Source organism: Inquilinus limosus, assembly GCF_051487185.1.
In the GTDB taxonomy this organism is placed as follows: domain Bacteria; phylum Pseudomonadota; class Alphaproteobacteria; order DSM-16000; family Inquilinaceae; genus Inquilinus; species Inquilinus limosus_F.
Genome location: NZ_JAHVDK010000019.1, coordinates 110,345 through 160,023, shown reverse-complemented (window position 1 = coordinate 160,023; position 49,679 = coordinate 110,345). Strand labels below are relative to the sequence as shown.

The 49,679-nt window shown below is 70.0% G+C and carries 47 protein-coding genes and 1 pseudogene (1 of these 48 cut by a window edge); 34 read left to right on the top strand and 14 right to left on the bottom strand.

The features are described from left to right. Both KXR53_RS21845 and oxlT read left to right on the top strand, forming a co-directional pair. Positions 1-291: pseudogene (locus KXR53_RS21845) on the top strand (succinate--CoA ligase subunit alpha); the annotation flags it as partial. 319 nt (positions 292-610) lie between these two features. Beyond that, complete coding sequence (gene oxlT / locus KXR53_RS21840; protein ID WP_437377384.1) at positions 611-1,927, top strand: oxalate/formate MFS antiporter; 1,317 nt, start codon at positions 611-613, stop codon at positions 1,925-1,927. An 81-nt stretch (positions 1,928-2,008) separates the two neighbouring features. Here oxlT and KXR53_RS21835 read toward each other — a convergent pair whose 3' ends face one another. The 9 genes from KXR53_RS21835 to KXR53_RS21795 all read right to left on the bottom strand — a co-directional run bounded on the left by KXR53_RS21835 (position 2,009) and on the right by KXR53_RS21795 (position 9,837). Then, positions 2,009-2,200 carry a hypothetical protein gene (locus KXR53_RS21835; protein ID WP_437377383.1) on the bottom strand — a complete coding sequence of 64 codons (192 nt, stop codon included), beginning with the start codon at positions 2,198-2,200 and terminating at the stop codon, positions 2,009-2,011. 133 nt (positions 2,201-2,333) lie between these two features. Then, on the bottom strand, positions 2,334-3,326 hold the full coding sequence (locus tag KXR53_RS21830; protein ID WP_437377382.1) for a Gfo/Idh/MocA family protein: 993 nt from the start codon (positions 3,324-3,326) through the stop codon (positions 2,334-2,336). Then, complete coding sequence (locus KXR53_RS21825) at positions 3,323-4,207, bottom strand: sugar phosphate isomerase/epimerase family protein (RefSeq protein ID WP_437377381.1); 885 nt, start codon at positions 4,205-4,207, stop codon at positions 3,323-3,325. The genes KXR53_RS21830 and KXR53_RS21825 overlap by 4 nt, the downstream gene beginning before the upstream one ends. Before the next feature lie 29 nt (positions 4,208-4,236). Next, entirely contained in the window at positions 4,237-5,073 is an 837-nt protein-coding gene (locus tag KXR53_RS21820) for a carbohydrate ABC transporter permease (RefSeq protein WP_437377380.1), read from the bottom strand. Continuing rightward, the gene (locus KXR53_RS21815; RefSeq protein WP_437377379.1) at positions 5,073-5,990 is read right to left on the bottom strand and encodes a carbohydrate ABC transporter permease; all 918 of its coding nucleotides are present in this window, start codon (positions 5,988-5,990) and stop codon (positions 5,073-5,075) included. Before KXR53_RS21815 ends, KXR53_RS21820 begins: the two co-directional genes overlap by 1 nt. 13 nt (positions 5,991-6,003) lie before the next feature. After that, on the bottom strand, positions 6,004-7,218 hold the full coding sequence (locus tag KXR53_RS21810; protein WP_437377378.1) for an ABC transporter substrate-binding protein: 1,215 nt from the start codon (positions 7,216-7,218) through the stop codon (positions 6,004-6,006). Positions 7,219-7,235: 17 nt separating this feature from the next. After that, entirely contained in the window at positions 7,236-8,201 is a 966-nt protein-coding gene (locus KXR53_RS21805; protein ID WP_437377377.1) for an alpha/beta hydrolase, read from the bottom strand. Continuing rightward, positions 8,198-8,881 carry a GntR family transcriptional regulator gene (locus KXR53_RS21800; protein ID WP_437377376.1) on the bottom strand — a complete coding sequence of 228 codons (684 nt, stop codon included), beginning with the start codon at positions 8,879-8,881 and terminating at the stop codon, positions 8,198-8,200. The genes KXR53_RS21805 and KXR53_RS21800 overlap by 4 nt, the downstream gene beginning before the upstream one ends. Before the next feature lie 197 nt (positions 8,882-9,078). Further along, positions 9,079-9,837, bottom strand: a complete 759-nt coding sequence (locus KXR53_RS21795; RefSeq protein ID WP_437377375.1) for an IclR family transcriptional regulator — start codon at positions 9,835-9,837, stop codon at positions 9,079-9,081. Between the two features lie 145 nt (positions 9,838-9,982). Here KXR53_RS21795 and KXR53_RS21790 point away from each other — a divergent pair, with 145 nt between their 5' ends. The 13 genes from KXR53_RS21790 to KXR53_RS21730 all read left to right on the top strand — a co-directional run bounded on the left by KXR53_RS21790 (position 9,983) and on the right by KXR53_RS21730 (position 24,276). Next, positions 9,983-11,041, top strand: a complete 1,059-nt coding sequence (locus KXR53_RS21790) for a succinylglutamate desuccinylase/aspartoacylase family protein (protein ID WP_437377374.1) — start codon at positions 9,983-9,985, stop codon at positions 11,039-11,041. Continuing rightward, positions 11,038-11,979, top strand: coding sequence for a threonine ammonia-lyase (locus tag KXR53_RS21785; RefSeq protein WP_437377373.1), 942 nt, complete (start codon positions 11,038-11,040; stop codon positions 11,977-11,979). The genes KXR53_RS21790 and KXR53_RS21785 overlap by 4 nt, the downstream gene beginning before the upstream one ends. Positions 11,980-12,051: 72 nt before the next feature. Further along, positions 12,052-13,074, top strand: coding sequence for a sugar ABC transporter substrate-binding protein (locus tag KXR53_RS21780; RefSeq protein ID WP_437377372.1), 1,023 nt, complete (start codon positions 12,052-12,054; stop codon positions 13,072-13,074). Positions 13,075-13,099: 25 nt separating this feature from the next. Further along, entirely contained in the window at positions 13,100-15,676 is a 2,577-nt protein-coding gene (locus tag KXR53_RS21775) for an ATP-binding cassette domain-containing protein (RefSeq protein WP_437377371.1), read from the top strand. A gap of 5 nt (positions 15,677-15,681) precedes the next feature. Beyond that, entirely contained in the window at positions 15,682-16,692 is a 1,011-nt protein-coding gene (locus KXR53_RS21770) for a Gfo/Idh/MocA family protein (RefSeq protein WP_437377370.1), read from the top strand. Between the two features lie 14 nt (positions 16,693-16,706). After that, positions 16,707-17,681, top strand: coding sequence for an ABC transporter permease (locus KXR53_RS21765; protein WP_437377369.1), 975 nt, complete (start codon positions 16,707-16,709; stop codon positions 17,679-17,681). Continuing rightward, positions 17,678-18,460 carry a creatininase family protein gene (locus tag KXR53_RS21760; protein ID WP_437377368.1) on the top strand — a complete coding sequence of 261 codons (783 nt, stop codon included), beginning with the start codon at positions 17,678-17,680 and terminating at the stop codon, positions 18,458-18,460. Before KXR53_RS21765 ends, KXR53_RS21760 begins: the two co-directional genes overlap by 4 nt. 223 nt (positions 18,461-18,683) lie before the next feature. Continuing rightward, positions 18,684-19,376, top strand: a complete 693-nt coding sequence (locus tag KXR53_RS21755; protein ID WP_437377367.1) for an N-acetylmannosamine-6-phosphate 2-epimerase — start codon at positions 18,684-18,686, stop codon at positions 19,374-19,376. A 38-nt stretch (positions 19,377-19,414) separates the two neighbouring features. After that, a complete protein-coding gene (locus KXR53_RS21750) occupies positions 19,415-20,743 on the top strand; it encodes an ABC transporter substrate-binding protein (RefSeq protein WP_437377366.1) in 1,329 nt (442 codons plus the stop codon). Further along, positions 20,743-21,639, top strand: coding sequence for a carbohydrate ABC transporter permease (locus tag KXR53_RS21745; RefSeq protein WP_437377365.1), 897 nt, complete (start codon positions 20,743-20,745; stop codon positions 21,637-21,639). The genes KXR53_RS21750 and KXR53_RS21745 overlap by 1 nt, the downstream gene beginning before the upstream one ends. Further along, positions 21,636-22,457, top strand: a complete 822-nt coding sequence (locus KXR53_RS21740; protein WP_437377364.1) for a carbohydrate ABC transporter permease — start codon at positions 21,636-21,638, stop codon at positions 22,455-22,457. The genes KXR53_RS21745 and KXR53_RS21740 overlap by 4 nt, the downstream gene beginning before the upstream one ends. A gap of 9 nt (positions 22,458-22,466) precedes the next feature. Next, entirely contained in the window at positions 22,467-23,312 is an 846-nt protein-coding gene (locus tag KXR53_RS21735) for a MurR/RpiR family transcriptional regulator (protein WP_437377363.1), read from the top strand. Next, positions 23,302-24,276 (top strand): N-acetylmannosamine kinase, encoded by a 975-nt coding sequence (locus KXR53_RS21730; RefSeq protein ID WP_437377362.1) that lies wholly within the window; start codon positions 23,302-23,304, stop codon positions 24,274-24,276. The genes KXR53_RS21735 and KXR53_RS21730 overlap by 11 nt, the downstream gene beginning before the upstream one ends. Here the strand turns inward: KXR53_RS21730 and KXR53_RS21725 are convergent. Continuing rightward, on the bottom strand, positions 24,197-25,135 hold the full coding sequence (locus KXR53_RS21725) for a LysR family transcriptional regulator (protein WP_437377361.1): 939 nt from the start codon (positions 25,133-25,135) through the stop codon (positions 24,197-24,199). The genes KXR53_RS21730 and KXR53_RS21725 overlap by 80 nt on opposite strands. Before the next feature lie 186 nt (positions 25,136-25,321). Here KXR53_RS21725 and KXR53_RS21720 point away from each other — a divergent pair, with 186 nt between their 5' ends. The 12 genes from KXR53_RS21720 to KXR53_RS21665 all read left to right on the top strand — a co-directional run bounded on the left by KXR53_RS21720 (position 25,322) and on the right by KXR53_RS21665 (position 40,206). After that, positions 25,322-26,407 (top strand): ABC transporter ATP-binding protein, encoded by a 1,086-nt coding sequence (locus KXR53_RS21720; protein ID WP_437377360.1) that lies wholly within the window; start codon positions 25,322-25,324, stop codon positions 26,405-26,407. A 53-nt stretch (positions 26,408-26,460) separates the two neighbouring features. Beyond that, positions 26,461-27,174, top strand: a complete 714-nt coding sequence (locus KXR53_RS21715; RefSeq protein ID WP_437377359.1) for an HAD-IA family hydrolase — start codon at positions 26,461-26,463, stop codon at positions 27,172-27,174. A 17-nt stretch (positions 27,175-27,191) separates the two neighbouring features. Continuing rightward, positions 27,192-28,496, top strand: a complete 1,305-nt coding sequence (locus KXR53_RS21710) for an NAD(P)/FAD-dependent oxidoreductase (RefSeq protein WP_437377358.1) — start codon at positions 27,192-27,194, stop codon at positions 28,494-28,496. Between the two features lie 40 nt (positions 28,497-28,536). Next, positions 28,537-29,583 carry an ABC transporter substrate-binding protein gene (locus KXR53_RS21705; protein WP_437377357.1) on the top strand — a complete coding sequence of 349 codons (1,047 nt, stop codon included), beginning with the start codon at positions 28,537-28,539 and terminating at the stop codon, positions 29,581-29,583. Between the two features lie 74 nt (positions 29,584-29,657). Then, positions 29,658-30,503: an ABC transporter permease gene (locus KXR53_RS21700; protein ID WP_437377356.1), complete on the top strand. Its 846-nt coding sequence runs from the start codon at positions 29,658-29,660 to the stop codon at positions 30,501-30,503. 3 nt (positions 30,504-30,506) lie between these two features. After that, positions 30,507-31,304 (top strand): ABC transporter permease, encoded by a 798-nt coding sequence (locus KXR53_RS21695; protein WP_437377355.1) that lies wholly within the window; start codon positions 30,507-30,509, stop codon positions 31,302-31,304. Then, positions 31,301-33,001 (top strand): GMC family oxidoreductase, encoded by a 1,701-nt coding sequence (locus KXR53_RS21690; RefSeq protein ID WP_437377354.1) that lies wholly within the window; start codon positions 31,301-31,303, stop codon positions 32,999-33,001. Before KXR53_RS21695 ends, KXR53_RS21690 begins: the two co-directional genes overlap by 4 nt. 220 nt (positions 33,002-33,221) lie before the next feature. Then, positions 33,222-35,150 (top strand): hypothetical protein, encoded by a 1,929-nt coding sequence (locus KXR53_RS21685; RefSeq protein ID WP_437377353.1) that lies wholly within the window; start codon positions 33,222-33,224, stop codon positions 35,148-35,150. 584 nt (positions 35,151-35,734) lie between these two features. Beyond that, positions 35,735-36,787 (top strand): ABC transporter substrate-binding protein, encoded by a 1,053-nt coding sequence (locus KXR53_RS21680; protein WP_437377352.1) that lies wholly within the window; start codon positions 35,735-35,737, stop codon positions 36,785-36,787. Between the two features lie 28 nt (positions 36,788-36,815). Then, positions 36,816-38,318 (top strand): sugar ABC transporter ATP-binding protein, encoded by a 1,503-nt coding sequence (locus tag KXR53_RS21675; RefSeq protein WP_437377351.1) that lies wholly within the window; start codon positions 36,816-36,818, stop codon positions 38,316-38,318. Then, positions 38,315-39,256 (top strand): ABC transporter permease, encoded by a 942-nt coding sequence (locus KXR53_RS21670; RefSeq protein ID WP_437377350.1) that lies wholly within the window; start codon positions 38,315-38,317, stop codon positions 39,254-39,256. Before KXR53_RS21675 ends, KXR53_RS21670 begins: the two co-directional genes overlap by 4 nt. Further along, positions 39,253-40,206, top strand: a complete 954-nt coding sequence (locus KXR53_RS21665) for an ABC transporter permease (RefSeq protein WP_437377349.1) — start codon at positions 39,253-39,255, stop codon at positions 40,204-40,206. Before KXR53_RS21670 ends, KXR53_RS21665 begins: the two co-directional genes overlap by 4 nt. Here KXR53_RS21665 and KXR53_RS21660 read toward each other — a convergent pair. Continuing rightward, on the bottom strand, positions 40,203-41,108 hold the full coding sequence (locus tag KXR53_RS21660; RefSeq protein WP_437377348.1) for an amidohydrolase family protein: 906 nt from the start codon (positions 41,106-41,108) through the stop codon (positions 40,203-40,205). The genes KXR53_RS21665 and KXR53_RS21660 overlap by 4 nt on opposite strands. A gap of 108 nt (positions 41,109-41,216) precedes the next feature. On the opposite strand from KXR53_RS21660, the gene KXR53_RS21655 reads away from it, so the two are divergent. From KXR53_RS21655 to KXR53_RS21625, 7 genes are all read left to right on the top strand, one after another. Continuing rightward, entirely contained in the window at positions 41,217-42,524 is a 1,308-nt protein-coding gene (locus tag KXR53_RS21655; RefSeq protein WP_437377347.1) for an amino acid deaminase, read from the top strand. Positions 42,525-42,579: 55 nt separating this feature from the next. Beyond that, positions 42,580-43,248 carry an amino acid ABC transporter permease gene (locus KXR53_RS21650; RefSeq protein WP_437377346.1) on the top strand — a complete coding sequence of 223 codons (669 nt, stop codon included), beginning with the start codon at positions 42,580-42,582 and terminating at the stop codon, positions 43,246-43,248. 11 nt (positions 43,249-43,259) lie between these two features. Continuing rightward, entirely contained in the window at positions 43,260-43,910 is a 651-nt protein-coding gene (locus KXR53_RS21645) for an amino acid ABC transporter permease (protein ID WP_437377345.1), read from the top strand. Beyond that, positions 43,897-44,625 (top strand): amino acid ABC transporter ATP-binding protein, encoded by a 729-nt coding sequence (locus KXR53_RS21640; protein WP_437377344.1) that lies wholly within the window; start codon positions 43,897-43,899, stop codon positions 44,623-44,625. Before KXR53_RS21645 ends, KXR53_RS21640 begins: the two co-directional genes overlap by 14 nt. 32 nt (positions 44,626-44,657) lie before the next feature. Continuing rightward, positions 44,658-45,449, top strand: coding sequence for a transporter substrate-binding domain-containing protein (locus tag KXR53_RS21635; protein WP_437377343.1), 792 nt, complete (start codon positions 44,658-44,660; stop codon positions 45,447-45,449). A gap of 53 nt (positions 45,450-45,502) precedes the next feature. Next, complete coding sequence (locus tag KXR53_RS21630; RefSeq protein ID WP_437377342.1) at positions 45,503-46,516, top strand: deacylase; 1,014 nt, start codon at positions 45,503-45,505, stop codon at positions 46,514-46,516. 63 nt (positions 46,517-46,579) lie between these two features. Beyond that, positions 46,580-47,602: a LacI family DNA-binding transcriptional regulator gene (locus KXR53_RS21625; RefSeq protein ID WP_437377341.1), complete on the top strand. Its 1,023-nt coding sequence runs from the start codon at positions 46,580-46,582 to the stop codon at positions 47,600-47,602. 14 nt (positions 47,603-47,616) lie between these two features. Here the strand turns inward: KXR53_RS21625 and KXR53_RS21620 are convergent, their stop codons facing one another. The 3 genes in view from KXR53_RS21620 to KXR53_RS21610 are tightly spaced (at most 17 nt apart) and all read right to left on the bottom strand, a layout consistent with a single transcriptional unit that may run on beyond the window. Next, positions 47,617-48,453, bottom strand: a complete 837-nt coding sequence (locus tag KXR53_RS21620) for a sugar phosphate isomerase/epimerase family protein (RefSeq protein ID WP_437377340.1) — start codon at positions 48,451-48,453, stop codon at positions 47,617-47,619. A 17-nt stretch (positions 48,454-48,470) separates the two neighbouring features. Then, on the bottom strand, positions 48,471-49,370 hold the full coding sequence (locus KXR53_RS21615) for a carbohydrate ABC transporter permease (protein WP_437377339.1): 900 nt from the start codon (positions 49,368-49,370) through the stop codon (positions 48,471-48,473). After that, a protein-coding gene (locus KXR53_RS21610; RefSeq protein ID WP_437377338.1) for a carbohydrate ABC transporter permease crosses the window boundary here: on the bottom strand, positions 49,367-49,679 show its end. Its footprint extends 596 nt past the window's final position; 313 of the gene's 909 nt are visible here — the last part of the coding sequence; its start codon lies off the right edge, out of view; its stop codon occupies positions 49,367-49,369. Before KXR53_RS21610 ends, KXR53_RS21615 begins: the two co-directional genes overlap by 4 nt.

Genomic DNA, 49,679 nt, shown 5'->3' with positions numbered 1-49,679 from the left:
GGCATCATCATGATCGGCGAGATCGGCGGCGACGCCGAGGTGATGGGCGCCGAGTTCCTCCGCGCGAGCGGCACCAAGAAGCCGGTGGTCGGCTTCATCGCCGGCCGCACCGCGCCGCCCGGCCGCCGCATGGGCCATGCCGGCGCCGTCATCTCCGGCGGCCACGACACCGCCGACCACAAGATCGACGCCCTCAAGGCCGCCGGCATCACCGTCGCCGACTCCCCGGCAGCGCTCGGGAAAACCATGATCCGGGTGCTGCGCGAAGGCAGCAGGGCTGCGGCGGAATAAGGCCACGAGATGCTGCGGTGCAGCCACGATTCCGGCTTGCCACCGCGGCGGAAACGTTCTTTGGTACCAGACGTACTGCATTTGGTATGCCAGAAGGCCGGCGATAACGGCCTCGGATAACAACGACATAACCGAGGGGAGGGGCAGCCGATCGACACATCGGCACGACGGGATCTGCTGACCCACCGAATCCGGTCCCAGACCGGCCCGGCGACAGCACTCCGCGCGCCCCTTCTCGAGGACGATGGCGTCCGTCACGGGCCGTCACCTCCGATGCCATGGGGTTGCCTCAACCGACATGCGAAGGATTGGGACGGAAATGCTGACTGAAACCTCATCTCAGACGGAGCCGGTTCGCAAAGGGCCGCCGGGGGGACGCTGGCTGCAGCTGCTCATCGGCATCGTCTGCATGGCGATGGTGGCCAATCTGCAATATGGCTGGACCCTGTTCGTCGGCCCGATCGATGCGACGCATCACTGGGGCCGGGCGGCGATCCAGGTCGCCTTCACCATCTTCGTTCTGACCGAGACCTGGCTGGTGCCGGTCGAGGGCTGGTTCGTCGACAAGTTCGGGCCGCGCATCGTGGTCCTGATCGGCGGCGTGCTCTGCGCCATCGCCTGGGCGATCAACTCGGTGGCGGATTCGCTGACCGTGCTCTACATCGCCGCCGCCATCGGCGGCATCGGCGCCGGCGCCGTCTACGGCACCTGCGTCGGCGCGGCGTTGAAATGGTTCCCGGACCGGCGCGGCCTGGCGGCGGGGCTGACCGCGGCCGGCTTCGGCGCCGGCTCGGCCCTGACCATCGTGCCAATCGCCAATATGATCCATTCCTCGGGCTATGAGGCGACCTTCCTGACCTTCGGCCTGATCCAGGGCGGCGCCGTGGTGCTGCTGTCCTTCCTGCTGGCGACGCCGGCCAAGGGGCAGCTGCCGGTCGTGAAGCCGAAGATCGTGCAGACCCGGCGTGACTATGCGCCGACGGAGATGCTGCGCAGCCCGGTGTTCTGGGTGATGTATGCGATGTTCGTCATGGTCGCCTCGGGCGGCCTCTTGGCGACCGCGCAACTGGCCCCGATCGCGACCGACTTCAAGATCGGCGACACGCCGGTCAGCATGCTCGGCCTGACCATGCCGGCACTGACCTTCGCGCTGTCGCTCGACCGCGTGCTGAACGGCGTCACCCGGCCGTTCTTCGGCTGGGTCTCGGACCATATCGGCCGCGAGAACACGATGTTCATCGCCTTCTTCTTGGAGGCGGTCGGCATCGTCCTGCTGATGGAGTTCGGCCAGGACCCTGTTCTGTTCGTGATCCTGACCGCGATGGTGTTCTTCGCCTGGGGCGAGATCTACTCGCTGTTCCCGGCGACCTGCGGCGACACCTTCGGGTCGCGCTACGCCACCACCAATGCCGGGCTGCTCTACACCGCCAAGGGGACGGCCTCGCTGGTGGTGCCCTTCGCCAATATTGCGGTCAGCCAGCTCGGCAGCTGGGACATGGTGTTCATCTTCGCCGCGCTGGTGAATGTGATCGCGGCGGTGATGGCGATGTTCGTGCTCAAGCCGATGCGGGCCCGGGCGCTGGAGCAGGCGCGGGCCCAGGCCGCCCTGGAAGGGGAGCCGCGCCTCGCCAACTGAACCGGGCCGGGACGATCCCGGCAATCGAGACGATCCCCGGGAGGCAAGCCTGCTTGCCTCCTCTTTCTTTGTGCGTGTGCCTCACATCGCGCGCATGAAGCTGGCCCAGGCCGGGTCGGTGGCCTCGAATTCGTCGGGCTGCGGGACGCGGCCGAAGCGGGAGGCGGGGCGCAGCGCCAGCGGGGCGCGGCCCATCTCCGCCGGGGCCAGCCGGTCCGCGGCATAGGCCAGAAGCGCGAAGCCCAAGGCGGCGCCGAGCACGAGAAAGGTCATGTCGTTCTCCTCCGTTCGTGTTGCGCTGCACATATGGCAGCGCGACAGAGAGAACGCAATGAAATCTGGTATACAGAATACAAGGTACAGTTTTGCATTTCCGCATGGCTGGCAGGCCTCCGCCCTGTGCCGCCTATCCTTCGACCTGGTGCCGCAGCGTCTCGAGGTGCCGCATCGCGGTCACGCCGTCGCGGATGGTGGGGGCGTCGGCCGTCTCGCTGAGGAAGGCCTTCAGCGTGACCTCCAAGAGGGCGTGGTAGCCCTTCACGTCCTCATTGGCGGCGGCGGTGAAGTTGGGCGACCAGGTCAGGGCGTCCTCCGTGCCGGACAGGGTGGCGCCGAGATCCTGGGTCTTGAAGGCCGGGTCGCGGTAGTAGGTCACGTCGACCACGTTGCGCACCTCCAGCCGGCGGTGGTCGCCCATGATCTGGACAAACTCCATCGGCGTGCCGCGCGACTGCACCGTGCCCATGACGATGGTGCCGATGGCGCCGTTGTCGAAGCCCAGCGCGATGTGCATCAAGAGGCGCCCGGGCCCGTTCTCGACCTTGCGTGCCGAGATCTCGCGAATCGGCGAGGCGGCGAGGAAGGCTGGCAGGTCCATGTAGTGGATGCAGTGGTGGAGGAAGAAGCCGCTGTAGTCGACCGCGCCGCGGAAATAGGTCGGCGCCGTCATGTAGGAGCCGTAGAAGCCCAGCACCGGACCGAATTCGCCGCCGCGGACGATGTTGCCGGCGATGCGGTTCCCGATCGACCAGCGCTTCATGAAGCCGACCACCAGCGGCTTGCCGGCGCGCTCCGACGCCGCCAGTAGCTCCTCCGCCTGGGCGAGAGTGTCGCCGGGCGGCTTCTCCATGAACACCGGCAGGCCGCGGGCCAGGGCGGCGAGGCCGATGGCGTGATGCGCGGCCGGCCCGACCGCCATGCCGACCGCGTCGAGCCCGGGATGGGCCAGCAGGTCGCGATGGTCGGAATAGGTGGCGCGGACGCCGAACTGGCGGGCGGCGCGGGCCAGGTTGGCGCCGTCGACATCGCACAGCGCCACGAGCTCGACATCGTGGCGCGTCAGCTGCGGCAGCAGCATCTGGGTCGCATGCGTGCCGCAGCCGATCCAGCCGATCCTCATCGCCGGTGCCCTCCCATGGCCAGAGCGCCACGCAGCAGGGCCAGGCTCTGCGTCAGCTTCTCGGTCTCGTCCTCATGCGGCGGCCGCCATTGCGCGATCGGCACGCCGAAGCGGTCGTCGTCGCGCCGGAACGGCTCGACCGAGATCGGGCCGGCATAGCCGACCTCGGCCAGGGCCCGCACCACCGCCACCCAGTCGGTGGCGCCGGTGCCGACGAAGCCGCGATGGTTCTCGTTCGCCTGGAAATGGACGAAGCGGTCGCCGGCCAGGCGGATCGCCTCGGCGATGTCCGCCTCCTCCATATGCATGTGGAAGGTGTCGAGCATCAGCCGCACCTCCGGCCGGCCGACAAGGTCGATCAGCTCCAGCCCCTGGTGGGTGGTGCACAGGATGTCGGTCTCGAACCGGTTCAGCGGCTCGACCGCCAGCGTCACCCCGTGGTCGCGGGCGGCGTCGGCGGCCCGGCGCAGCCCGTCGACGCACCAGTCGCGGCGGCGCAGCCGGAGGTCCTCGGGCACCGGCGCCGGCGGCCGGCCGGCGAAGACCAGCGGGTTGCCGTAGAGCGGGCCGCCGACGATGCGGGCGCCCAACGCCTCGGCGCAATCGGCGGCATAGCGCAGGTAATCGACCCCGGCCTCGCGCGCGGCGGCATCGTCGCCGGTCAGGTTGCGCTGCAGATTGACCCGGGCGGCTAGCACGACGGACAGGCCGGCGCCGTCCAACGCCCGACGGGTTTCGGCGAGGTCCAGCTCGCCCGGCTCGGGCACCAGCAGCTCGATGAAGTCGTAGCCCATGGTGCGGATCCGCTCGAACCAGCCGAAATGCTCGGCGGTGAAGGGGCGCGCGACCTGCATGGAGATGAGGCCGATCGGGTTCGGCATGGATGCGGTCTTTCTTGGTCGGGAGATGGTCATCCCTTCACGGCGCCCTGGGTCAGGCCGCCGATCAGGCGTTTCTGGACGAGGAGGAACAGGATGGTGGCGGGCAGGGCGCCGACCACGCCGCCGGCGGTCAGCAGGCCCCATTCGATCTGGTACTCGCCGATCAGGGTCTGGATCGCGACGGTCATGGTGCGGACGCTGCGGCCGCCCAGCGTCAGGGCGTAGAGATATTCGTTCCAGGCGGTGATGAAGATGTAGATCCCGGTCGCCACGAGACCGGGAATGCAGAGCGGCAGGATCACCCGCCACAGCGCGCCGAGCCGCGAGCAGCCATCGGTCATCGCCGCCTCGTCCAGGCTCTTCGGGATCGCGTCGATGTAGCTCGTCATCATCCAGATGGCGAAGGGGATGGCGACGGTGGCGTTGGCGATGATCAGCGCGACATGGGTGTCGAGCAGGCCCAGCCGCCGCATCAGCACGAACAGCGGCAGGATCAGCAGCACGATCGGGAACATGTTGATGACCAGGAACTGGACCATCAGCAGCCGGCGCCCGGGGAAGCGGAAGCGCGAGAAGGCATAGGCCGCAGTGACGCTGAGCGTCAGCCCGACCGCGACCGTGCCCAGCGCCACGATCAGGCTGTGGCCCATATTGGCGAGGAAGCTGGTGCGGCCGAACAGCCTCTCGTAGCTGGCGGCGGTCCAGGCTGACGGGTCGGCGGCGACGCCGCGGCCGACGATGTCGTCCGGCGGCGTCAGCGAGGTCAGCGCCATCCACAGGTAGGGGCCCAGGGCGAAGCCCGCGATCAGCAGCATCGGCAGGTGGATCAGGGCGGCCCGGCGCCAGGGGGAGCTGCGGGTGACCATCAGTCCATGGTCCTCGTGGTGCGCCGCAGATAGACCAGGACGAAGCCGGCGAGCAGCAGGGTGAATATGACGGCCAGCGCCGAGCCGTAGCCGAAGTCGAGATTGGTCCTGGCCTTGATGAAGGCGTAGAGCGGCAGGGTGTGGGTGGCGTAGCCCGGGCCGCCGCCGGTCATGACGAAGATCACGTCGATCGAGTTGGCGACCCAGATCAGCCGCAGCAGCACCGCGGTCGCGATCACCCCGGCGATCGAGGGCAGGGTGATCCGCCAGAACTGCTGCCAGCCCGTCGCGCCGTCGATCGCCGCCGCCTCGTACAGGTCGCGCGGCACCGCCTGCAGCCCCGCCAGGATCATCACCGCGAAGAACGGGAAGCCCTGCCAGGTCAGGGTCAGGATGATGGCGTAGAGCGAGGTGCCGGGGTCGGCCAGCCAGGGGAAGGCGCCCTGCAGCATGCCGAGACGCACCAGCACGTCGTTCAGCACCCCGGCGTTCGGGTCGTAGATCCAGCGCCACATCAGGGCGATGACGACGCTGGGCAGGGCCCAGGGGATGATGACGACGGCCCGGGCCAGCGGCCGCCACCAGAAGCGCTGGTTCAGCAGCAGCGCGGTGGCGAGGCCGAGCAGCAGCTGGGCCGGGACCGTGATCCCGACCCAGAGCGCGGTGTGCTGCAGCGAGGTCCAGAACACCGGGTCGGCCAGCGCCTTGGCGAAGTTGTCGAGCCCGGCGAAAGGCATCCGGGTCGGCCGGAACAGCACGAATTCGTGCAGGCTGAGGACCAGCGCCTGCAGTATCGGCAGGAACACGATCAGCAGCGTCACCAGCACCGCCGGGCTCAGCAGCACATAGGGCAGGATCCGGGTCCGCTCCTTGCCGCGGACCGGCGCCGCCCGGGCCGTCGCCAGGGTCATCGACATCGGGTCCTCCGCCTTATGGGGCGTAGAGCTGCTCGAACTCCTGCATCATCTGCTCCGCCGTGATCTCGCCGGTCAGGGCCCGCTGCATCGCCGCCGGCCACACCGTGTTGACGAAATCCGCGGTCTGGGAGACGGCGGGCAGGCTGTGGGCGAAGGGCAGGGACTGGACGGTGGCATCGACGAAGCGCATCTCGTGCAGCGTCCACTTCGCCGCGCCGCTCTTGGTCACCGGCAGCTGGCCGGTCGCCTTGTTGAACTCGACATTGGCGTCGCCGCCGGCCAGGAAGGCGATCCACTTCCAGGCGGCGTCCTTGTCCTCGGCCGAGGACAGCACGGCCAGGGATTCGTCGCCGTAGGAGGTCCAGCGGCCGCCGTTGCATTCCGGCACCGGCACGGCGGAGACCTTGTCGCCCAGCGCCTTCACGATGCCGGCGGAGGAGCCGATGTGGTGGATCGTCATCGCCGTCCGCCCCTGCTGGAAGGCGGCGATGATCTCCTGGAACCCGTCATTCGGCGCCGAGGGCGGGAACAGCTTCTGGCCGCGATAGAGATCGACCAGCCAATTGTTGGCAGCGACTACCTGCGGCGTGGTCAGGCCGCCCTTCTCGAACTTGGCGCCGGCCGACAGGACGAAGGGGCCCCAATGGTCGTAGCCGCCCTTGCCGCCGCGGAAGCCGAAGCCCCAGAGGTCCGGCTGCCCGTCGCCGTTGGTGTCGCGGGTCAGCGCCTTGGCCGCCTTGTGGAACTCGTCGCAGGTCTTGGGCGGCTGCAGCCCGGCCTCGGCCAACAGATCGGCGCGGTAGTAGAGGTAGGAGACGACATACTGGACCGGCAGGTAGTATTGGTGCCCGTCCGGACCCGCATTGATCTTCAACAGGTCATCCTGCAGGTCGGCCTTGCCGTCCCAGCCGGCGATCCGGTCGTCCAGCGGCTCCAGCGCCTCCATCTCCACCAGCCGCGGCTGCGCGAACAGCTTCACCATCGCCGCGTCCGGCGCGTTGCCGCCGGCGATCGCGGTGTAGAGATTGTCGTAATAGCTGTTCCAGGGGATGTTCTCGGCCTCGATCTTGATCCCCGGATTGGCCGCCTCGAATTTGGCGACCAGATCGGCCACCGGATTGTCCGGATTGTCGAAATGGTACCAGAAGCGGACCGTGCTCTCGGCCTGCGCCGTCCCCGCGGCCAGCGCCAGCAGCGCGGCCAGGGCCGCACCCTGCATCTTCCTCATGACGTCTCCTCCTGTTGTTATGCGTTGTCGTTGAAGCGCCGGGCCCAGGCCCCGGCTTCGGCGAAGGCCGTTCGGGCTTCCGCCAGAGCGGTCGTCATCTGCATGAAGCCGTGGATGACGCCGCGATGGACCCGCAGCGGATCGGCCCGCCCCGACGCCCGCAGCCGCGCCCCGAGCGCCAGCGTGTCGCTGAGCAGCGGGTCGAGCCCGGCGGCGTTGAGATAGAGCGGCGGCAGCACCCGCAGCGCGGCGTCCGATGCCAGGAGGGGCGAGACCAGCGGCTCTCCCCAGGTGGCGGGATCGGGCACGTACCAGTCCCGGTACCGGGCCATCCTTGCGCTGGTCAGGCCGTAGCCGCCGGGGCCGAAGCGCCGGTGGGATTCGGTGTCGTGGTCGACGGCATAGACGCCGTAGAACAGCAGACCGAACTCGGGCAGCGGCCGGCCGGCGGCCTGCTCCCGCAGCATCAGCGCCAGCGCCAGGTTGGCGCCGGCGGAATCGCCCGAGATGCCGACGGGCCCCGCGATCCGGTGCCACGCCAGTGTCTCTGGGAAGGCCCGCCACGCTGCCACGGCGTCGTTCAGCCCGGCCGGGTAGGGATGCTCCGGCGCCAGGCGGTAGTCGACGCCGATCACGGCCATGCCCGTCGCCTTGGCGAGGCAGCGCATCGCCCGGTCATGGGTGTCGATGCTGCAGAAGGCCCAGCCGCCGCCATGGATGTAGAGGATCGCGCCCCGCGCCGAATCCGGCCGGACCAGCCGGGCCCGCAGCGGGCCGGCGCTGCCTGGCAGCATCAGCTCGGTCGTCTCCGCCATCGGCGGCAGGTCCCGATTCCAACGTCCGTTCGCCCCTTCCGCCTGGGCCCGGCCCGCGGCGGGCGGCAGGGTGCTCGGGTCCGGCAGGTGCCCGTCCTCGGCGGCCAGCCGCGCCATGATCGCCGCCATCTCGGCGTTGGGCGTGTCGTTCGGATCGAAGCCGGTCATGCCGTGCGGCCCTCCTCGGCGGCGCCGAAGATCGACGGGCCGAAATCGACGATGGTCTCGATGTGGTGGCCGATGGCGGCGACCGCCGCCGCCTCGTCCCGCGCCGTCAGCGCCTCGACGATGGTCCAGTGCCGCCGAGCGGTGGCCATCAGGTCGCGCCGCTCGCCGCTGCGGGTGATCTTGAAGCGGTGGTTGTGCAGGATGCAGCGGTGCAGCAGCGGCTCCACCGCCGGCAGGCCGGCGGCCCGGAACAGCCGCCGGTGGAAGGCGCGGTCCAGCTCGGTCTGCCCGTATTCGTCGCCGGCCTGCGCCTTCGCCTCCATGCCCTCGATCAGGGCGGTCAGGTCCGGCAGCAGGGCGGGGTCGGGGCGCCGCAGGGCGCGGACGACGCCGCGGGTCTCGATGCCGTGGCGTAGCCGGAACATCTCGACCGCCTCATCCTCGGTGCAGTCGGCGACGCGGGTGCCCTTGTGCGGCTGGCGATGCACCAGCCCTTCCTCCTGCAGCGCCAGCAGCGCCTCGCGCACCGTGCCCTGGCTGCACTGGAAACGCTGCGCCAGCTCCAGCTCCAGCAGGGCGATACCGGGCGCCAGCTCGCCCAGCATGATCAGGCGCTTGAGGCCGTCGAAGACCTCCGCACTCTTGCCGGGCCGCATGCCCTCCTGGGCAATAGCGAGCATCTGACGTCTCGATGTTGTTATCGATATTGATAACGATATCGATAATCCCGAGATGTGCAAGCCCGATCCCCAACCACGGGCAAAAACCGTCATGGCGAGCCCCGGAGGGGCGTGGCCATCCAGGGGTCCCCGGCCCCTGGATCGCCACGCCGGCTTCGCCGGCTCGCGATGACGATCCTGGGGAGGAATGTGCTGCGTCACGCGGCGGTCTGGCTGATCACGGTGCAGGCGCGCTTCAGGGCGTCCAGCGTGTCCATCAGCCGGACCTCCTGCCCGTGGCGCTTGATGCAGGTGATGATCATGCTGGCGACGGCATGGCCGTTGCGGTCCAGGATCGGGCAGCAGATGTCGGTCAGGCCGACGAAATCCCGGCTCTCATGCAGCTCGAAGCCGCGGCTGCGGATGCGGGCCAGGTCCTGCATCAGCTCCGCCTCGGTCACCCGGCCCTGGGCCTGGGGCAGGCTCTCGCGGATCAGCCGCCGCTGCACCTCCGGCGGCTGGAAAGCGACGATCACCTGGCCCGACGTGGCGTCCACCGCCGGCCGGTTGAAGCCGAGATTGAGGGTGAAGCTGATGTCCGGCTCGCCGGAGACGGAGGCCAGCACGACAGTGCGGCCGCGATACAGCACCACCAGATGGGCGGAATGGCCAGTCTCGGCGGCCAGCGCGTTCATCACCGGCACCGCCTCGGTCACTAGGTTGCGCACCCGCGGCGTGCGCAGCCCCAGCGAGAACAGCCGGTTGGTCAGGGTCAGCTCGTCGGTGGCCGGGTCGCGGGCCAGGTAGTCCCGCTCCAGCAGCACCATCACCATGCGGAAGATCTCGCTTTTCGAGCGCCCCAACTCGTCCGCGATCCGGCTCAGTGACAGCGGCTCGTCGCGGCTGGCCAGCAGCTCCAGGATATCCAGGCCCTTCTCCAGCGCCGGCGCCGAATACCCCGCTCTCTTTTCCGTCACGTACACCCCCGACGAATCCCGGACCGACTGTATCGCCGCCGTCGGCCGCTCGATGATCGTTTTATATATGACGTTGACATCACCAATGAAACAGCCATAGCGTTTTCGGCAAACACAGCCGAGACAGCCGCAGGGAGGCTTCACGGTGGAAAGCATCGAAGCGGTGACGGCGGGATCCGGCGGGGCGACCGCGCGCCGCAGCACAGCTTTCACCGATATCGACTTCGACAGGCCGGGCCGGCAGGTCGGCTTCTTCCACATCCCGCAATCGCCGGACGACGACGCCTGGGGCACGGTGCGCATCCCACTGGCGGTGATCGCCAACGGCACCGGGCCGACCGTGATCCTGGAGGGCGGCAACCACGGCGACGAATACGAAGGGCCGATCACCCTCGGCGAGATCATCCGCGACCTCGACCCCGGCGCGGTGCAGGGCCGGCTGATCCTGATCCCGGCGATCAACCTGCCGGCGGTGGTGGCCGGCAAGCGCACCTCGCCGGTCGACGGGCTGAACTTCAACCGGACCTTCCCCGGCGATCCGGCCGGCACCATCACCCGGCAGATCTCGGCCTATGTGCAGGACGTGCTGCTGCCGCTGGGCGACGCCTTCCTCGACCTCCATTCCGGCGGCTCGTCGCTCGACATCCTGCCGAGCGCGATCATCGAGCCGGCGGCCGACCCGGCGCATCTGCGGCGCAACATCGACGCCGTGCTGGCCTTCGACGCGCCGATCACCGTCGTGGTCGACAATCTCGGCGAGCCGCGCACCGCGACCTCCGCAGCCGTCGCCGCCGGGCTGACCGTGGTCGGCACCGAGATGGCGGGGGCGGGGACCGTGTCACTCGACGCGCTCGCCCTCTGCCGGCGCGGCGTGCGCAACGTGCTGGCCCATCTCGGCGTGCTCGACCCGTCCTTCGCCACGCCGCGCCGGCCCGATCCGAAGGTCTATGAGGTGCTGGGCGCCTCCGCCTATGTCATCGCCAGCGATGACGGCGTGTTCGAGCCCTATCACCGCAATGGCACGGAGGTGCGTGCAGGTCAGCCGGCTGGGCGCATCCATTTCCTGCACGATCCGGGGCGCACGCCGGTCGAGCTGCGCTACGGCGCCGACGGCATCGTCTATGCCCGGCGGCAGCCCGGGCGGGTACGGCCCGGCAATTGCTGCCTGGTCGTCGCCTCGCCCTATCGCGGGAGCCTCGGATGATCGGCTTCGGCGACATCACGGCCGCAGCCGACCGGATCCGCGGCCATGTCCGGCGGACGCCGCTGATGCGGGCCGACCAGCTGCTCGAAGCGCCGACGGCGGCGCCGCTGTGGCTGAAGCTCGAATGCCTGCAGGTCACCGGCTCCTTCAAGGCACGCGGGGCGACCAACCGGCTGCTGGCCGCGGACCGGGCGGCGCTGGCCCGCGGCATCGTCACCGCCTCGGGCGGCAATCACGGTCTCGCGGTGGCGCGGGCCGGGCATCTCGCCCAGGTGCCGACCACCGTATTCCTGCCCGGCAACGCCTCGCCGGCCAAGCGCGCCAAGCTGGCCGGCTGGGGCGCGGAGATCCGGATCGAGGGCACGGTGTGGGACGAATCCGACCGCGCCGCCCGAGCCTCCGCCGAGGAGACCGGCGCCGTCTACTTCCATCCGTTTGCCGATCCCGAGGTGGTCGCGGGGCAGGGCACCGTGGCGCTGGAGATCGCCGAGGAGTTGCCGGAGGCCAGCCTGTTCCTGATCGCGATCGGCGGCGGCGGGCTGGCCGCCGGCATGGCGACGGCGATCCGCGCGACCTATCCGAAGGCCCGGATCGTCGGAATCGAACCGGTCGGCTCCCCGACCCTGCACGCCAGCCTGGCGGCGGGGCAGGTGGTGACGCTCGACGCCGTCACCACGGCGGTGCCGACCATGGCCTGCGGCCGCACCGATCCGCGCATCTTCGAGATCATCCGCCGCACCGTGGACGAGGTGGTGCTGATCGAGGACCGGGACATGGAGCGGGCGGCCCGCTGGCTGTGGTTCGAGCTCGGCCTCGCCGCCGATCTCAGCGGTGCCGCCTCGGTCGCGGCGCTGCAATCCGGCCGAGTGGTGCCGCGCGACGGCGATGTCGTCTGCGGCCTGGTCTGCGGCGCGGGGACGGACGGCCTCGGCGCCTGAGCGCAGAGCCCGGAGGACTGCGCCCTCCCAACAAGAACAGTGCACCGAGGCTTCACAGGAGAGGACGAGACCATGATCAAGCATGTGCTGTCGGGTGTGGCCCTCACCGCGGTCCTGGCCCTGTCGGGCCTCGCATCCGCCGCCGAGCCGGTGCTCGGCCTCGCCGCCATCGACCTGCAGAACTCCTTCTTCGTGCGGATGAAGGAGGCGGGCGACACCGCCGCCAAGGACTACGGCGTCCAGGCCACCTGGCAGAGCGCGGAGGGCAGCCTGGAGAAGCAGGTCGCGATCATCGAGAACTTCATCAACCAGAAGGTCGACGCGATCCTGGTCGACCCGCTGGACAAGAACGCCCTGCTGCCGGTGATCAAGAAGGCCGAGGCCGCCAAGATCCCGGTGATCACCATGGGCAACAAGGTCGAGGGCGGCTGGAACACTTCGACGCTGTATCCGGACCAGGAGAACATGTCGGTGGTGGCCCGCGCGCTGGGCCAGACCCTCGGCGGCGAGGGCGAGGTCGCGCTGCTGGTCGGCACCCGCGGCAACTTCGTCTCCGACACCCGCGAGAAGGCCTTCACCGAGACGCTGGCCAAGGAGTTCCCGAACATCAAGCTGGTCGGCATCCAGCCCACCGGCTGGGATTCGGCCAAGGCCACCGACGCGGCCCAGACCTGGCTGACGACCTATCCCGACCTGAAGGCGATCGGCTGCATCTCGGATTCGATGTGCCTCGCCGCCAGCGCCGTCGCCCAGGCGATGGACCGCAAGCTGCTCTATGCCGGCTATGACGGCGACGAGGAAATGCACCCGCTGCTCGAGGACGGGTCGATGGTGATGGACGTGCTGACCGGCGCCTATCGCGTCGGCTACTGGAACATCGCGGTCGCGGCACGGCTGGCCAAGGGCGAGAGCATGCCCAAGGATCTCTACATGCCGACCTATTTCGTCACCTCCGACGCCACCGCCCAGGCGCTGGCCGGCAAGGGGCTGAAGGTCGAGCACATCACCCCCGAGGCCGCGACCAAGGCGGCCAAGGCCTATACCGAGCAGCTCGGGCCGAAGCAGCCCACCGCAGCCATGACGGTCGCGAAGTAGGGAGAGGAAGGACGGGAGCGGAGCGATGCCGCCGAACACCGCGGACGTGGCCCCGGCGCGGCGCCTGTTTCTCGCCGGGGCCGGCTTCGGCAACGACCTGGTGCTGGCCGGGCTGATCCTGCTGGTGCTGGCCGGCTTCGGCCTGGCCGGGCCCGGCTTCCTGTCCTTCGCCAACCTCGTCTCGATCGGCCAGCAGACGGCGGTGATCGCCATCGTCGGCTTCGCCATGACCGCGGTGATCATCGCCCGCGGCATCGACATCTCGGTCGGCAGCACCCTCGCCGTCTCCGGCATCGTAGCCGCCCAGGCCTACAGCGCGACCGGGTCGCCGCTGCTCGGCATGGCTGCCGCCCTGGCGGCGGGCGCCGCGGTCGGGCTGGTCAACGGGCTGCTGGTCAGCGCGTTCGGCATCAGCCCGTTCATCGCCACTCTGGCGACGCTGGCCGCGGGAAAGGGGGCGGCGCTCAGCCTGTCCGGCGCCTCCAGCATCCCGGTCGACAGCCCGGCCCTGCTGTGGGCCGGCAGCGCCGACATTCTCGGCGTCCCGGCCTCGCTGCTGCTGGCCCTCCTGCTGCTCGCCGGCTGGTGGGGGCTGCTGCACCGCACGGTCTTCGGCCGCTGGATCTTCGCGGTCGGCGGCAATGCCGGCGCGGCCCTGGCCTCCCTGATCCCGGTCCGGACGGTGCAGACCCTGACCTATGTGCTCGCGGGCATGTCGGCCGGGCTCGGCGCCGTGGTCATCATCGGCCGGCTCGGCTCGGCCCAGCCTTTGGCCGGCACCGGCCTCGAATTCGCGGCGATCACAGCGGCGATCGTCGGCGGCACCAAGCTGTCGGGCGGCGAGGGCAGCGTCACCGGCACGGCGCTGGGCGCGCTGCTGCTCGGCGCCATCAACACCGGCCTGTCCTTCCTGCAGGTGCCGCAGCAGGCGATCTACATCGTCACCGGCGGGCTGGTGCTGTTCGCGGTGCTGCTGAGTCAACGCGACCGGTTGGCCGCCACCGTGGCGAAGTGGCGCCGCCGCAGCCGCGCCGCCCACACGGCGGAGGAGGCGGCGGCCCAGGCCACGCCGCGCCGGCTGGACCGGCACGAGCTGCGCATCGTCGGCCTCGGCAAGGTCTTCCCCGGCGTCAAGGCGCTGGAGGGCGTGGCCTTCGACATCCGGGCCGGCGAGGTGGTGGCGCTGGCGGGCGAGAACGGCGCCGGCAAGTCGACCCTGGTGAAGTGCCTATCCGGCGTGCACCAGCCCGACGAGGGCGGGCTGATCCTGGATGGCCGCCCGGTGCGGCTGCGCACCCCGGCCGAGGCGGCGGCGGCCGGCATCGCCGTGATCCACCAGCATTTCAGCCTGGTGCCCGACCTGACCGTGGCCGAGAACCTGTTCCTGGGGCGCGAGCCGGGCGGCGTCGCCTTGCGGCGGGCCGAGATGCGGCGCAAGGCCAGGGAGCTGATCGATCAGTTCGACCTCGGCCTCCGGCCCGACGACCGGGTCGGCAACCTCACGGTCGGCCAGCGCCAGATGGTCGAGATCGCCAAGTCGATGCTGTCCGAGGCCTGGCTGGTGATCATGGACGAGCCGACCAGCGCCTTGTCGACCCGCGAGCGCGACCGCCTCTACGAGCTGATCGGCCGGATGAAGGGGATCGGCTGCGCCATTCTCTACATCTCGCACAAGATGGAGGAGATCTTCACCCTGGCCGACCGCGCTGTCGTGCTGCGCGACGGCCGCTTCGTCGGCGAGCGCGCGATCCGCGATCTCGACGAGCCGGCGCTGATCGGAATGATGGTCGGCCGCGACATCGGCAACGTCTTCCCGCACCGGCCGGTGCCGCGGGGCGAGCTGCTGGTGGCGGTCGAGGACATCAGCGATGGCGGGATGCTGCGCTCGGCCAGCCTGACGGTGCATGCGGGCGAGGTGGTGGCGCTGGCCGGGCTGATGGGCAGCGGCCGGTCCGAGGTGATGCGCTGCATCGCCGGCCTGTCCGCCCACCGCGCCGGGATGATCCGGATCGGCGGCGCCGGGTTGCCGCCCGGCGATGCGCGGCGGGCCAATGCGCTGGGCGTCGCCTATGTGCCGGAGGACCGGCATCTCGAAGGCTTCGTCGGCCCGATGTCGATCCAGGACAACGTCACTTTGGCCTGGATCCGGGCCAAATCCGCGCTGGGACTGGTGCGGCCGTCGGCCCTGGCGGCCGAGGCCGGGCGGCTGATCCGGCAGCTCGGCGTCCGGCCGCCGGACCCGCGCAAGCGCGTCGGGGATCTCTCCGGCGGCAATCAGCAGAAGGTGGTGATCGGCAAATGGTTGGCGACGCGCCCGCGGGTGCTGCTGCTGGACGAGCCGACGCGCGGCGTCGATGTCGGCGCCAAGTCGGAGCTGCACGCGCTGATCGCCGAGCTGAAGGCCCAGGGCGCCGGGATCCTGATGGTGTCGAGCGAGCTGCCCGAGGTTCTGGGCGTCGCCGACCGCATCGTGGTGATGCATGAGGGCCGCACTGCCGGTGAGCTGCCGCGCGGGGCGACCGAGACCGAGGTGATGGCGCTGGCCTTCGGCCGCAGCGCCGAGGCGCAACGCCTGACGAAACAGGAGAGGGTAGCGGGATGAGGAGGATGAGATTGGGCATCGTCGGCGCCGGCTTCATGGGGCAGTTCCACGCCCAGGCGATCGCCGGGCTGGAGACGGCGACCCTGTCGGCGATCGTCGACCTGTCGGCGGAGCTCGGCCGGAAGACAGCGGAGCAGTACGACGCCCGGCATTTCGCCGACATCGATGCGGCCCTGGCCGCCGATGCCGCCGACGCTTATGTCGTGGCGCTGCCGGACACGCTGCACCGCGATGTCACCTGCGCTCTGCTGGAGGCCGGCAAGCCGGTGCTGGTCGAGAAGCCGATGGCGCACACGCTGGAGGCGGCGCAGGCCATGGCGGCGGCGGAGAGGAAAGGCGGCGGCCGCCTGCTGGTGGCCCACATCCTGCGCTTCGACCCGCGCTACGTGCAGGCGGCGGAGGCGGTGCGGGCCGGCAAGATCGGCGACCCGATCCACGCCAGCTCCGGCCGGTTCACCGTGCGCGACATCGGCACCCGGATGAACGGCTCCTCCAGCGTCTGCTTCTATCTCGGCGTGCACGACGTCGACGCGCTGCAATGGATCAGCGGCGCCGAGGTCACCCGGGTCTACTCCCGCGCGGTCTCGAAGCTGATGCCGAGCCTCGGCGTCCGGTCCGAGGACGCGATCTTCACCACCTGCGAGATGTCGAACGGCATGGTCGGTCAGCTCTATTTCGGGTGGTCGCTACCGAGCGACATCCCGACCGGGATCTGGGCCCGGACCGAGGTGATCGGCACCAAGGGCGTGGTCGACCTCGACGTCCGCGACCACGGGCTCAGGGTGCTGTCGAGCGGCGCCTGGAGCCTGCCGGACGGGCTGCACTGGCCGACCGTCAACGGCCGGATCATGGGGGACCTGTACGAGGAGCTGCGCCACTTCGTGCAGGCGGTGCGCGAGGACAAGCCCTTCGTCATCTCTCTGCCCGAGGCGCTGCGCGCCGTGGCGGTCAACGACGCGATCCGGCGCAGCGTCGCCAGCGACCAGCCCGAGGCGGTTGCCGACTGGCGCGGCTGACCGGGATCTGTCCGATGGACATCCGCCATCCCTGGCTCCGCCGCGCCCTCGACCTCGCGCCGCTGCTGCTGCTGATCCTGCTGGTGGCGGCGTTCGGCCTGATCGACGCGCGGGTGGTGACGCCCGACAGCCTGCGCAACGTGCTGGCCCAGGCCACGCCGGTGGCGCTGCTCGGGCTCGGCGCCTTCGTGGTGTTGCTGACCGGGGGCATCGACCTCTCGGCCGGGGTGGCGGTCGCCTTCTGCAGCGTGGTGATGGCCGGGCGGCTGGATGCGGGCGACCCGCTGGCGCTGGCGCTGCTGGCCGGCTTCGCCACCATGGCGCTGCTGGGCCTGCTGAACGGCCTGCTGGTCGGCTATCTCCGCGTGCCGCCCTTCGTCGTCACCCTGGCCACCATGGTGGCGGTGCAGGGGGCGACGCTGTGGGCGGCGCAGAAGGGCGTGCTGATTCTGAAGAGCCCGACGCTCAAGGACATCGGCATCGGGCAGTGGGTTGGCGTGCCGAACTCCGTGCTGCTCGTCGGGCTGATCGCGATCGGGGCCTGGTGGCTGATGCGGCAAACCCGCTTCGGCCTGCGCACCTACGCCATCGGCTCCGACCCCGCCGCGGCGCAGCTGGCCGGCGTGCCGCTGCCGTTGCAGCAGCTGCTGACCTATGTTGTCGCCGCCGTCTTCACCTTCCTGACCGCGGTCCTGATGATCAGCCGTGTGCCGGTCGTCACCCCCAATCTCGGCGGCACGCCGCTGCTGCTCGACGCCATCGCCGCAGCGGTGTTGGGGGGCACCAGCATCTTCGGTGGCCGCGGCTCTGTCGCCGGCGTCGTGATCGGCGCCGTCATCGTCAGCCTCCTGACCAATGCCCTGCGCGTCTTCGGCGTGGATCCCTCCAGCATCGATCTGTTCAAGGGCGCGATCATCGTCCTGGCGCTGATCGCCGATGCCGGGATCCGGATGCTGCGCCTGCGCCTCGATGAAGGACGTATCGGATGACCTTGCCCCCCTTCACCCCCGGCCCCGGCCGCCTGGCCTGGAGCCCGTCGCCCGAGCTCGGTGCGCTCGGCAAGGCCCGCGGCGCGGTCCTGGTGCCGACCGGTGCCGTCGAGCAGCACGGGCCGCATCTCGCCACCGGTGTCGACATCTGGCTGGCGACGGCGGTGGCTCTCGGCGTCGCCGGCCGCGACCCGTCGATCCGGGTGGCGGAGCCGATCTCCTACGGCTCCTCGGCGCATCACCTTGCCTTCCCCGGCACGATCAGCCTGCGGCCATCGACCTTCATCGCCGTGGTGGTCGATGTCTGCCGCTGCCTGGCCCGCGACGGCTTCTTCCCGATCCTGCTGAACGGCCATGGCGGCAACCGCGGCGCGCTGCAGGTGGCGGTGTCGGAGCTGGGCGCCGACGGCGTGCGTAGCGCCGCCTTCTCCTATTTCGACCTGATCCGCGAGGACGCGGCGGCGATCCTGCCCGACGCCGACCAGGGCTGCGGCCATGCCTGCGCGCTGGAGACCTCGCTGATGCTGCACCTGTTCCCGGGCTCGGCGCGGGCGAAGGCGATCCCGGCTGGCGGCACACCATCCTGCTGGCCGGACCCGCATCTCTATTCCTCCAGCCCGATCACGGTCTGGCGCGGCTTCGAGGAGATCAACCCGACCGGGGTGATCGGCCGCCCCTCCGATGCCACGGCCGAGGCCGGGGCGAAGCTGTACGAGGCCGCCGTCACCCGATCCCTGGAGGCGGTGCTGCGCCTGCGGGACACGTTCGTCCGGGCCTGATCAAGCCGACGAATTCCAGCGGTCCGGAGCCAACCTCGTCATCGCGAGGCGCGCAGCGCCGTGGCGATCCAGGGGGCCGGGACCGCTGGATTGCCACGCCCCTTCGGGGCTCGCAATGACGAGTCAAACCTGAGACAGCCAGTACGGCATCTCTTTTGGAGGAATTTTTCGTCTCGTTATCCTACTTGATAAAAATTTCCAGACGATCTTAGCATGGGGCGTCATGACCGACGTCGCATCCGCCCTTGCCTCCGCCGTCCTGGATCGCCTGCGCGGCCGGCTGATCGTGTCCTGCCAGCCGGTCGTGGGCGGCCCGCTCGACCGCACCGAGTTCGTGGTGGCGCTGGCCCGGGCCGTGGTCGGCGCCGGCGCCGCCGGCCTCAGGATCGAGGGGGTGGAACGTGTGGCCGCGGTCTGCCGCATCGCCGGCGTGCCGGTGATCGGCATCGTCAAGACCGACCTGCCCGACAGCCCGGTGCGGATCACCCCGCATCTCGCCGATATCGACGCGCTGGCCGAAGCCGGCGCCGAGATCATCGCCTTCGACGCCACCGACCGCGTCCGGCCGGTCGCGGTGGCGGAGCTGGTGGCGCGTATCCATCGCCACGGCCGCATCGCCATGGCCGATGTCTCGACCCGGGCGGAAGGCCGGGCGGCCGCGGCGGCCGGCGCCGATATTGTTGCCTCGACCCTTGCCGGCTATGTCGCCGGGCCGGAGCCGACGGAGCCGGACCTGGCTTTGGTTGCCGACCTCGCGGCCGACGGCTTCACCGTCATCGCCGAAGGCAATGTCCGGACGCCGGAACAGGCGGCCTCCGCCCTGGCCGCGGGGGCGCATGCGGTGGTGGCCGGCTCGGCCATCACCCGCCCGGAACATGTGACGCGCTGGTTCCTCGACGCCCTCGGCGCAGGCTGAGGAACCGTCCTTCAACCAAGATGAACAGGGGGCAAACGATGAGAACGATGCTGCGCAAGACCCTGCTGGCGGGGCTGGTCCTGCCGGCGCTTCTGTCCTCCGCCGCCATGGCGGGTGAGGTGACGCTGCTGTTCTGGCCAGGGCCGGAAAGCGAGGCGATGCAAAAGGCGATCGACACCTACAACGCCGGCCCGGGCCAGGCCGAAGGCGTCACCGTCAAGCAACTGCTGTTCAGCCGCCAAGGCTATTTCGAGAAGGAGCAGGCGGATCTGGCGGCAGGGTCGAGCGAGTTCGACCTGGCGCTGGTCACGACCTACACGCTCGGCCGCTACGCACCTTATCTCGACCCGATCGACGCCCAGGTGCCGGCCGAGGCCAAGGCGGCTTTCGCGCCGGTGGCGCTGCAGTCCCTGACGCTCGACGGCAAGCTGTACGGCGTGCCGACCGACATCTCGCTGCACTTCCTCTACTACCGCAAGGACCTGATCGACCGGCTGCTGTCGGATGCGGAGTGGCAGAAGCGCTATGCCGAGATCGCGAAGGAGAAACTCGGCAAGGACCTGCAGCCCAAGGCGCCGGACGACTGGACCTGGGACGACTGGATCGCCGCCGCTTTGTTCTTCAGCGCCGCCGACAACCCGGACAGCCCGACCCGTTTCGGCACGGTGCTGCAGATGAAGAACCTGATCTTCAATGTGATGCTCTGGCAGGCGACGCTGGTGTCGAATGGCGGCGACTGGCAGGCCGACGGCAAGCCGGCGATCGACGGCCCGGCCGGCCGCGCAGGGCTGCAGGTCTACAAGACCCTGATCGACGCCAGGGCAACTCCGCCCGGGTCGATCAGCTACGAGTATCCGGAGGCGAACGCCGCCTTCCAGGCCGGCCAGGCCGCCACCATGCTGCAGTGGAACGCGGCCTTCAACGAGCTGAACGACCCGGCGAAGTCGCCGGCTGTCGCCGGCAAGATCGGCCTGGCCCCGCTGCCGGCCGGCAGCGCCGGGCACAAGACCCATGTCCATTCCCTCGGCATCGGCCTCAACAAGGCGTCGAAGAACAAGGCGGATGCGGGCAAGTTCCTGGCCTGGCTGGCGACCAAGGACGCGCTGACGGTCTATGCCCAGGCCGGCGGATCTCCGCCGGTGCCGGAGATCCTGAAGGCGATGGCGGCGACGCGGCCGGAATTCCCGCTGGTCGGCGATTTCGTCGGCCGCTACGGCTTCGTCGTCACCGGCGGCACTGCCGCCTATGCCGTGCCGGTCTACGAGGTGCTGGCCGAGAAGTTCTCCGCCTTCTGGGCCGGGCAGATCGACCTCGACACCGCGCTGAAGCAGGCGGCCGAGGGCATGGCCGAGCGGATCAAGGGCTGATGGCATCGACCGCGGGGGCCGTGCGGCGGCGGCCTTACGAAGGGCGCTGGGACGGGCTGTGGCTGCTCGGCCCGCTGCTGCTGTTCCTGGCCGCTCTCCTCGGCTTCCCGGCCGTCGCCAACCTGATCTACAGCCTCAGCGAGGTGCGCTTCACCGGACTGTGGTCGCCGCGCTGGGTCGGGCTCGGCAACTACCGGGCGGTGCTGGCCGACCCGGCCTTCTGGGGCGCGGTCGGCTTTTCCGCCCGCTTCGCCGTGGTGGTCACCGCGGCGCAGCTGGTGCTCGGCTTCGCCCTGGTGCTGGCGCTCGATCCGCTGATCGCGAAGCGGCGCTGGCTGATGGCGTTCCTGCTGCTGCCGATGATGGTGTCGCCGGCGCTGCTCGGCGTGATGTACCGGCTGATGCTGAACGACTTCGTCGGCGTCATCCCGCAATACCTGCAGATGCTGGGCTTCAGCGACAACCTGCTGGGCGTCGACTGGGCCTTCACCACCGTCGCGGTGATCGAGGTGCTGCAGTGGACGCCCTTCGCCTTCCTGGCGCTGCTGACCGCCTATCAGGCGATCCCGGGCGAGCTGGTGGAGGCGGCGCGGATCGACGGCGCCGGACGCTGGGCGGTGTTCCGCCGCATCACCCTGCCGCTGATGGTGCCGGCGCTGGCGATCACCGGCTTCATCCGCTTCATCGACAGCTTCCGGGTGTTCGACCACATCTATGTGCTGACCGGCGGCGGCCCGGGCACGCTGACCCAGAGCCTGTCGATCTACATCTACCGCACCTTCTTCCAGCAGGAGCAGATCGGCCCCGCCGTCGCCGCCTCGATGCTGCTGCTTCTGGCCTCGGTGGTGGTGCTGCGCCTCTTGATGGCGCAGATGCTGAAAGGGGCGCGGCGATGACACGCCTCGTCGCCGGGCTGCGCTGGGCCGTGTTCCTGCTGGCGGTCCTCGTGCTCAACATCCCGGTGATCGTCACGCTGCTGACCTCGCTGAAGACCACGCTGGACATCAACGCCTATCCGCCGGTGTGGCTGTTCGCCCCGACCGCGGAGCACTACGTCACGGTGCTGACCGACCCGGCGCTGGACTTCCCGCGCTACCTGCTGAACTCGACCGTCATCGCCCTCGGCGGCACGGCGCTGGCGCTGGCGCTCGGCGTGCCGGCCGCCTATGCCATGGCGAAGCTGGGGAAGGGGACCCGGATCGTCCTGCCGGTGGTGACCAATCTGCGCGCTTTGCCGCTGGTGATCTTCGCCATCCCCTTCTACCTCCTGTACCAGGCGCTCGGCCTGCTCGATACCCGGCTCGGCCTCGCCTTGATCTCCTGCATCATCAATCTGCCGCTGGCCCTGATCCTGCTGGTCGGTTTCCTGCAGGACCTGCCGCAGGAGATCGAGGAGGCGGCGCGGGTCGATGGCGCCTCCACCTTCGCGGTGCTGCGCCACATCGTGCTGCCGCTGGCCCGGCCGGTGCTGGTGGCGGTCGCCATCCTCAGCTTCATCTACAGCTGGAACGAGTTCCTGTTCGGCCTGATCCTCACCACCCGCAGCGCCGTGCCGGTGACGGTCGGGGCCACCTTCTTCATCACCTCCTGGGGCGTGAAATGGGGCGCCACCGCGGCGGCGATGATGCTCAGCGTGCTGCCGCCGCTCTTGCTCGGCCTCGTCAGCTACCGCTATCTCGGCCGGGCGATGCTGGCCGGCGCCGTCAAGGGATAGGATGTGGCGATGAACGAGACCTCGACCATCGGGCGCAAGGTGCTGGCCAGCCTGCGGGCGACCAATCCCAGCCTCTCGCCGGCCTTGGGCCGCATCGGCGACTATGTGCTGGAGGGGCCGGAGCGGGTGCTGTCGCAGACGGTGACCGAGCTGGCCGAGGCCTCCGGCTCCTCCGAGGCCTCGGTGATCCGCTTCTGCCGCGAGCAGGGCTTCCCCAGCTTCCAGGGATTCAAGCTGGCGCTGGCCACCGAGCTGGCCTCGGCCCAGCCGGCGCGGGCGGAGGAGGCAGGCCGGCACGCGCTGTTCCGCATCGTCGACCGCGCCGTCGACGCGCTGCGCCAGACCGAGGACCTGCTGGACCCGGCGGCGGTGGAGGCGGTGGCCGATCGGCTGCGCAAGGCCCGGCGGGTGCTGGTGTTCGGCGTCGGCGCCTCGGCCATCACCGCCCGTTACGCCCAGTACAAGCTGGCCCGGGTCGGGCTGCAGGCGGTGGCGCATGACGATCCCCACATGGCGGCGATGGCGACCGCGGCGCTGGGGAAGGGCGATGTGGCGCTGGCGGTCTCCAGCTCCGGCTCCACCCTCGACGTGGTCCGCGCGGCCACGCTGGCGAAGGAGGCGGGCGCCTTCCTGGCGGCGATCACCAACCGGACCAAGAGCCCGCTGACCACGCTCGCCGATGTGGTGCTGCTGGCCTCGACGCCGGAGACGCCGCTGACCGGCGGGGCGCTGGCGTCGAAGATCAGCCAGCTGGTGATCGTCGACATGCTGTTCGAGACCATCGCCGACCGCGACCCCGGCGCCCGCGACGCCATCCGCCGCACGGCGCAGAGCGTGGCCGATCGTGGCTACTGAAAGGCCTGCGACGGTCGTCGATCTCGGCGGCACCAAGATCGCCGCGGCCCGGGTGGTCGGGGCGAGTGTGCTGGAGCGGCGCCAGACGCCGACCCCGCGCGACGGCCGGTTCGAGAGCCTAGTCGAGGCCGTCGCCGCCCTGGTGGCGGACTGGGCCGACGGGCCGGTCGGGATCGCCACCACCGGCCTCGTGCGCGACGGGAAACTGTCCGCCACCAACCCCGGTACTCTGCCGGTGCCGCCGGACTCGCCTTTGGTCGCGGCGCTGCAAGATCGGCTCGGCGTGCCGGTGCTGGCGGTCAACGATGCCCAGGCCGCGGCCTGGGGCGAGTTCCGCCACGGCGCCGCGCGGGGCGTCGGCTCGATGGTGTTCCTGACCGTGTCGACCGGCGTCGGCGGCGGGCTGGTGCTGGACGGAGAGTTGCGGGTCGGGCCGGGCGGCTTGGCCGGCCATCTCGGCCATGTCGTGGCGGTGCCGGACGGGCCGCTCTGCGGCTGCGGCCGGCGCGGCTGCGTCGAAGCTGTCGCCTCCGGCCGGGCTCTGTCCGCCGCGGCCACCGCGGCCTTCGGCGAGGCGATGGACGCGCCGGCGCTGTTCCGGCGGGCGGAGCGGGATCCGGCCGCCGCGGCGCTGATCGATCGCGCCGCGGCCGCCATCGCCCGGCTGCTGGCCGACCTCAAGGCGGTGCTGGACCTCGACCTCGCGGTGATCGGCGGCGGCGTCGGCCTGGCGGAGGGATTCCTCGGCCGGGTCGAACGCGCCCTGGCGGACGAGCCGCCGCTGTTCCGTATCCCTTTGCGTCCGGCCGCCCTCGGCCACGACGCCGGGCTGATCGGCATGGCCGATCTCGGCGTCGTTCAGCCCTCGTCGCGTCTCCAGGCCGTCAGAACGCCGCCACGCCGATCCCGAGCTCGGGATAGAGCGCGTCGAGCGCCCCGACATCCGACCGGGTCTGGGCGATGATCCAGTCGCGGATCTCGGCCACGGCAGTGCGCATCGGCCGGGCGCGCGAATGCACCAGCTGGCACAGCCGGCCGGTGCGCATCAGGCTGCGGGCGGCGGGCACCAGCGCCCCGGTCCCGAGCCAGTGCGAGGAGACCGTCACCCAGCCGAGCGCGATGCCCTGGCCCAGCAGCGCCGCCTGGACCACGATCGCGTAGTCGGAGAAGGTGAGCGTGCTCCTCGGCCCGGTGCGGAGATCTTCGAACGCGTCCGCCCAATCCGGGTCGGAGCCGGCGAGGTTGATGATGGTGTTACCGTCGGCGCCGTTCGCCGCCTTCTGCCGCTCGAGATAGGCCGGGCTGCAGATCGGCAGCATGATCTCGCGCATCACAAGGAACGTCTCGTGCTGCGCATCGCCGCCGTCGACGAAGCGCATGCCGAGGTCGACGTCGTCGACCGGCCCGTGCAGCGGCCCGGCGATCAGCTGGAAGCGCAGGTCGACCGACGGGAACTCCTTCTGCAGCCGGTTGATCCGCGGCATCAGCCAATGGGTGGTGAAGGCGGTGGACAGCGACAGCGTCACCGTCTCGGTGCCCGTGCGGCGGGCCTCGATCTCCCGGATCGCGGCCTCGATCCCGCTGAAGCCCTCCGCGATGCGGCGGTAGAGCGACCGCCCGTCCTCCGTCAGCGCGATGCCGGCGGCCGAGCGGTCGAACAGCCGCACGCCGAGATGGATTTCGAGCCGGCCGAGCATGCGGCTGACCGCCGGCTGGGTGACGTTCAACTCCGCCGCTGCGCGGGTGAAGCTGCCGCAGCGCGCCGCCGCCTCGAACACGAAGAGGGCGTTCGAGGAGGGGAGCATCCGGCGCAGCTGGGTCATAATCTGAGTTTATGGTCTGTCCAACCTTTTCGCAATTGCGTCGATCGAGGGCGTTTGCTCTGATTTCCGCACCTCACAAGGATCTCGGAAAGCGATCACCCGCCTGGCGGAGAACGATGCGCCCGAGGCCGTGGCGACCGCCCATGCCTCTGCGGCATGTGGTGCTCAGGGACAGGGCTCACGACCATGACGCAGCACGGCAGCACGGGCGTCTCGATCCGTTCCGTCAGCAAGCATTACGACGCCTTCCGGGCCCTCGACGATGTCAGCCTGACGATCGCACCAGGCGAGTTCGTCTCGCTGCTCGGCCCCTCCGGCTCGGGCAAGACCACGCTGCTCAGCATCCTCGGCGGCTTCATCCAGCCTACCGCCGGATCGGTCCGGTTCGGCGAACGCGACGTCACCTTCACCCCGCCGCACAAGCGCGACATCGGCATCGTTTTCCAGAACTACGCCCTGTTCCCGCATATGACCGTGGGCGAGAACGTCGCCTTTCCGCTGCGGGCGCGACGCCTGCCGAAATCGGGCTGGGCCGGAAAGGTGGCCGAGGCGCTGGCGATGGTCGAGCTGTCCGGCTACGAGAACCGTCGCATCTCGCAGCTCTCGGGCGGCCAGCGCCAGCGCGTTGCCCTGGCCCGCGCCATCGTCTTCGAGCCACGGCTGATCCTGATGGACGAGCCGCTTTCCGCCCTCGACAAGCAGCTGCGCGACGCGATGCAGATCGAGCTGCGCCACCTGCACCGGCGCCTAGGCGCGACGATCGTCTACGTCACCCACGATCAGCGCGAGGCGCTGACGATGAGCGACCGGGTCGCCATCCTGCGCGACGGACGGCTGGTGCAGATCGACACGCCTGAGCGGCTGCACGACCACCCGGCCGACAGCTTCGTGGCCAGCTTCATCGGTGAGGCCGCGCTGCTGCCGGTCACCCGGGCCGGGCCCGACCGGGTGGCGCTCGGCGGCGCCGTGCTGCGCTCCGGCCGGCCGATCCCTGAGGCGGGCGAACTGCTGCTGGCAGTGCAGACGGAGAAGCTGCTGATCGACGACAGTGCCGGCGCTGACGGCGCCAATCGCCTGTCCGGCCGGGTGTCGGAGATCATCTATCAGGGCGAGAGCCTGAAGGTCTTCCTGACGCTCGACGACGGCACGGTGCTCAGCCTGCGTCAGCCGAGCCATCATGCGGCGCGCCGCAGCGTCCCGCCGGTCGGTGACCGGATCGCCGTCACCCTCCATCCCGAAGACACGATCGTCGTCCCGCGCTCGGCCGCCTGAGACGGGCGACGGCGTCAACCCATCCAGATCAACAACCCGGAAGCGGACCACCCATGCCGTTCAGCGCCTTCAAAGTCCTCACTTTCGACGTCGTCGGCACCCTGATCGACTTCGAGACCGGAATCCTGCAGTCCGTCCGGCGGATCGGCGGCCGCGCCGCGCAGGGGCTGAGCGACGACCGGATCTTCGAGGCCTACAAGCGCGGCCGCGACGCCCATCCGTACCGGTCGAGCGAGGCGATGTTCCATGTCTACAAGTCGCTGGCGCAGGAACTAGAGCTGCCGGCCGACGACCTGTCGGCCGGTGCCTTCCAGCTCGACGTGCTGCGCTGGCCGGCCTTCGCCGATTCCGCCGAGGCGCTGCGCCGCCTGCGTCGCCGTTTCCGACTGGTGGCGATGACCAACGCCGACCGCACCGCCTTCTCCAGCTACTCCAACACGCTCGGGCATCCCTTCGACGACAGCGTCACCGCCGACGAGACCGGGACGGCCAAGCCGGACCCGAACTTCTTCGCCTTCAACCGCGGCCGGCAGTCGGCCTTCGGCTATAAGTTCGGGGAGATTCTGCATGTGGCGCAGAGCCAGCACCACGACATCGGGATCGCTCGGAAACTCGGCTACAAAACCTGCTGGATCGAGCGCCGGCAGGGGCAGCCGGGCTTCGGCGGCACGCCGGCGGTGGCCACCCTGACCACGCCGGACTTCCACTTCGCCACGCTGAAGCAGCTCGCCGACGCCATCGAGGCGAGCGAGCCGCGGGCCGCCTGACCGGACACGCGCCGGTGATGGCCCTCCATTCCCCCAAGCCCGGCGTCAATTCGCTCTGGGCCGCGACCGCGGGCCCGGCGCCCCGTCTGCCGGCCCTGGACGGCGACGCCGCGGCGGATGTGGTCATCATCGGTGCCGGCTACACCGGCTTGTCGGCGGCGCGCCACATCGCCGCCGGCGGGCTCGACCCGCTGGTGCTCGACGCCAATGCCGTCGGCTGGGGGGCCAGCGGCCGCAACGGCGGCTTCGTCACCCCGAAGTTCCGCCTGTCCCTGCCGGCGATCGCCGCGGCCCATGGCCGGGACGTGGCACGGCGGATGTACGACCTCGGCCATGAGGCCGTCGACGCCGTCGAGGAACTGGTCGAGGAGTTCGGCATCGACAGCGCCGGCTTCGCCCGGGTCGGGCTGGTCAAGGCGGCGCACACCGAACGGGCCCTGGCCGCGGTCGCCGCCGAGGCCGAATGGATGAAGGCCGAGATGGGTGACGGCCATGTCAGCCTGCTGTCGCGCGACGAGGTCCGGGCGGAGCTCGGCTCCGACGGCTTCGTCGGCGGCGCGCTGACCCGCGGCCCTGCCTGCATCCACCCGCTGAACTATGTGCGCGGGCTGGCCGCCGGCCTGTCGGCGCGCGGCATCCGCATCCACGAGAACAGCCCGGCGCTCGCGATCCGGCGGGAGCAGGGGGCGGTGGTGGTGGAGACGCCGCGGGGCCAAGTGCGCGCGGCCCAGGCGATCATCGCCACCAACGCCTATTCCGACCTGACCGGCGCGACGCGCGAGATGCAGCGGACGCTGGTGCCGTTCCGCAGCGCCATCCTGGCGACCGCGCCGCTGCCGCCGGACCTCGCCGCCAGCCTCTTGCCGACGCGCCGGATCTGCAGCGAGACGCGGCGGATGATGCGCTGGTTCCGGATCGTCGAGGGCCGCTTCGTCTTCGGCGGCCGCGGCGCCTTCGGCAAGGCGGATTCGCCCGCGGCTTTCGCGGCGCTGCGCCGCGCCATGGTGGCGCTGTTCCCGATGCTGGCCGACATCCCGGTCGAATACCGCTGGTCGGGGCTGGTCGGCATGACGCTGGATTCGGTGCCGCATGTCGGCCGGCGCGATGACCGCATCCTCTTCGCCCTCGGCTACAACGGTGCCGGCGTCGCCATGGCCAGCCTGATGGGCCGCTATCTCGCCGCCTTCGTGCGCGGCGAGACGCCGGATGTCGGCCTGCTCGACGCCCGGCGGCTGGCGCCGGTGCCGCTCTATCCGCTGCGCGAGCCGGCCGTGCGCGCGGTCGCCGGCTGGTACCAGATGCTCGATGCCGTCGGGCTTTAGACCGCCGGAGATCCGGCCAACGACACAGGGAGACAGGACCATGAGATCCAGGCTTCACGTCCTTGCCATCATCGGACTCTCCGCCCTCGGCGCGCTGGCCTCGGGCGACGCCGACGCCGAGCAGATCACCTTCGTGTCGCAGGGCGGCGCCTATCAGGAGGCGCAGACCAAGGCCATCCTCGACCCGGTGGCCGAGCAGCTGGGCATCACCGTCAACCAGGACAGTGCGCCGGACGCCTGGCCGGTGATCAAGACCCAGACCACGACCGGCAAGCCGATCTGGGACGTGGTCGATACCCCGACCAAGGACTGCCTGCGCGGCGGCGAGCAGGGCATGATCGAGAAGCTGGATTTCTCGAAGATCCCGAACGCCGCCGGCCTGCCGGACGCGTACAAGACGCCGTATTCGGTGGCCTATGAGTTCTATTCCAGCGTCCTGGCCTACAACACGGAGAAGTACGGCGACAATCCGCCGAAGACCTGGGCAGATTTCTGGGACGTGGAGAAGTTCCCCGGCACCCGCGCGCTGCGCAATCACCCGCTGGCGACGCTCGAGGCGGCGCTCCTGGCCGACGGCGTGGCGCCGGACAAGATCTACCCGCTGGATGTCGACCGCGCCTTCCGCAAGCTGGAGGAGATCAAGCCGCATATCGCGGTGTGGTGGACCTCCGGCGCCCAGTCCGCGCAGCTGCTCGCCGACGGCGAGGCCGACATGATCATGGCCTGGAACGGCCGCGTCTCCGCCGGTGCCAAGGAGGGCGCGCCGGTCGCCTTCACCTTCAACCAGGGCATGCTGCAGAACACCTCGCTGTGCATCCTGAAGGGCGCGCCGAACCTCGATACGGCGGTCAGGTTCGTCAACGCGGCGATCGCGCCGGACATCCAGGCCAACTTCCCGGCCTATATCGACTACGGCCCGGGCAATCCGAAGGCCTACGAGACCGGCAAGATCTCGCCCGAGCGCGCGGCGGAGATGCCGAGCGCCCCGGACAATGCTGCGAAGCAGGTGCTGGTCTCCACCGAGTGGTGGAGCTCCCCGGCAGGCGAGGAGGTGCTGAAGCGCTGGGCCTCCTTCATCCAGCAGTAGCGGCGGAAGCAAGGCCATTCATGTCCGCGTCGACCATCAGTCCCTCGCTATCGCAGCCGGCCATCAGGCCTTCGGTGTCGCAGGAGCGTCGCGAGCAGCGGCTGACGCTCCTGCTCCTGGCGCCGGCCCTGTCCGTGATCGTCTGCCTGCTGATCGTGCCGCTCGGCTGGCTAGCCTGGCAGTCGATCCGGCAGGACGGCGGCTTCACGCTGGTCAACTACCAGCGCTTCCTGACCGACGACGCCACCTGGATGGCCTTCCTGCAGACCTTCCGCATCGCCTTCACCGTCACGCTGGCGGCGCTGCTGCTCGGCTATCCGGTCGCCTATGTGGCGGCGGCCGCGTCGCCGGGATGGCGGGTGGTGATCCTGGCGCTGGTGGTGCTGCCCTTCTGGACCAGCGTGCTGGTGCGGTCCTACGCCTGGCTGATCCTGCTGCAGCGGCGCGGCATCATCAATTCGGCGCTGACCGATCTCGGCCTGATCGACAGCCCCCTGCTGCTCGTCAACAACGAGCTCGGGACCGTGATCGCGACGATCCACATCCTGCTGCCCTTCATGGTGCTGCCGCTCTATGCGGCCATGCAGAAGATCCCGCGGGAGCTGACCATGGCGGGGGCCAGCCTGGGCGGGTCGCCCGCCTTCGTCTTCTTCCGCGTCTTCCTGCCCCTGTCCCTGCCCGGCGTGATCGCGGGAGCGGTGCTGGTCTTCGCCCTGACGCTCGGCTTCTACATCACGCCGGAGCTGCTGGGCGGCGGGCGGACCTACATGGTGTCGATGCTCGTCTCCCGGAACATCGAGGTCTACAACGAATGGGGCGCCGCCTCGTCCATCAGCGTCGTCCTGCTCGTCTGCGTCTTCCTGATCTTCCGGGTCGCCAGCCTCTTCATCCCGTTCGAGCGGATCATGGGCGCGAGGTGAACCGTGAGACTCTCTAAAGTCCTCCTCTACGGCTTTGTCGCGCTGGTCCTGATCTGGCTGGTGGTGCCGATCCTCATCGTCGTGCCGATGTCCTTCTCCGGCGCGCGGTTCCTGTCCTTCCCGCCGCCGTCCTGGTCGCTGCGCTGGTACGAGTCCTATCTCGGCAACCCGGCCTGGATGCAGGCGACGCGGGTCAGCCTGATCGTGGCCGTGGCGAGCGCGGCCGTCGCCACCGTCCTCGGAACCGCGGCCGCCTATGCGCTGAACTTCACCCGCTCCAAGCTGCTGCGCGGCCTGCAGGTGGTCCTGCTGCTGCCGCTGGTGGTGCCGATCGTGATCACCGCGGTTGGCATCTTCCTCGTCTATGCCAATGTCGGGCTGCTGGCGACCATGACCGGGCTGATCCTGGCCAATGTCATGCTCGGGCTGCCCTATGTGGTGACCTCGGTGCTGGTCAGCCTGCGGAAATTCGATCCGGCGCAGGAGATGGCGGCGCTGAGCCTCGGCATGAACCGGTTCCGCACCTTCTTCGCCGTGACCCTGCCGCAGATCCGGTCCGGCGTGATCTCCGGCCTGCTCTTCGCCTTCATCTCGGCGCTCGACGAGACCGTGGTCGCGCTGTTCGTCTCCGGCGGCCAGTACCAGACCCTCACCAAGCGCATGTTCACCTCGCTGCGCGACGAGATCGACCCGACCATCGCCGCCATCAGCACGCTGCTGACAGCCATCTCCTTCGTCATCCTCCTGCTGGCCTCGCTCAGCGCCAGGAACGCGGAGCGCAGGCGGACCGCCGCCGCGTGAAGGCGGACTGCCTGATCCTCGGCGGCGGCTCCGCCGGCTGCGTCCTGGCCGCCCGGCTGTCGGAGGATCCCGGCCGCTCCGTCATCCTGGTGGAGGCGGGGCGGGACATCTCCGCCGGCAACGTGCCGGCCGACATCCGCAGCCGCTATCCCGGGCGGGCCTATCTCGACACCTCGAACATCTGGGGCTCGCTGACGGCGCTGATGGGATACGGCCGCTCGAACGCGGCCCCGCGCAGCGTCCGCCACTACGAGCAGGCGAAGATCCTCGGCGGCGGCTCCGCCATCAACGCGCTGATGGCCAATCGCGGCTCGCCCGTGGATTACGCCGAGTGGGAGGCGCTCGGCGCGACCGGCTGGGGCTGGGACGATTGCCTGCCGTACTTCCGCAGGATCGAGGCCGACCGCGATTTCGCGGGTCCGCTGCACGGCGCCGACGGGCCGCTCACTATCCGGCGCATCGCCGACGACCGGATCTCGCCCTTCGTGCGCCGGGTGATGCAGACGCTGGAGCGGCGGGGGCACCCGATCCGGGCCGACCAGAACGGTGACTGGGAGGACGGCGCGTATCGCGGCGCCATCGCGGTCAGCGACCGTGGCGAGCGTCTTCCGACCTCGATCGCCTATCTGACACCGGAAGTCCGCCGCAGGCCCAACCTGACGATCCTGACCGGCTGCCGTGCCGATCGGCTGCTGTTCGACGGCCGCCGCATCACGGGTGCCGAAATCGTGGGCGCGGATGGCAGGCCGCAGGCGATCGGCGCCCGCGAGGTGATCGTCGCGGCGGGTGCCATCCACACCCCCACGCTGCTGCTGCGCTCTGGCATCGGGCCGGCGGCGGGGCTGCGGCCGCTCGGACTCCCGGTGGTGGCGAACGTCCCCGGCGTGGGGCGCAACCTGATGGAGCATCCATCCATCGCCGTGGCCGCCACCCTGCCGCCGCGGATGCGGGTGCGGGACCTCAGGGAGCACCACGAGCAGGCGATCTGGCGCTTCTCGTCGGGGCTGGACGGGCTGCCGCAGGGCGACATGCATGCCGCCATCCTGTCGCGCTCCGGCTGGCACTCGGTCGGCCGGCGGATGGGCAGCCTGTTCTTCTGGGTGAACAAATCCTGCTCGCGCGGCGTCCTGAAACTCGCCTCGGCCGATCCGGCCGCCGAGCCGCATGTGGATTTCCGCATGCTGAGCGACCGCCGCGACCTCGACCGGCTGAAGATGGCACTGCGAATGGGGGCGGAAGTCCTGCTGGATTCCCACATGGACGGGCATCGCGGCCCGGTCTTCCCCTCCAGCTATTCGCCCCGCGTCGCCAGGATCGCGGTGCCCGGCGCCTGGAACGCGCTGCAGCGTGGCGTTCTGTCGGGGCTGCTCGACCTGGCCGGGCCGTTGCGTTCCGCCCTGGTCCATGCCGCCATCACTCTGGGGACGACGATGGAGGGCCTGCTGCACGACGACGACGCGATGACCGAATTCGTACGCCGGCATGTCGGCGGCACCTGGCATCCTTCGGGCACCTGCCGCATGGGGGCGGAGAACGATCCGGCAGCCGTGACCTCGCCGACCGGCAGGGTTCACCGGGTGGGCGGTCTTCGCGTCGCCGACGCCTCGCTGATGCCGTCGATCCCCTGCGCCAACACCAACATCCCGACCATCATGATCGCCGAGCGGATCGCCGATTTCGTCCAGGCTGGCCGATAGGATATTGCTGTCTCACCGTGACGCGGCACGCGCCCGTGCAGTGTCCGGCCACGCGCACGCGCCTGCCCTCAACTCCATCGGCCAAAGCAGATTGACATTTTCATTCGCTCTGCCAATAATTTGTTTTAATTACTGGCGGTATATAAGAAAGAATTGGCCGCGATCCGGTTCGTGCCGGCGCTGGAGCAAGCAGTCTCAGGAGCCAGTCCTCGGAGCGTCTTTGGCGGGATCATTCTGCGCAGGTCCCGTCGCACGTTCGATGCAAGCTCGGGAGGCTGACATGACGAAAGACGCGCATGGATCGAGGAGTCCTGACGGCGGGACGCGTTGTCGGGTCGACATCCGTATCGAGAGCAAGGGCGACGTTCACATCCACGCATGCTGCGCGGAGGAGAAGGAGCCGGCGGATACCGAGTGCCCGAGCGACTGTCCACCACCGAGAACCGAGGGCGCCTGCATCCCGCTCGGGCTCGGCTGCAAGCCGAAGCAGAGCCGCGCCCAGAAGCTCGAACGGCTGCGCTCCCGCAGCTCGGTTCCGAGCGCGCTGGCCGCGTCGTTCTTCCAGACGGCACGACGGCATCTGGCGGGGGCAAGCGCGGCGAATGATTTCGAAGCCGCGGTCTTTCCGGTCTTCAACGGCATGTCGCCGTCGGTCCGGGCCGTTCTGGCCTGCGCCGTCGACAGTTATGAGACGACGCCTGCGGATTTGCGCGATGCGGGGCTCGAGCCCTCGATCCTCGCCGATCCGGCCAAGCCGGTGGATACGGCAACGCTGACCGCGGCGGTGGTCCGCGAGATCAGGCTGCGATCCGCCGAAGCCGCGTTCGGGGACGTCACGGCGCTCGAGGAGCGGCCGGGCCGCAACCGGTTCTTCGATCCCGGCGGCGAGTTTTTCGAGGCGCAGCTCCAGATCTGCCGAATCAATGACCTGCGCACCGCGTCGTACCGGCCGCCCATACCGCTGGGCGACCGGCTGCCGGGGGAAATCCAGCAGACCTGCACGCTCGTGCTGGGCCCCGACGGGGTCATTCGGCAGAACTGCAGCGTCCAGACCGGCGACTGCCCGGGCAATCAGCTGCCCGACGCGGTCTGCGCCCGGGTGCCGGACATCGCCAATGGCGACAGCGTGATGCTGAGCGGCGTCAACTTCATGAATCTCGACATCAAGGTGCGGCTCAAGGCGCGGGTCGGGGCTGGTTCCGCGGAAGTGGATGCGCACGTCTTCGGCGATCTGACCACGCCGCTGAACGAGGTCGTCAACGGGCAGACGGTGCTCATTCGGGATTGCCGCGTGAAAGACCAGCTGAGCTTCGTCGTGCCGGACGACCTGCCGCCGGGGATCTATGAGCTGCAACTGGCGATGCCGAACACCACCGGATTCCCGATCTTCGGTCCGACGGTGTTGTCCAACACCGAGTTCATCAACATCGTGCCGCCGGCCACGGCGCGGTTCCAGATCGTCGCCGAACGGCTGCGCGCCCGGCAGGAGACGGCGCCGCAATCCTTCGGCTCGGACGAGGTGGCGCTCACCTTCATGGCGGCGGAGCTTCTGCCGGACGGGTCGACCGGCTCGGTGCAGACGCTCACGAAGCGCTTCGGCGATGTCGATTCGGGCGAGAACCGGACGATCGAGCAGCCCCCCGTCTTCATCCAGTCCCAACCCGCACTCGGGATGGCGATGAGCGTGGTCGGCTTCGAGGTCGACAGCGAGCGGGCGTTTCGCGAGCAGCTGAACGACTTCCAGGACGCCTTTGTCGACTATCTGAGCCGGGCCTGGGAGAAGCTGAAAGAGGCGCTTACCGCCGGGGCAGGAGCAGCGATCAAGGCCCTCGGCTTCGCGAAGGGGGCGATCGCGATCGCCATCGCCGCGGTGATCGGGATTGCCGTCATCGCGGTCATCGCGCGCTGGGCACCGGCGGACCTGATCATGGACGACGCCATCGGCTTCTCGGCGATCGAGTTGGCGGAGCTGACCAACGTTGAGGTGCCCACGGGCGGGATCACCAGGCACCAGTCGCCGCAGGATCTCGAAGTGGTGGTGACGCCGCTCGACAAGATCGCGCTGACGTACCGCGAGTTCCGGGAATATGTCGCCGACGACGAGGACAGCCGGTACGAGGTCTATCTGCGCTACAACCGGATCGCATAGAAATTGATAGGGATTGCGGTGACAATGCACTTTTGACGGGCTTTCATCCTTGCTTGGCGGGAGCAAGGATGTGTTGCTCTGGCGTCTGAGCCGATCACATTCGTGTGGTCACCGTAATTCGAATTTTATTTGTTGTACCGAGGGCTTGGCATCGTCGTGGACCTTGCCCTCGTCGATGTGCAGCTCGCCGACCGCCCGCTTGATCGCGGCCAACTGGACCCCGTTCGGGGCCTAGCCCGCACGCCAGTGCGCCAGCCAGGCCTCCAGCTGGTTCATCGCGTAGCGCAGCTCGTCGTCGCGTTCATTGGCGGGCATGGTCGGGCTCCCGGCTGTGGCCTGTTGGTGATGCCCACCTTCGGCGGATGCGGCAAGACCCGGGTCCCGTATCGCGATGACAACGTTGTCTTGACAGAATCCTGCCGGCCCGTCTCTCCTGGCGCGGGGATGATGTCGTCCCGTCGGCGGTCCGCGTCGGAAGATTGCTCCGATCGCGGCCGGCGCGGGTCGGCGTCGCACCGGTCCGGGCCCGGCCCGGACAAATCGACAACACACCGGGACGGCCCGGGTCAAACGGGAGAGGGATGATGATGAAGGATCTGGCGCGCCGCGCCGCCTGCCGCGCTGCCGTGGCGGTCGCGGCCCTGGTCGCCGCGACCGGCGCCGCCGACGCGGCCGCCAACTGCATCAAGGGCGACCGCAAGCCGCCCTTCACCGTCGGCTGGGCCAACATCTACTCCGTGCCCACCTGGATGAAGCAGACCGAGGGCACCATCAGCAAGATGGTGGAGGAGCTGAAGGGCAAGGGGCTGGTCGACAAGCTGGTCATCACCGACGCCCAGGGTAACGCCAACACCCAGATCCAGCAGGTGCAGTCGATGATCGATGCCGATGTCGACGCGATCATCCTGATCGCCGGCTCGGCCACGGCGCTGGATCGCGTGGTCGCCGACGCCTGCGCCAAGGGCATCGCGGTGATCAACTTCGACAGCCTGGTGCAGACCGACAAGGTCACCGCCAAGATCAACACCGACTCGCTCGACTGGGGCCGCCAGGCCGCGGAGTGGCTGATCGAGCAGATCGGCGGCAAGGGCAAGATCATCGTGCTGAACGGCCCGGCCGGCATCTCGGTCAGCGACGACCGCCGCAAGGGCGCGACGCCCGTGCTGCAGGCCAACCCGGGGGTCGAGGTGCTGGCCGAGACCAACACCGACTACAACGTCGCCCCGGCGCAGGAGGCGGTGACCAGCTTGCTGTTCAGCAACCCGGAGATCGACGGCATCCTGTCGCTGGGCGGCGCGCTGTCGGCCGGCGCGATCCTGGCGATGGAGCGGCAGGGCCGCGACTATGTGCCGATCACCGGCGAGAACTACCGCCAGTTCCTGGAACTGTGGAAACAGCACGAGCTGAAGGGCTGGGCGACGATGCAGCCGAACTGGCTGGGCGCGCTCGCCGTCTACACCGCAGTGCAGGCGCTGGAAGGCAAGGACGTGCCCGCCTTCGTCAAGGTGCCGCTGCCGGTGATCGACGACAGCAGCATCGACCAGTACCTGGCGCGGGCCGACCAGTTCCCCGCCGACGGCTACATCTATTCCGAATACAATACGGCGCTGTTCGACAAGCTGCTGCAGGCGAAGTGAGCATGGTCTCCAAGGCAGGGGCGGCGCCGTGACGGCGTCGCCCATCCTCGCCGCCGAAGGCGTGTCCAAGGCCTTCTTCGGCAACCCAGTGCTGCGCGAGGTCTCGATCGCGCTGCACCCGGGCAGGGTTCATGCGCTGCTGGGCGAGAACGGGGCCGGCAAGTCGACCCTGATCAACATCCTGTCGGGGGCGCTGCGGCCGGATGGCGGGTCGCTGACGGTCGACGGCCGCGGCGCCGGCCACCTGACCCCGCGCGAGGCCCAGCGCGCCGGCATCGCCGTGGTGCAGCAGGAGCTGAGCCTGGCGCCACACCTGTCGATCGCCGAGAATATCGGCCTCGGCGCCTATCCGCGGCGGCTCGGGCTGATCGATTATCGCACTCTGGCGGCGCGGGCTCGCGCTGCCTGCGAGCTGGTCGGGCTGGACGAGCCGCTGGACCTGCCGGTCGACGCCCTGTCGCTGGGCCGCCGCCAGATGGTCGAGATCGCCAAGGCCCTCTACCGCAAGCCGCGGGTGCTGATCCTGGACGAGCCGACCTCCTCGCTGTCGGCGCATGAGGCGCAGACCCTGGCCCGGCTGGTCCGGCGGCTGCGCGACGAGAGCGTGGCCATCCTCTACATCTCGCACCGGCTGAACGAGGTGCTGGACCTCTGTGACTATGCCACCGTGCTGAAGGACGGCACCCGCACCGCCGACCGGCCGCTGGCCGGGGTCGACCCGGAAGGGCTGGTGCGGCTGATGGTCGGGCGCGACCCGGGCGACCTGTTCCCGGCCTGGCAGCCCAATACCCAGGCTGAGACCGCGATCGAGATCCACGGGTTCCGGGCGGGCGTGGCGCGCGAGGTCGACCTGACCGTGCGCTATGGCGAGGTGGTCGGGATCGGCGGGCTGGTCGGGCAGGGGCAGGAGGATTTGCTGCTCGGCCTCGTCGGCGCCCTGCCGGCGGCGGCCGATGCCGCGCGCATCGCCGGGGCCGACCGACCCTTCGCCAAGGTGACCGAGGCAACGGCGGCGGGGCTGGCCTACATCCCCGCCGACCGCAAGAAGGAGGCGCTGCTGCTGCCGCACAGCATCGCCTTCAACCTGTTGCTGCCGACCCTGGCGGGGCCGGCGCGCGGGTTGCGCGATCGGGCGGGGGAGGCTGCCACCGTGGCTGATCTCGCGAAGCGCCTGACCATCAAGGGCGACACGGCGCGGCCGGTGCAGGCGCTGTCAGGCGGCAACCAGCAGAAGGTGGCGCTGGCCAAATGGCTGCCGCTGATGCCCCGCGTGCTGCTGCTGAACGACCCCACGCGGGGCGTCGATGTCGAGACCAAGCGGGAGATCTACGTCATGCTGCGGGCGCTCGCCGCGCAGGGGAAGGCGGTCGTGCTGCTCAGCTCCGACACGCCCGAGCTGGTCCATCTCTGCGACCGGGTGGTGGTGATGTTCGCCGGCCGCACCGTCGCGACGCTGGAGCGGCCGGGCATCAGCGAGGAGGCGATCGTCGGCGCCGCCATGGGCGTCGCGGCGCCGGGGCTGGCGGCATGAGCGCGGCGCTCTACCGGGCCATCCAGGGCCGTCGGCACCAGGGACTGCGCGGGCTGTACCTGATCGTGGCGCTGTTCCTGGCGCTCTATGTCGCGCTGTTCCCGGGGCTGGTCAGCATCGAGGGCGTCGCCAAGTTCACCCAGAACTGGTTCCCGCTGGCGCTGGTCGCCATGGCCCAGGCGATGATCATGCTGACCGGCGGCATCAATCTCGCGGTCGGCGCCATGGTCAGCCTCGGCGCCGTGGTCGCCGCCACCAGCTTCGACGGGATGCTCGGCGTGGCCGGCGGGGCGCTGGCCGTGGCCGCGATCGGCCTCGCGGTCGGGGCCGGGGCGGGGGCGATCGTGGCCTTCTTCCGGCTGCCGGCGATCATCGTCACCCTGGCCGGGTCCTTCATCCTCGGCGGCGCGGCGCTGCTGGTGCTGCCGCGGCCGGGCGGCGACGTGCCGGACTGGCTGTCCGAGCTGCTGGCGGGCCATCAGCCGGTGGCGGCGCTGCTGCTGGTGCTGCTCGCCCTCGGCTGGAAGTTGTATCTGGCGACGCCGATCGGCCTCGGCCTCTACGCTGCCGGCGACAACCCGGTCGGCGCCTACCGCTCCGGCGTGCCGGTCGACCTCGCCAAGATCGTGGCCTATGCCGTCAGCTTCATGCTGGCGGCGCTGGCCGGACTGTTCGTGGCGGCGCAGACGGGCTCCGGCGACCCGGTGATCGGCACGCCTTTCACCCTCAACTCGATCGCCGCGGCGGTGCTGGGCGGGGTCGGCTTCCTCGGCGGGGTCGGCACCATGCGCGGCGCCCTGGCCGGCAGCCTGCTGCTCAGCGTCATGATCAACGTCATGTTCTTCCTCGGCTTTCCGCCCGTGGCGCAGTACGTGGCCCAGGGGCTGATCATCGTCGGCGCCGTGGCGCTGCCGCAGATCCGCTGGAGGCGGGCATGAGCGCGATCGCCGCGCGGCTGCCCGCGATCCTGCGGCACAAGGCGGTGCTGGCCTGGCTGGTGGTGATCGCGGTCTGGATCGTCGCCAGCCTCGCCACCCGCGGCTTCGGCGCCTACGGCCATCTGCGCTATCTGCTGGAGCTCGCGGCCGTGATCGGCCTGGTCGCCGCCGGGCAGACGCTGGTGGTGATCGGCGGCGGCATCGACCTCGCCGTCGGCGCGGTGATCACGGTGACGGCAATCCTGCTGCCGCTGCTCTCGGTGGCCTGGGACCCGACCGGGCTGGTCGGGGTGGCGGCGACGCTGCTGGTCGCGGCCGTGATCGGCTTCCTCAACGGCCTCGGCATAGCGGCCCTCAGGGTGCATCCGCTGATCATGACGCTGGCCATGGCGACGCTGCTGCAGGGCGTGCTGGTGATCGTCGCCGGCGGCAGCGCCGTCACCGTGCGCAACCCGGTGGTGGAATGGCTGGGCTCCGCCCGCCCGGCCGGGGTGCCGGTCGGCATCCTGCTGTGGCTCGTGGTCTCGGCCACGGTGCTGGTGTTCCTGCACCGCACGGCCATGGGCGCCCGGATCTTCGCCCTCGGCACCAGCTCTCTCGCGGCGCGGCTGTCCGGCGTCGATATCGGTCGGACGACGGTGCTGCTCTACACAATCAGCGGGCTGACGGCGGGCGTCGCCGGAGTGCTGGTGCTGGGCATGAACCGGCAGGGCTACGTCGGCATAGGCGACCCGTACCTCCTGACCTCGATCGCCGCGGTGGTGCTGGGCGGCACCTCGATCCTGGGCGGGCGCGGCACCTATGCCGGCACCATCCCCGGGGCGATCCTCTTGGTCACCATCACTGCGCTGATCACCGTGGTGAACGCCTCGCCCGGCTGGCGCAGCATCCTGTTCGGCGGGCTGATCCTGGGCCTGCTGCTGCTGTCCGGCCGCGAAGCGCGGCGTTAGTCGATCCGGTAGAGCCGGCGGGCGTTGTCGTGGAACAGCGCCCGCTGCTCGCCCGGGGTGAAGCCGGCGGTGATCGCCTTGAAGCTGTCCCAGACCTGGTCGAAGGAGGCGTGCAGCCCAGCCACCGGGAAGTCGCTGGCGAACAGCGACCGGCCGGGGCCGAATGCGTCGATGCAGGCCAGCACCACCGCGCGCAGGCTCTCCAGCGTCCAGTCATGGTCATAGGCCACGAGGTCCGAGATCTTGAGATGGACATTGGGCTCGCGGCCCAGTGCCAGGAGGCCGGCGCGCCAGCGGGCCATGCCCTCGGGGTCGCGGTCGGCCGGGCTGCCGCAATGGTTCAGGACGAAGACCTGGTCCGGGAAGTCGCGCACCAGCCGCAGCGCATCCGCCATCTGGCCCGGATAGATCATCAGATCGAACGAAAGGCCGTGCCCGGCCAGCCGGGCCAGGCCGCGGCGCCAGGCCGGGTCGTCCATCCGGTCCGGCCGGCTGTCGAAGCTGCGCGCCGGGTCGGGATGCCAGCTCAGGATATCGCGGATGCCGACGACGCGCGGGAAGGCCGCCTGCCGCTCGATCAGCGCCGCCGCATCCGGCGCTTCGAGCGGGACATGGGCGACATAGCGCGCGGCGATGCCGTCCGCCTTGTCCAGCGTCTCCAGCCACTCCGTCTCCGCCACCGGGTCGGCCGGGTCCCAGCCGGCCTCGATATGCACGGTCGCGACTACCGGCTGGTTCCGGGCATCCGCACGGTAATCCGCCGGCAGATAGTTCCGGCGCAGCGGCCCGGTGTCTCCGAACACCATCTCCTGCACCGGGCGCAGCCAGGGATGGCGATTCATGGAGAGATCCCAGAGGTGATGGTGCGCGTCGACGATGGGGCCGTCATAGGGCTGGGTCACGAAGCCTCTCCCGCAGGATATCCGTCCTGCTCGATGATAACGTTGTCTTGACAGATAGCCCGCCGCTGCCGTCTAAGAAAGCCCAAGGACAGGGAAGGGGCGTCGATCGTGGCCGACGGGATCATCGAGCAGGACATGCTGCATGACGGCATCCGGGGCGTGCCCCCGGGCGCCGGGCCGATCCCGCTGGACGAGGTGGCGGCGCAGGGCTGGCACCCGGCCGAAGGCACCATGTCGCTGCCGGTGCTGACCCTGGACGAGGATGCCTTCGCCGCCAACCGCGCGCTGATGCTGCGCTATGTGGCGGAGCAAGGGGCGGCGATCGCCCCGCATGCCAAGACGCCGATGGCGCCGGCGCTGGCGGCCTCGCTGGTCGCGGCCGGCGCCTGGGGCACGACCGTGGCCGACATCCGCCAGGCCGCGGTGATGCTGCGCGCCCGGCTGAACCGGCTGATCCTGGCCAACCAGGTCGGCGGCCCGGGCGGCGCGCGCCGCCTGGCCCGGCTGCACGAGGCCTATCCCCGGGCCGAGATCTACGCCTTCGCCGATTCCCCCGAGGCCGCGGCGGCGCTGGACGCCGCCTGGCACGAGGCGCGGCTGGCGCCGCTGCCGGTGGTGGTCGAGGTCGGGGCCGGCCGCGCCGGCGCCCGCGACCTGGCGGCGGCGGAGCGGGTGATCGCCGCGGTGAAGGCCAGCGAGGGACGGCTGCGCCTGGCCGGCGTCGGCGCCTATGAGGGCGCCGCGGCAAGCACCGATCCGGATCGGACCAGGGCGGCGATCTCCGATCTCGCCGAACTGGCGGCAGAGGTCTTCCGGACGGTCCGCGCGGCCGTGGGCCCGCAGGCGCCGCTGATCCTGACCGCCGGCGGCTCCACCTATTTCGACCTGGTGGTGCAGCATCTCGGCCCCGTGGCCGCCGGCGACAGCCGGGCCCGGCTGGTGCTGCGCAGCGGCGCGATCTTCTTCCACGATCACGGTCTCTATCGCCGCGGCCTGATGGCGCTCGACGACCGCCAGGGCTTCCGCCTCGGCGGCGAGGTGGTGAGTGCGGCGGCGGGGTTCCGACCAGCGCTGCGGATCTGGGCCGAGGTGCTGTCGCGGCCCGAGCCCGGCCTCGCCATCTGCGGCATGGGCATGCGCGACGTCTCCCACGACCAGGACCTGCCGCTGCCGCTGCGCCTGCACCGCGACGGCTGGGCGGTGCATGATTTCGCCGGGCCGGAGGCGGCGCGGGTGATGAAGCTGAACGACCAGCACTGCTTCCTGGCGCTGGGCCCCGGCAGCCCGGTCGCGGTCGGCGACGTGATCGAATTCGGCATCTCCCATCCCTGCACCTGCTTCGACCGCTGGCGCGTGATCTGGGGCATCGACCGCCAGGGCCGGGTCCGCGCCGCCTATCCCACCTGCTTCGGCTGATCCGGCCCATGATTGCCGCCATCGTGTCTTCGCGCATTGAAAAGACAACGTTGTCATGGACCGCCTGAACTTCCGGCCGCTCTGGCGCTATGAGGGGCAGCTGCTGGACGGCGCCCTGATGACGCTGCTGCTGACCGCGATCGCCGCCGCGGCCGGCCTCGCGATCGGCGTCGCCGGCGCGCTGGCGCTGCGCCACGGCCCCCGGCCGGTGCGCCTGCTGGTCCGCGCCTATGTCGAGCTGATCCGCAACACCCCGGCGCTGATCCAGCTGTTCCTGATCTTCTTCGTCCTGCCCGGGATGGGGCTGAAGCTGCCGCCCTTCGAGGCCGCGGCGGTGGCGCTCAGCCTCTATTTCGGCGCCTATGCCACCGAGATCGTGCGGTCGGGGCTCGACTCGGTCCACCGCAGCCAGGTGGAGGCCGCGTCCTGCCTGGGGCTCACGCGCTGGCAGGTCTTCCGCCACGTCGTGCTGCCGCCGGCGCTTCGCAACGTCTACCCATCGATCACCAGCCAGTTCGTGCTGCTGCTGCTCGGCTCCTCGCTCGCCTCTCAGGTCTCGGCGGAGGAGCTGTTCCACACCGCCGGCTTCGTCGAGAGCCGCAGCTTCCGCAGCTTCGAGGTCTATGCCGTGGTCTGCGTCGTGTATCTGGCGATGGTCGTCGCCTTCAAGGCGCTGTTCGCGGCGGTCGGCCGGCTGGCCTTCCGCTGGCCGCTGCGGCGCTAGGGGAGGGCGGGATGCGCGTCTTCTCCGCCGGCGACCTGCTGTCGCTTCTCTCCGCCCTGCAATGGACGGTGGCGCTGGCCCTGATCGCGCTCGGCTGCGGCGGGCCGCTCGCCTTGGGCCTCGCCGTGATCCGCGCCGGGCGGGCGGCGCTGCCGCGCTGGATCGCGGCGCTGCTGCTGCAGGCGGTCCAGGGCGTGCCGCTGCTGGGCCTGCTGATGTTCTTCTACTTCGGCATGCCGGTGTTCCTCGGCGTCGACGTGCCGGCCCTGGTCGCGGTCGCCGTCGCCTACACGATCTGGACCGCCGTGTTCCTGGGCGAGATCTGGCGCGGCGGCATCGAGGCGGTGAAGCCGGCGCAGTGGGAGGCGGCGGAATGCCTCGGCCTGACCAAGTGGCAGCAGTTCCGCTGGGTGGTCGGCCCGCAGGCCTTCCGCATCGCTCTGCCGGCCACGGTCGGCTTCCTGGTGCAGCTGGTGAAGAACACCTCGCTGGCCTCGGTCGTCGGCTTCGTCGAGCTGGCGCGGGCCGGGCAGATCGCCAGCGCCGCCACCTTCCAGCCGCTGCTGACCTACACCGTCGTCGCCGCGATCTACTTCGCGATCTGCTTCCCCCTGACCACCTGGTCGCGCTCGCTGGAGGCCCGTCTCAATGGCGCTGGTTGAAGTCCGAAACCTGCGGAAGCGCTTCGGCCCGATCGAGGTGCTGAAGGGCGTCTCGCTGGATGTGGAGGAGGGCGAGATCGTCACCATCATCGGCCGCTCCGGCTCCGGCAAGTCGACGCTGCTGCGCTGCATCAACGCGCTGGAGACGATCGAGGAGGGCGAGGTGCGGATCGAGGGCAGGCCGGTCCGCGCCGGGATGAAGGACCTGCGGGCGCTGCGCCAGCGCGTCGGCATCGTGTTCCAGAGCTACAACCTGTTCCCGCATCTGACGGTCGAGCGCAACGTCACCCTGGCGCCGATCCTGACCGGCCGGATCCGCAAGGACCAGGCGCGGGCGCTGGCGGAAGAGGTGCTGGGCCGGGTCGGCCTGGCCGACAAGATCGACGCCTGGCCCGAGCGGCTGTCGGGCGGCCAGCAGCAGCGCGTCGCCATCGCCCGGTGCCTGGCCATGTCGCCGCAGCTGATGCTGTTCGACGAGGTCACCTCCGCCCTCGACCCCGAGCTGGTGGGCGAGGTGCTGCGGGTGATGGAGCAGATGGCGCGCCAGGGCATGACCATGATCCTGGTGACGCACGAGATGGGCTTCGCCCGCAACGTCGCGACCAAGATCGTCTTCATGCATCAGGGCCGGGTCTGGGAGGAGGGGCCGCCGGACCGGATCTTCGGCGACCCGCAGACGCCGGAGCTGAGGAGCTTCATCGGCTCGGTGCAGTGACCCCGAACAATCGAACAGAAGGAGGCTTTCCCATGATCACGACCATGCGTCGCCTGCTCGCCGCCGCGGTGGCGGTGGCGGCCCTCGCTCTGCCCACCGCGGCCCATGCCGACAAGCTGCAGGACGTGCTCGACGCCGGCAAGCTGCGGGTCGGGGTGCTGATGGACGTGGCGCCCTGGGGCTTCAAGAACGACAAGGGCGAGGCGGCGGGCCTCGACATCGACCTCGCCAAGCTGATGGCCGCCGATATGGGCGTCGAGCTGGAACTGGTGCAGGTCACCGGCGCCAGCCGCATCCCCAGCCTGCTGGCCGACAAGGTCGACGTGCTGATCGCCGCCGCCGGCGCCACGCCGGAACGGGCGCAGCAGGTCTCCTTCTCGCAGCCCTATGCCGCGGTCGACCTCGGCGTCTACGGGCCGAAGGCCATTCCGGCGACCGAGGATCCCAAGGGCCTCGCCAGCCACAGCATCGCGGTCGCCAAAGGCACGACCTTGGACCTATGGCTGACCGAGAACGCGCCGGACGCCAGCTATGTCCGGTTCGAGGACGCGCCCTCGGCTGTCGCCGCCTATCTGTCGGGCCAGGCCGAGATGTTCGCCGAGAACAGCGCCATCGCCCGCACCGTGTCGCAGCAGAATCCGGGTAAGGAGGTGGAGCTGAAGTTCCTGATCCGCCAGTCCCCCGCCCATGTCGTGATCCCGCACGGCCAGCCGGACCTGCTGAACTGGATCAACACCTTTCTCTACTACAACCGCCTCAACGGCAAGCTGGCGAAGCTGCAGACCACCTGGTTCGGCAAGGCGCAGCAATTGCCTTTGATGTGAACCTTCGCCGCCGTCCCACGGGCGGCGGCATCCCCCGCGCCCCGAGGACCGAGATGCATACGGGTCTGTTCCACACCATCGATTTCGACGCCGACGGCAAGATCCTGGACCATCTGGGCCTGCCCTTCTCGGTCGACCGGTCGCCCTATTTCCACGTCAAGGTCCCGGTCGCGCGGATCCGGAACGGGGACGGGCCGCGCGTGCTGCTGATGGCCGGCAACCATGGCGACGAATACGAGGGCGAATTCGCCCTGGCCCGGCTGATCCGCCGGCTGGACCCGGCCCGGATGCGCGGCGCGGTCACCATCCTGCCGATGGCCAATGCGCCGGCGGTGCGGGCGTCCAAGCGCTGCTCGCCGCTCGACGGCGGCAATCTCAACCGCGCCTTCCCGGGCGATCCGGACGGCACCCCGACCCAGCGCATCGCCCATTTCCTCGAGCATGAGCTGTTCCCGCGCCATGACGTGGTGTTCGACCTGCATTCCGGCGGCACCTCGATGGCGCATCTGCCCTGCGCCCTGATCGAGCGGCATGCGGATCCGCAGCGGCAGGAGCGGGCGGTGGCGCTGATGCGGGCCCTCGGCCTGCCCTACGGCTTCATCGCCGACAACGGGCCGGCGGCGCCGACCTCGATGGGCGCCGCGGCGCGGGCCGGGGCGATCGGCCTGTCCGGCGAGTTCGGCGGCGGCGGCACGGTGACGCCGGCGACCATGCGCGGCGCCTCGGCCGCGATCGACGCGCTGCTGCTGGCGCTCGGCGTGATCGACGCGCCGCTGCTGGGCCCGGCGCCCGCGGCGGGACCGATGCGGCTTCTGTCCCTGGCCCGGCACAGCCAGGCGATCTACGCCACGGCGCCCGGCTGGTTCGAGCCGGCGGTCGAACCGGGCACCGAGGTCGCGGCGGGCGATCTGGCCGGCTGGTATCACGACCTCGACCGGCTGGAGATGGCCGAGGCGCCGCTGCGCTTCGCCGAAGCCGGGGTGGTGATCTCGCAGCGGTTGCACAGCCGGTGCGAACCGGGCGACTGTCTGATGCAGGTGGCCGAGGTGCTGGACGCCGGCCAATGAGCGGCGCGTAGGCATGACCTCGCGCCGCATAAGGACGAAGCGGGGCCGGACGGAGAGGAACGGATGACGGATTCGGAGAAGCGGCCGCCCCGCATCGACGATGTCGCGCGGATCGCCGGGGTTTCCCCGATCACCGTGTCCCGCGCGCTGCGCCAGCCGGAGAAGGTGGCGGAGGAGAAGCGCCGCCGTATCCTGGCCGCGATCGAGCAGACCGGCTACGCCCCGAACCAGGACGCGATCCGCCTCCGCTCCGGCGGCCGGCCCGGTGCGGCAGCGTCGACCATCGTCGCCGCCTTCGTCTCCAACATCGCCAATCCGCAATTCTCCCGCGCCGTGCAGGCCTGCGCCGGTGTGCTGGAGCCGGCCGGCTACCAGGTGATGATCGGCGAGACCGCCTATTCCTATGCGCGCGAGACGGCGATGATCCAGTCGCTGCGCGACCTCCGCCCGGCGGCGGTGCTGTTCACCGGGGTGATCGAGCTGGAGGAGAACCGCGAGTTCCTGCGCTCGCTCGGCGTGCCGGTGATGGAGACCTGGGCCTATCCGCAGGATCCGATCGACATGCTGGTCGGCTTCTCCAACTTCGATGGCGGGCGGCTGGTCGGCGAGCATTTCGGCGAGCGCGGCTATCGCCGCATCGCCTATGTCGGCCGCGGCGGCGGGCGCGGCGTGCTGCGCCTGCAGGGCTTCAGGGAAGGACTGGCCAAGCACGGGCTGCGGCCGGCGGCGGAGCTGCCGGTGGACGGTCCGGCCGGCCTGGCCGAGGGGCGCCGCGCGATGGCCGCGCTGCTGGAGCTGGGCGAGCGCTTCGACGCGGCGTTCTTCGGCAACGACCTGCTGGCGATCGGAGCGCTGTTCGAGGCGCGGCGCCGCGGTATCGTCGTGCCGGGCGACCTCGCCCTGGCCGGCTTCGGCGACATCGAGATGGCGGAGGAGCTGGAGCCGGGGCTGACGACGGTGCGGATCGACAGCGAGGACATCGGCCGGCGCGCCGGGCGGATGCTGCTCACCCGCCTCGGCGGGGAAAGGCCGGAGCGCAGCATCGAGCTGGTCGACATCAGCCTCGTGGTCCGGGCCAGCGGGTAGGGAAGGCCGGCGTCCTACGCCACGGCGCCGGCGGAGCCCTGTTCGGCGAGCAATGCCTTCAGGAAGGCGATGTCGCTGCGCAGGAAGGGCAGCACGTCATCGCCCATGCGCTGGCCCTGGCCGCTCGGATGGCTGTACTCGGCCGGCAGGCAGAAGGCGCCGGAGAAGCCGATCTGCCGCAGGCACCGCACGTACTCGCGCCAGGAATAGCCGGCGTGCTGATGCGTGGTCCAGTGCACCTTGTACACCGCTTCCTCCTCCGGCCCGTTGACGCGGCGGTGATAGGCGCTCTTGAAATTGGCCAGGCCGCGCATCCGGTCGGCCAGAATGTCGACCGCCAGCGCCGTCGGCTCGCCGGCCACGGCGCAATGCGCCATGTCCAGCACAGCGCAGACATGCCTCGGGTCGTAGGGCTCGATCAGGTGCAGCACCCCCGCGGCGCTGCCGATCTGCAGGCCGGAATGGTTCTGGATGCCGATGGTCACGCCGTGGCGCTCCAGCGCCGGGATCAGCGCGTCGAACTGCCGGCGATACGCCTCGACCGTGGCGCGGAAGCCGATCGCCATGTCGACGGCCACGCAGATGCGGATGATCGGCACCCCGGCCTCGCCGCAGGCGGCGATGGTGGCCTCGTCGATCGGCCCGGCGACGCTGCGGATCTCGAGGCCGCGCTCGGCCAAAGTACGCGCCGCGGCCGGCAGGCCTGTCGCCACCGTCTCCGGCGTCACCTGATAGCCGGGGCGCACCGGCAGCTCCACGCCCTGCAGGCCCAGCTCCGCCACCGTGTCGGCCAGCTGCGGCAGCGGACAGGTCCAGGGTTTGGTGAACACGATCAGGATCGTCTCGGCCATCTCTCCTCCGAAGGCTGTCATTTCAGGCCGGTGGTGGCGATGCCCTCGATCAGCCGGCGCTGGAAGACCAGGAACAGGACGAACAGCGGCACCAGCGACAGCAGCGACATCGCCAGCATCGGCCCCCAGGCGGAGACGCCGGTCGAGGCCATGAACAGCCGCAACCCCTGCGGCACGGTGTAGGACGCCATGTCGGTCAGGTAGACCAGCGGCGTCAGGAAATCCTCATAGGTCCAGATGAAGGAGAAGATCGCGGTGGTGACCAGGGCCGGGCTCATCAGCGGCAGGATGATCGACCGGTAGATCCGGAACGGCCCGGCGCCGTCGATCGCCGCGGCCTCGTCCAGCTCGCGCGGGATGCCGCGGATGAACTGCACCATCAGGAAGATGAAGAAGGCGTCGGCGGCCAGGAACTTCGGCACGACGAGAGGCAGGATCGTGTTCACCCAGCCGAGCTTGAGGAACAGGACATATTGCGGGATCAGCGTCGCGTGCAGCGGCAGCATGATCGTGCCCAACATCAGCGCGAACAGCGTGCGCTTGAACCGGAAGTTCAGCCGGGCGAAGGCGTAGGCCACCAGGCTGCAGGCCAGGACGTTGCCGATGACGGCGAGCACCGAGATGATGAAGGAGTTGCCGAAGAACACGCTGAAGGGCAGGGCGGCGCCGCGCCAGCCGTCGGCGTAGTTCTGCAGCCGCAGCCTGGCCGGCCACAGGCCGGGGTCGGAGAAGATCAGGGTCGACGGCTTGACCGAGCTGCTGGCCAGCCACAGCAGCGGATAGATCATCACCACGGCGCCGGCGATCAGCGCCAGATGCACCAGGATCCGCTTCGGCCGGACGTCGGCCAGCCAGAAGGGCAGCCCTTGCGAGCCCGCCGCCATCCGCCCCTCGTCCCGCGCCGGCGCCGCCGTCATCGCTCCTCGTCCCCGTAATGCACCCACCAGCGGGCGGACAGGAAGGCGACCGCGGTCGCCGTCGCGATGATGCCGACCAGGATCCAGGCCATGGCCGAGGCGTAGCCCATCTGGAAATGGGTGAAGCCCTGCTCATAGAGATAGAGCGTGTAGAACAGCGTCGAATCCGCCGGCCCGCCGGTGCCGTTGCTGATGATGAAGGACGGGGTGAAGGCCTGGAACGCGCCGATCATCTGCATCACGAAGTTGAAGAAGATGATCGGCGTCAGCAGCGGCAAGGTGATCCGGAAGAAGCGGGTAACGGGTCCC

Excerpts from the sequence above, each read along its gene's own strand:
- KXR53_RS21785 (WP_437377373.1), top strand. The coding sequence starts at position 11,038 with ATGATCGGCTTCGGCGACATCACGGCCGCAGCCGACCGGATCCGCGGC.
- KXR53_RS21640 (WP_437377344.1), top strand. The coding sequence starts at position 43,897 with ATGGCGCTGGTTGAAGTCCGAAACCTGCGGAAGCGCTTCGGCCCGATC.
- KXR53_RS21830 (WP_437377382.1), bottom strand. The coding sequence starts at position 3,326 with ATGAGGATCGGCTGGATCGGCTGCGGCACGCATGCGACCCAGATGCTG.
- KXR53_RS21825 (WP_437377381.1), bottom strand. The coding sequence starts at position 4,207 with ATGCCGAACCCGATCGGCCTCATCTCCATGCAGGTCGCGCGCCCCTTC.
- KXR53_RS21705 (WP_437377357.1), top strand. The coding sequence starts at position 28,537 with ATGAGATCCAGGCTTCACGTCCTTGCCATCATCGGACTCTCCGCCCTC.
- KXR53_RS21630 (WP_437377342.1), top strand. The coding sequence starts at position 45,503 with ATGCATACGGGTCTGTTCCACACCATCGATTTCGACGCCGACGGCAAG.
- KXR53_RS21615 (WP_437377339.1), bottom strand. The coding sequence starts at position 49,370 with ATGACGGCGGCGCCGGCGCGGGACGAGGGGCGGATGGCGGCGGGCTCG.
- KXR53_RS21780 (WP_437377372.1), top strand. The coding sequence starts at position 12,052 with ATGATCAAGCATGTGCTGTCGGGTGTGGCCCTCACCGCGGTCCTGGCC.
- KXR53_RS21720 (WP_437377360.1), top strand. The coding sequence starts at position 25,322 with ATGACGCAGCACGGCAGCACGGGCGTCTCGATCCGTTCCGTCAGCAAG.
- KXR53_RS21740 (WP_437377364.1), top strand. The coding sequence starts at position 21,636 with ATGACACGCCTCGTCGCCGGGCTGCGCTGGGCCGTGTTCCTGCTGGCG.
- KXR53_RS21775 (WP_437377371.1), top strand. The coding sequence starts at position 13,100 with ATGCCGCCGAACACCGCGGACGTGGCCCCGGCGCGGCGCCTGTTTCTC.
- KXR53_RS21810 (WP_437377378.1), bottom strand. The coding sequence starts at position 7,218 with ATGAGGAAGATGCAGGGTGCGGCCCTGGCCGCGCTGCTGGCGCTGGCC.
- KXR53_RS21645 (WP_437377345.1), top strand. The coding sequence starts at position 43,260 with ATGCGCGTCTTCTCCGCCGGCGACCTGCTGTCGCTTCTCTCCGCCCTG.
- KXR53_RS21760 (WP_437377368.1), top strand. The coding sequence starts at position 17,678 with ATGACCTTGCCCCCCTTCACCCCCGGCCCCGGCCGCCTGGCCTGGAGC.
- KXR53_RS21725 (WP_437377361.1), bottom strand. The coding sequence starts at position 25,135 with ATGACCCAGCTGCGCCGGATGCTCCCCTCCTCGAACGCCCTCTTCGTG.
- KXR53_RS21670 (WP_437377350.1), top strand. The coding sequence starts at position 38,315 with ATGAGCGCGGCGCTCTACCGGGCCATCCAGGGCCGTCGGCACCAGGGA.
- KXR53_RS21835 (WP_437377383.1), bottom strand. The coding sequence starts at position 2,200 with ATGACCTTTCTCGTGCTCGGCGCCGCCTTGGGCTTCGCGCTTCTGGCC.
- KXR53_RS21765 (WP_437377369.1), top strand. The coding sequence starts at position 16,707 with ATGGACATCCGCCATCCCTGGCTCCGCCGCGCCCTCGACCTCGCGCCG.
- KXR53_RS21745 (WP_437377365.1), top strand. The coding sequence starts at position 20,743 with ATGGCATCGACCGCGGGGGCCGTGCGGCGGCGGCCTTACGAAGGGCGC.
- KXR53_RS21815 (WP_437377379.1), bottom strand. The coding sequence starts at position 5,990 with ATGTCGATGACCCTGGCGACGGCCCGGGCGGCGCCGGTCCGCGGCAAG.
- KXR53_RS21750 (WP_437377366.1), top strand. The coding sequence starts at position 19,415 with ATGAGAACGATGCTGCGCAAGACCCTGCTGGCGGGGCTGGTCCTGCCG.
- KXR53_RS21805 (WP_437377377.1), bottom strand. The coding sequence starts at position 8,201 with ATGACCGGCTTCGATCCGAACGACACGCCCAACGCCGAGATGGCGGCG.
- KXR53_RS21710 (WP_437377358.1), top strand. The coding sequence starts at position 27,192 with ATGGCCCTCCATTCCCCCAAGCCCGGCGTCAATTCGCTCTGGGCCGCG.
- KXR53_RS21820 (WP_437377380.1), bottom strand. The coding sequence starts at position 5,073 with ATGGTCACCCGCAGCTCCCCCTGGCGCCGGGCCGCCCTGATCCACCTG.
- KXR53_RS21620 (WP_437377340.1), bottom strand. The coding sequence starts at position 48,453 with ATGGCCGAGACGATCCTGATCGTGTTCACCAAACCCTGGACCTGTCCG.
- KXR53_RS21715 (WP_437377359.1), top strand. The coding sequence starts at position 26,461 with ATGCCGTTCAGCGCCTTCAAAGTCCTCACTTTCGACGTCGTCGGCACC.
- KXR53_RS21635 (WP_437377343.1), top strand. The coding sequence starts at position 44,658 with ATGATCACGACCATGCGTCGCCTGCTCGCCGCCGCGGTGGCGGTGGCG.
- KXR53_RS21665 (WP_437377349.1), top strand. The coding sequence starts at position 39,253 with ATGAGCGCGATCGCCGCGCGGCTGCCCGCGATCCTGCGGCACAAGGCG.
- KXR53_RS21735 (WP_437377363.1), top strand. The coding sequence starts at position 22,467 with ATGAACGAGACCTCGACCATCGGGCGCAAGGTGCTGGCCAGCCTGCGG.
- KXR53_RS21625 (WP_437377341.1), top strand. The coding sequence starts at position 46,580 with ATGACGGATTCGGAGAAGCGGCCGCCCCGCATCGACGATGTCGCGCGG.
- KXR53_RS21680 (WP_437377352.1), top strand. The coding sequence starts at position 35,735 with ATGATGAAGGATCTGGCGCGCCGCGCCGCCTGCCGCGCTGCCGTGGCG.
- oxlT (WP_437377384.1), top strand. The coding sequence starts at position 611 with ATGCTGACTGAAACCTCATCTCAGACGGAGCCGGTTCGCAAAGGGCCG.
- KXR53_RS21770 (WP_437377370.1), top strand. The coding sequence starts at position 15,682 with ATGAGATTGGGCATCGTCGGCGCCGGCTTCATGGGGCAGTTCCACGCC.
- KXR53_RS21800 (WP_437377376.1), bottom strand. The coding sequence starts at position 8,881 with ATGCTCGCTATTGCCCAGGAGGGCATGCGGCCCGGCAAGAGTGCGGAG.
- KXR53_RS21650 (WP_437377346.1), top strand. The coding sequence starts at position 42,580 with ATGGACCGCCTGAACTTCCGGCCGCTCTGGCGCTATGAGGGGCAGCTG.
- KXR53_RS21755 (WP_437377367.1), top strand. The coding sequence starts at position 18,684 with ATGACCGACGTCGCATCCGCCCTTGCCTCCGCCGTCCTGGATCGCCTG.